General features: G+C 56.0%; 49 protein-coding genes, 5 tRNA genes and 3 pseudogenes (1 of these 57 running past the window's edge). 33 read left to right on the top strand and 24 right to left on the bottom strand.

Annotation, left to right across the window (positions count from 1 at the left end):
* Positions 1 to 1,387, top strand: partial view of a selenocysteine-specific translation elongation factor gene (selB, locus tag IM271_RS15260; RefSeq protein ID WP_193052821.1) — the 3' portion only. 452 nt of this gene lie to the left of the window's left edge; the window shows 1,387 of its 1,839 coding nt (coding positions 453-1,839); its start codon lies off the left edge, out of view; its stop codon occupies positions 1,385 to 1,387.
* A 3-nt stretch (positions 1,388 to 1,390) separates the two neighbouring features.
* Here the strand turns inward: selB and IM271_RS15255 are convergent, their stop codons facing one another.
* Positions 1,391 to 2,275, bottom strand: a complete 885-nt coding sequence (locus IM271_RS15255) for an ROK family protein (protein WP_193052820.1) — start codon at positions 2,273 to 2,275, stop codon at positions 1,391 to 1,393.
* A gap of 165 nt (positions 2,276 to 2,440) precedes the next feature.
* Here IM271_RS15255 and aldB point away from each other — a divergent pair, with 165 nt between their 5' ends.
* Positions 2,441 to 3,979: an aldehyde dehydrogenase AldB gene (gene aldB, locus IM271_RS15250; protein ID WP_041911639.1), complete on the top strand. Its 1,539-nt coding sequence runs from the start codon at positions 2,441 to 2,443 to the stop codon at positions 3,977 to 3,979.
* Here the strand turns inward: aldB and IM271_RS15245 are convergent.
* Positions 3,976 to 4,941 (bottom strand): LysR family transcriptional regulator, encoded by a 966-nt coding sequence (locus tag IM271_RS15245; protein WP_193052819.1) that lies wholly within the window; start codon positions 4,939 to 4,941, stop codon positions 3,976 to 3,978. The two genes, aldB and IM271_RS15245, sit on opposite strands and share 4 nt — an antisense overlap.
* A gap of 117 nt (positions 4,942 to 5,058) precedes the next feature.
* On the opposite strand from IM271_RS15245, the gene IM271_RS15240 reads away from it, so the two are divergent.
* The 3 genes from IM271_RS15240 to IM271_RS15230 all read left to right on the top strand — a co-directional run bounded on the left by IM271_RS15240 (position 5,059) and on the right by IM271_RS15230 (position 6,613).
* On the top strand, positions 5,059 to 5,799 hold the full coding sequence (locus IM271_RS15240) for a MipA/OmpV family protein (protein WP_193052818.1): 741 nt from the start codon (positions 5,059 to 5,061) through the stop codon (positions 5,797 to 5,799).
* A gap of 209 nt (positions 5,800 to 6,008) precedes the next feature.
* Entirely contained in the window at positions 6,009 to 6,194 is a 186-nt protein-coding gene (locus IM271_RS15235; protein WP_041911637.1) for a type II toxin-antitoxin system HicA family toxin, read from the top strand.
* 14 nt (positions 6,195 to 6,208) lie between these two features.
* On the top strand, positions 6,209 to 6,613 hold the full coding sequence (locus IM271_RS15230) for a type II toxin-antitoxin system HicB family antitoxin (protein ID WP_045630266.1): 405 nt from the start codon (positions 6,209 to 6,211) through the stop codon (positions 6,611 to 6,613).
* 43 nt (positions 6,614 to 6,656) lie between these two features.
* On the opposite strand, the gene IM271_RS15225 is transcribed toward IM271_RS15230, so the two are convergent.
* On the bottom strand, positions 6,657 to 8,606 hold the full coding sequence (locus IM271_RS15225) for a glycoside hydrolase family 127 protein (protein ID WP_193052817.1): 1,950 nt from the start codon (positions 8,604 to 8,606) through the stop codon (positions 6,657 to 6,659).
* A gap of 10 nt (positions 8,607 to 8,616) precedes the next feature.
* A complete protein-coding gene (locus tag IM271_RS15220) occupies positions 8,617 to 10,017 on the bottom strand; it encodes an MFS transporter (RefSeq protein ID WP_062935829.1) in 1,401 nt (466 codons plus the stop codon).
* Positions 10,018 to 10,242: 225 nt separating this feature from the next.
* Here IM271_RS15220 and IM271_RS15215 point away from each other — a divergent pair, with 225 nt between their 5' ends.
* Positions 10,243 to 11,061 (top strand): AraC family transcriptional regulator, encoded by an 819-nt coding sequence (locus tag IM271_RS15215; RefSeq protein ID WP_126300642.1) that lies wholly within the window; start codon positions 10,243 to 10,245, stop codon positions 11,059 to 11,061.
* On the opposite strand, the pseudogene IM271_RS15210 reads toward IM271_RS15215, so the two are convergent.
* A pseudogene (locus tag IM271_RS15210) lies at positions 11,062 to 11,486 on the bottom strand (class II aldolase/adducin family protein); the annotation flags it as partial.
* Here IM271_RS15210 and IM271_RS15205 point away from each other — a divergent pair.
* Positions 11,466 to 11,606 (top strand): annotated as a pseudogene (locus IM271_RS15205) (IclR family transcriptional regulator C-terminal domain-containing protein); the annotation flags it as partial. The pseudogenes IM271_RS15210 and IM271_RS15205 sit on opposite strands and share 21 nt — an antisense overlap.
* 4 nt (positions 11,607 to 11,610) lie before the next feature.
* Here IM271_RS15205 and avtA read toward each other — a convergent pair.
* Together avtA and IM271_RS15195 are read right to left on the bottom strand one after the other, a co-directional pair.
* The gene (gene avtA, locus IM271_RS15200; RefSeq protein ID WP_045260029.1) at positions 11,611 to 12,867 is read right to left on the bottom strand and encodes a valine--pyruvate transaminase; all 1,257 of its coding nucleotides are present in this window, start codon (positions 12,865 to 12,867) and stop codon (positions 11,611 to 11,613) included.
* Between the two features lie 201 nt (positions 12,868 to 13,068).
* A complete protein-coding gene (locus tag IM271_RS15195; RefSeq protein ID WP_193052816.1) occupies positions 13,069 to 15,099 on the bottom strand; it encodes an alpha-amylase in 2,031 nt (676 codons plus the stop codon).
* Positions 15,100 to 15,413: 314 nt separating this feature from the next.
* Between IM271_RS15195 and IM271_RS15190 the strand changes: the two genes are divergently transcribed.
* Positions 15,414 to 16,238, top strand: a complete 825-nt coding sequence (locus tag IM271_RS15190; RefSeq protein WP_045630274.1) for a protein bax — start codon at positions 15,414 to 15,416, stop codon at positions 16,236 to 16,238.
* Positions 16,239 to 16,276: 38 nt separating this feature from the next.
* On the opposite strand, the gene xylR is transcribed toward IM271_RS15190, so the two are convergent.
* The 4 genes from xylR to xylF all read right to left on the bottom strand — a co-directional run bounded on the left by xylR (position 16,277) and on the right by xylF (position 21,254).
* The gene (gene xylR, locus IM271_RS15185) at positions 16,277 to 17,455 is read right to left on the bottom strand and encodes a D-xylose utilization transcriptional activator XylR (RefSeq protein ID WP_041911622.1); all 1,179 of its coding nucleotides are present in this window, start codon (positions 17,453 to 17,455) and stop codon (positions 16,277 to 16,279) included.
* A 33-nt stretch (positions 17,456 to 17,488) separates the two neighbouring features.
* Positions 17,489 to 18,670: a xylose ABC transporter permease XylH gene (gene xylH, locus IM271_RS15180; protein ID WP_193052815.1), complete on the bottom strand. Its 1,182-nt coding sequence runs from the start codon at positions 18,668 to 18,670 to the stop codon at positions 17,489 to 17,491.
* A complete protein-coding gene (locus IM271_RS15175; protein ID WP_193052814.1) occupies positions 18,648 to 20,189 on the bottom strand; it encodes a xylose ABC transporter ATP-binding protein in 1,542 nt (513 codons plus the stop codon). Before IM271_RS15175 ends, xylH begins: the two co-directional genes overlap by 23 nt.
* A 72-nt stretch (positions 20,190 to 20,261) precedes the next feature.
* Complete coding sequence (gene xylF, locus IM271_RS15170; RefSeq protein ID WP_041911619.1) at positions 20,262 to 21,254, bottom strand: D-xylose ABC transporter substrate-binding protein; 993 nt, start codon at positions 21,252 to 21,254, stop codon at positions 20,262 to 20,264.
* A 371-nt stretch (positions 21,255 to 21,625) separates the two neighbouring features.
* On the opposite strand from xylF, the gene xylA reads away from it, so the two are divergent.
* From xylA to IM271_RS15150, 4 genes are all read left to right on the top strand, one after another.
* Positions 21,626 to 22,948 carry a xylose isomerase gene (gene xylA, locus IM271_RS15165; protein ID WP_088204493.1) on the top strand — a complete coding sequence of 441 codons (1,323 nt, stop codon included), beginning with the start codon at positions 21,626 to 21,628 and terminating at the stop codon, positions 22,946 to 22,948.
* A gap of 61 nt (positions 22,949 to 23,009) precedes the next feature.
* Positions 23,010 to 24,464, top strand: a complete 1,455-nt coding sequence (xylB, locus tag IM271_RS15160; RefSeq protein WP_193052813.1) for a xylulokinase — start codon at positions 23,010 to 23,012, stop codon at positions 24,462 to 24,464.
* 103 nt (positions 24,465 to 24,567) lie between these two features.
* A complete protein-coding gene (locus tag IM271_RS15155) occupies positions 24,568 to 25,107 on the top strand; it encodes an isochorismatase family protein (RefSeq protein WP_028015071.1) in 540 nt (179 codons plus the stop codon).
* On the top strand, positions 25,107 to 26,027 hold the full coding sequence (locus tag IM271_RS15150) for a GlxA family transcriptional regulator (RefSeq protein WP_193052812.1): 921 nt from the start codon (positions 25,107 to 25,109) through the stop codon (positions 26,025 to 26,027). The genes IM271_RS15155 and IM271_RS15150 overlap by 1 nt, the downstream gene beginning before the upstream one ends.
* Here IM271_RS15150 and IM271_RS15145 read toward each other — a convergent pair.
* Positions 26,020 to 27,015 carry an acyltransferase gene (locus IM271_RS15145; RefSeq protein ID WP_193052811.1) on the bottom strand — a complete coding sequence of 332 codons (996 nt, stop codon included), beginning with the start codon at positions 27,013 to 27,015 and terminating at the stop codon, positions 26,020 to 26,022. The genes IM271_RS15150 and IM271_RS15145 overlap by 8 nt on opposite strands.
* A 182-nt stretch (positions 27,016 to 27,197) precedes the next feature.
* Here IM271_RS15145 and IM271_RS15140 point away from each other — a divergent pair, with 182 nt between their 5' ends.
* The 3 genes from IM271_RS15140 (at position 27,198) to glyS (ending at position 30,654) form a co-directional block, all read left to right on the top strand.
* On the top strand, positions 27,198 to 27,503 hold the full coding sequence (locus tag IM271_RS15140; protein ID WP_028015074.1) for a YsaB family lipoprotein: 306 nt from the start codon (positions 27,198 to 27,200) through the stop codon (positions 27,501 to 27,503).
* Positions 27,504 to 27,663: 160 nt separating this feature from the next.
* Positions 27,664 to 28,575 carry a glycine--tRNA ligase subunit alpha gene (glyQ, locus tag IM271_RS15135; RefSeq protein WP_003860141.1) on the top strand — a complete coding sequence of 304 codons (912 nt, stop codon included), beginning with the start codon at positions 27,664 to 27,666 and terminating at the stop codon, positions 28,573 to 28,575.
* A gap of 9 nt (positions 28,576 to 28,584) precedes the next feature.
* A complete protein-coding gene (glyS, locus tag IM271_RS15130) occupies positions 28,585 to 30,654 on the top strand; it encodes a glycine--tRNA ligase subunit beta (RefSeq protein WP_028015075.1) in 2,070 nt (689 codons plus the stop codon).
* A gap of 93 nt (positions 30,655 to 30,747) precedes the next feature.
* On the opposite strand, the gene IM271_RS15125 is transcribed toward glyS, so the two are convergent.
* Positions 30,748 to 31,125, bottom strand: coding sequence for a hypothetical protein (locus IM271_RS15125; RefSeq protein WP_370532093.1), 378 nt, complete (start codon positions 31,123 to 31,125; stop codon positions 30,748 to 30,750).
* A pseudogene (locus IM271_RS20355) lies at positions 31,086 to 31,271 on the bottom strand (hypothetical protein); the annotation flags it as partial. The gene IM271_RS15125 and the pseudogene IM271_RS20355, both read right to left, overlap by 40 nt.
* An 834-nt stretch (positions 31,272 to 32,105) precedes the next feature.
* Between IM271_RS20355 and IM271_RS15115 the strand changes: the two are divergent.
* The gene (locus IM271_RS15115) at positions 32,106 to 33,725 is read left to right on the top strand and encodes an ABC-F family ATP-binding cassette domain-containing protein (RefSeq protein WP_193052809.1); all 1,620 of its coding nucleotides are present in this window, start codon (positions 32,106 to 32,108) and stop codon (positions 33,723 to 33,725) included.
* A gap of 38 nt (positions 33,726 to 33,763) precedes the next feature.
* Here the strand turns inward: IM271_RS15115 and IM271_RS15110 are convergent, their stop codons facing one another.
* Entirely contained in the window at positions 33,764 to 34,051 is a 288-nt protein-coding gene (locus tag IM271_RS15110) for an HTH-type transcriptional regulator (protein WP_080329887.1), read from the bottom strand.
* A gap of 331 nt (positions 34,052 to 34,382) precedes the next feature.
* Between IM271_RS15110 and IM271_RS15105 the strand changes: the two genes are divergently transcribed.
* Both IM271_RS15105 and cspA read left to right on the top strand, forming a co-directional pair.
* Positions 34,383 to 35,093 (top strand): DUF3053 domain-containing protein, encoded by a 711-nt coding sequence (locus tag IM271_RS15105; protein ID WP_045260020.1) that lies wholly within the window; start codon positions 34,383 to 34,385, stop codon positions 35,091 to 35,093.
* A gap of 247 nt (positions 35,094 to 35,340) precedes the next feature.
* Positions 35,341 to 35,553, top strand: coding sequence for an RNA chaperone/antiterminator CspA (gene cspA / locus IM271_RS15100; protein ID WP_003860775.1), 213 nt, complete (start codon positions 35,341 to 35,343; stop codon positions 35,551 to 35,553).
* Positions 35,554 to 35,611: 58 nt separating this feature from the next.
* On the opposite strand, the gene ghrB is transcribed toward cspA, so the two are convergent.
* From ghrB to IM271_RS15070, 6 genes are all read right to left on the bottom strand, one after another.
* Positions 35,612 to 36,586 (bottom strand): glyoxylate/hydroxypyruvate reductase GhrB, encoded by a 975-nt coding sequence (gene ghrB, locus IM271_RS15095; RefSeq protein WP_193052808.1) that lies wholly within the window; start codon positions 36,584 to 36,586, stop codon positions 35,612 to 35,614.
* Positions 36,587 to 36,612: 26 nt separating this feature from the next.
* Positions 36,613 to 37,893, bottom strand: a complete 1,281-nt coding sequence (locus IM271_RS15090) for an MFS transporter (protein WP_028015081.1) — start codon at positions 37,891 to 37,893, stop codon at positions 36,613 to 36,615.
* A 117-nt stretch (positions 37,894 to 38,010) separates the two neighbouring features.
* Entirely contained in the window at positions 38,011 to 38,949 is a 939-nt protein-coding gene (locus IM271_RS15085) for a sugar kinase (RefSeq protein ID WP_028015082.1), read from the bottom strand.
* A 3-nt stretch (positions 38,950 to 38,952) separates the two neighbouring features.
* On the bottom strand, positions 38,953 to 39,702 hold the full coding sequence (locus IM271_RS15080) for a sugar phosphate isomerase/epimerase (protein WP_193052807.1): 750 nt from the start codon (positions 39,700 to 39,702) through the stop codon (positions 38,953 to 38,955).
* Positions 39,703 to 39,805: 103 nt separating this feature from the next.
* Complete coding sequence (locus IM271_RS15075; protein ID WP_028015084.1) at positions 39,806 to 40,822, bottom strand: LacI family DNA-binding transcriptional regulator; 1,017 nt, start codon at positions 40,820 to 40,822, stop codon at positions 39,806 to 39,808.
* Positions 40,823 to 40,936: 114 nt separating this feature from the next.
* Positions 40,937 to 41,599 (bottom strand): OmpA family lipoprotein, encoded by a 663-nt coding sequence (locus IM271_RS15070; protein ID WP_008502762.1) that lies wholly within the window; start codon positions 41,597 to 41,599, stop codon positions 40,937 to 40,939.
* Positions 41,600 to 41,810: 211 nt separating this feature from the next.
* Here IM271_RS15070 and IM271_RS15065 point away from each other — a divergent pair, with 211 nt between their 5' ends.
* On the top strand, positions 41,811 to 44,090 hold the full coding sequence (locus IM271_RS15065) for a molybdopterin guanine dinucleotide-containing S/N-oxide reductase (protein WP_248236995.1): 2,280 nt from the start codon (positions 41,811 to 41,813) through the stop codon (positions 44,088 to 44,090).
* Here IM271_RS15065 and IM271_RS15060 read toward each other — a convergent pair.
* Positions 44,053 to 44,499, bottom strand: coding sequence for an N-acetyltransferase (locus tag IM271_RS15060; RefSeq protein ID WP_028015086.1), 447 nt, complete (start codon positions 44,497 to 44,499; stop codon positions 44,053 to 44,055). The genes IM271_RS15065 and IM271_RS15060 overlap by 38 nt on opposite strands.
* The gene (gene tag, locus IM271_RS15055; protein WP_028015087.1) at positions 44,477 to 45,058 is read right to left on the bottom strand and encodes a DNA-3-methyladenine glycosylase I; all 582 of its coding nucleotides are present in this window, start codon (positions 45,056 to 45,058) and stop codon (positions 44,477 to 44,479) included. Before tag ends, IM271_RS15060 begins: the two co-directional genes overlap by 23 nt.
* 160 nt (positions 45,059 to 45,218) lie before the next feature.
* On the opposite strand from tag, the gene IM271_RS15050 reads away from it, so the two are divergent.
* The 9 genes from IM271_RS15050 (at position 45,219) to dppF (ending at position 55,642) form a co-directional block, all read left to right on the top strand.
* Positions 45,219 to 45,761 (top strand): lipase, encoded by a 543-nt coding sequence (locus IM271_RS15050; RefSeq protein WP_069733325.1) that lies wholly within the window; start codon positions 45,219 to 45,221, stop codon positions 45,759 to 45,761.
* 236 nt (positions 45,762 to 45,997) lie between these two features.
* Entirely contained in the window at positions 45,998 to 47,200 is a 1,203-nt protein-coding gene (locus tag IM271_RS15045; protein WP_041911599.1) for an MFS transporter, read from the top strand.
* A gap of 238 nt (positions 47,201 to 47,438) precedes the next feature.
* Complete coding sequence (eptB, locus tag IM271_RS15040) at positions 47,439 to 49,133, top strand: kdo(2)-lipid A phosphoethanolamine 7''-transferase (RefSeq protein ID WP_028015090.1); 1,695 nt, start codon at positions 47,439 to 47,441, stop codon at positions 49,131 to 49,133.
* A gap of 91 nt (positions 49,134 to 49,224) precedes the next feature.
* Positions 49,225 to 49,301 (top strand) — tRNA-Pro (locus IM271_RS15035).
* 620 nt (positions 49,302 to 49,921) lie between these two features.
* Entirely contained in the window at positions 49,922 to 51,529 is a 1,608-nt protein-coding gene (gene dppA / locus IM271_RS15030) for a dipeptide ABC transporter periplasmic-binding protein DppA (protein ID WP_028015091.1), read from the top strand.
* Between the two features lie 177 nt (positions 51,530 to 51,706).
* Positions 51,707 to 52,726, top strand: a complete 1,020-nt coding sequence (gene dppB, locus IM271_RS15025; protein WP_028015092.1) for a dipeptide ABC transporter permease DppB — start codon at positions 51,707 to 51,709, stop codon at positions 52,724 to 52,726.
* Between the two features lie 9 nt (positions 52,727 to 52,735).
* A complete protein-coding gene (gene dppC, locus IM271_RS15020; protein WP_028015093.1) occupies positions 52,736 to 53,638 on the top strand; it encodes a dipeptide ABC transporter permease DppC in 903 nt (300 codons plus the stop codon).
* A 10-nt stretch (positions 53,639 to 53,648) separates the two neighbouring features.
* Entirely contained in the window at positions 53,649 to 54,632 is a 984-nt protein-coding gene (gene dppD, locus IM271_RS15015) for a dipeptide ABC transporter ATP-binding protein (protein WP_041911597.1), read from the top strand.
* A complete protein-coding gene (dppF, locus tag IM271_RS15010) occupies positions 54,629 to 55,642 on the top strand; it encodes a dipeptide ABC transporter ATP-binding subunit DppF (protein ID WP_048960888.1) in 1,014 nt (337 codons plus the stop codon). The genes dppD and dppF overlap by 4 nt, the downstream gene beginning before the upstream one ends.
* A gap of 44 nt (positions 55,643 to 55,686) precedes the next feature.
* On the opposite strand, the gene coaA is transcribed toward dppF, so the two are convergent.
* Positions 55,687 to 56,637: a type I pantothenate kinase gene (gene coaA, locus IM271_RS15005; protein ID WP_032644951.1), complete on the bottom strand. Its 951-nt coding sequence runs from the start codon at positions 56,635 to 56,637 to the stop codon at positions 55,687 to 55,689.
* 317 nt (positions 56,638 to 56,954) lie between these two features.
* Between coaA and IM271_RS15000 the strand changes: the two genes are divergently transcribed.
* The 5 genes from IM271_RS15000 to IM271_RS14980 all read left to right on the top strand — a co-directional run.
* Positions 56,955 to 57,030, top strand: a tRNA-Thr gene (locus IM271_RS15000).
* Between the two features lie 8 nt (positions 57,031 to 57,038).
* Positions 57,039 to 57,123 (top strand) — tRNA-Tyr (locus IM271_RS14995).
* Positions 57,124 to 57,240: 117 nt separating this feature from the next.
* Positions 57,241 to 57,315: transfer RNA gene (locus tag IM271_RS14990), tRNA-Gly, on the top strand.
* A gap of 6 nt (positions 57,316 to 57,321) precedes the next feature.
* Positions 57,322 to 57,397: transfer RNA gene (locus IM271_RS14985), tRNA-Thr, on the top strand.
* A 118-nt stretch (positions 57,398 to 57,515) separates the two neighbouring features.
* A partial coding sequence (locus tag IM271_RS14980) for a GTP-binding protein (RefSeq protein ID WP_227537769.1) occupies positions 57,516 to 57,671 on the top strand: 156 nt, incomplete at its 3' end.

Genomic DNA, 57,671 nt, shown 5'->3' with positions numbered 1-57,671 from the left:
GCGCGGTATCGGCGAACTTCGCCACCATTTGCAGCAGCTTTCGTCGCGAGACCACGCCAGCCATCACCGCTTCCGTCTGGCGATTGACCGGGCGTTTACCGTCAAAGGTGCGGGGCTGGTGGTCACCGGTACGGCGTTAAGCGGTGAAGTGAAGGTGGGCGATAGCCTCTGGCTGACGGGCGTTAATAAACCGATGCGCGTGCGCGGCTTACATGCGCAAAATCAGCCTGCGGAGCACGCCCACGCCGGGCAGCGGATCGCGCTCAACATTGCCGGGGATGCGGAAAAAGAGCAGCTTAACCGCGGCGACTGGCTGCTGGCCGACGCCCCGCCCGAGCCGTCTGAACGCGTCATCGTCTCCCTGCAGACAAACGTCCCGCTGACCCAATGGCAGCCGCTGCATATTCACCACGCGGCCAGCCATATCACCGGGCGCGTGTCCCTGCTGGAAAACGATCTTGCCGAACTGGTTTTTGATTCGCCGCTCTGGCTGGCGGATAACGACCGTCTGGTACTGCGGGACATTTCCGCACGGGAAACGCTGGCCGGGGCGCGGGTAGTGACGCTGAACCCGCCGCGACGCGGCAAGCGTAAGCCTGAATACCTGCAATGGTTGGCTGCGCTTGCACAGGCTCAGGATGATAACGCCGCGCTGCGGGTGCATCTTGAGCGCGGGGCCGTGAGCCTGAGTGATTTTGCATGGGCACGCCAGCTGAGTGGCGAAGGGTTGTATCAGCTGACCCAACAGCCGGGCTTTATTCAGGCCGGCAACAGCCTGCTCGATGCGCCGGTTGCGGCAAACTGGCAGCGTAAGATCCTGAACACGCTCGCCACTTACCATGAACAGCATCAGGATGAACCCGGTCCTGGTCGCGAGCGCCTGCGACGCATGGCGCTGCCGATGGAAGACGATGCGCTGGTGCTGCTGCTGATTGAAAACATGCGCGAAAGCGGGGTGATTAAAAGCCATCACGGCTGGCTGCATCTGCCGGATCACAAAGCCGGGTTCACCGCAGAGCAGGAGGCAATCTGGCAAAAAGTGGCCTCGCTGTTTGGCGATGAACCCTGGTGGGTTCGCGATCTGGCGCGTGAAACGAACACCGACGAGCAGGTGATGCGCCAGGTATTGCGCCATGCGGCGCAGCAGGGGCTGATAGTCGCGATCGTGAAAGATCGTTATTACCGTAACGATCGCATTGTGGCGTTTGCTAACCTGATCCGCGAACTGGATCAGGCGCGCGGCTCCACCTGCGCAGCCGATTTCCGCGACCGGCTGAACGTTGGCCGCAAGCTGGCGATCCAGATCCTGGAATATTTCAACCGCATCGGTTTTACGCGTCGCCGGGGTAATGACCATCTGCTTCGCGACGCGCAGCTGTTCCCCTGAGCGCTACGTGCGGCGGGAGAGTTTTTGTTTTGCCAGCCATACCGCGCCCAGCCTTCCCGCCTGGTTACCCAGCTCGCAGGGCAGAATGGGCACCTTGAGCGCCTCCCACTCCTCGAATCGCTGCAGGTACTTATCGAGCAGGAGATAGATTTTCTCCTGCTCGCTTACCCCGCCGCCAATCAGCACTGCCTGTGGATCGAACATCGAGATTACGCTGTAAACGCCGCGCGAGAGGCAATGGGCCCACTCCTCAATGGCCTCACGCAGATGCACGTCGCTCTCCATGCGTTTAAACAGTTCCTCGCCGTCAGGCATCTCTTCTTCTGATACGGCCAGCGCGCGGCGGCAGGCTTTCATCAGGCCGCTGGCCGACGCCACGTCATGCATGGGTTCGCCGTTATTACCCACGGGCAGCACGCCAAATTCGCCGGCGCGGTAATGCGACCCGCGATAAAGATCGCCTTCCATCACAATCCCGCCACCGATGCCCGTGCCGATGGTGATGCAGACGAAATGCTCGTAGTCCTTACCCGCGCCCTGCCAGCGCTCGCCCAGCGCCGCACAGTTGGCGTCGTTTTCCACGGTGACGGGAAGGTCGGTCAGCCCGGCGAAGAGTTCGCACAGGTTTTCGCCGTCGAGATAGTCGAGTGCGCCCGCTTTTGCCGCTTCGCCGCTGTGGTGGTTAATATGGCCGGGAAAGCTCACGCCGATACCGACGATGTCGTGTTCGTCCTGATACGCTTCAACTACCGCTTTCCACTTCTTTTTGAAGGTGTTTTTATCCTCAGGAGTATCGTACTCGTCCGTCGTCAGCTCCTCGCCATTTTCATCAATCACGCCGTGTTTGATGTGGGTTCCGCCTACGTCAAAACCGATAAACAGCTGCATCGCATCGTTCCTCATGAGCCCTTGAGCTGTTAAGTATGGCTCAGTGGCAGAAACGAAACGTAAAGTACGGTAATCCGTGATACGGCTCGTAAACCCGTCACCCACTGGCGAGAAAACCGCCAGCCGGGACTACCCTTGTTGTACACCAACAGCAAGGAGACGGTCATGACAAACAATCCTCCCTCTTCGCGTATCCAGCCCGGCGAGTATGGTTTTCCCCTCAAGCTGAAGCCCCGTTATGACAATTTTATCGGCGGCGACTGGGTGGCCCCCGTCGACGGCGAATACTATTCCAACCTGACGCCCGTTACCGGCCAGCCGCTGTGCGAGATTGCCAGTTCCGGCAAGCGGGATATCGATTTGGCGCTGGATGCGGCGCACAAAGCGAAAGATAAATGGGGCCATACCTCCGTTCAGGAGCGCGCGGCCATTTTGTTCAAAATCGCCGACCGGATGGAGCAGAATCTGGAGCTGCTGGCGACGGCGGAAACCTGGGATAACGGCAAGCCGATCCGGGAAACGATGGCGGCAGACGTGCCGCTGGCTATCGACCACTTCCGCTATTTTGCCTCCTGTATTCGCGCGCAGGAGGGCGGAATAAGCGAGGTAGATAGCGACACCGTGGCGTACCACTTCCACGAGCCGCTGGGGGTCGTCGGGCAAATTATTCCGTGGAACTTCCCGCTGCTGATGGCGAGCTGGAAAATGGCGCCCGCGCTGGCCGCCGGGAACTGCATTGTGCTTAAACCGGCGCGTTTAACCCCGCTCTCTGTCCTGCTGCTGATGGAAATTGTTGCCGATCTTCTGCCGCCGGGGGTGATTAACGTGGTGAACGGCGCGGGCGGTGAGATAGGGGAATATCTGGCCACCTCAAAACGGATCGCTAAAGTGGCGTTTACCGGGTCGACGGAAGTGGGCCAGCAGATTATGCAGTACGCCACGCAAAACATTATTCCGGTGACCCTGGAGCTGGGCGGGAAGTCCCCGAACATCTTCTTCGCGGACGTGATGGAGGAAGAGGACGCTTTCTTCGACAAGGCGCTGGAAGGGTTTGCGCTGTTTGCCTTTAACCAGGGCGAAGTCTGCACCTGCCCAAGCCGCGCGCTGGTGCAGGAGTCCATCTACGAGCGCTTTATGGAACGGGCCATTCGCCGCGTCGAGTCTATCCGCAGTGGTAACCCGCTCGATAACGTTACGCAGATGGGGGCGCAGGTCTCGCATGGCCAGCTGGAGACTATCCTCAACTACATCGATATCGGCAAGAAGGAAGGGGCGGATATCCTGACCGGCGGTCGCCGTAAGGTGCTCGGCGGAGATCTGCAGGAAGGGTATTACCTTGAGCCGACGATCCTGTTCGGGCAGAACAACATGCGCGTCTTCCAGGAGGAGATTTTCGGACCGGTGCTGGCGGTGACTACCTTCAAAACGATGGAGGAGGCGCTGGAGATTGCCAACGACACGCCGTATGGCCTGGGGGCGGGAGTCTGGAGCCGCAACGGCAACCTGGCCTATAAAATGGGCAGAGGCATTCAGGCGGGACGCGTATGGACCAACTGCTACCACGCCTATCCGGCTCACGCGGCATTTGGCGGGTATAAGCAGTCGGGCATCGGGCGTGAAACGCACAAGATGATGCTGGAGCATTACCAGCAGACGAAATGTCTGCTTGTCAGCTACTCCGATAAACCGCTGGGGCTGTTCTAATCGCCCAGTTCAGGCCGTCCATGGACGGCCTGAGCAATTTGCTGGCGCAGGCAGTTGAGGACGCCATCCAGAACATATTGTACGCGCCAGGGCTGATATTCGCGCTTGCGGAAGATGGCGGTCAGATCGAGCCACCACTCTTCCTGATGCGGGAAACAGGGGACCAGCGTGCCTTGCGTTAATTCCTTCTTCAGGCTTTCTTTCGGCGCGAACACAATGCCAAGGTTATTTCTTGCCAGCTCCAGAGCCGTCTGGGTATTGTCGCAAATATAGTTTCCGGTTACCCGATAATCATGCACATCATCACTGCCATGCATGCGAAAACGCCAGATGTTGGCGTCATCGACCAGCATGGAGTCGATCAGAATACAGGAGTGATTAATTAAATCTTCAGGTCCGGTTAAAGGATGTTTATTTAAATATTCCTGGGTTGCGAATGCAGTGACGGAATATTTTGCTAACACGCTGGCGACCAGACTTTCATCTTTCGGTTGCGCATAGGTAATTAAAATATCACAGTCATCCGGGAAGGACACACCTTCTGAATATTCGTTGCGGTCCAGGTTGTAGGTTTTAAGGGAAATGCGAATGTCCCCGATGTCCTTTATCTGGTGGATCACGTGGCGCGCGAGATAGGTCACAATGCCCGTTGGGGCGTAAATCGTGACTTTTCCACGCTTTTCATGCTTATAATCGGCAATGAAATTAATAAGTTGCGTGTTTTTGTTCAGCGTGGCGTCGACATAGGGGAGCAACGCCTCACCGAACTGCGTCAGAGCGAGCTGGCGGGTCGTGCGCTCAAAAACCTTAAGCCCAACCCGCGTTTCAAAATCCGAGAGATATTTACTGACGTTGGCCTGCGCCATGCCCAGCAGGGCGGCGGCATCACCAATGCTGTGGGTGGCTGCGATGACGGAGATTATTTTTAACTCGCGTGGCTTTATCTGTAATTTATTCATCATGCGCACCCATCTATATGATTTTATATATAATATTATATAAACTGCAGCGTTGCACCGGAAAATTTGTAACCATTATTATTCGCCCCGCTTATTTGGCGTATAAATGGATTACTTCACATGACTATTAAATACAATTTACTGATTGCTGCCACGTTATTTGCAACCTCTTCTGCAATGGCCGGTGACTTTTCACTTGGCGCGGGGGCCGTATTTAATGAGTCTCCTTATAAAGGCTATAACGAAAATACCACCGCGGTGCCGTTAATTAGCTATGAGGGCGATCGCTTCTATGTTCGCCAGACCACGGGCGGATGGATCCTGTGGAAAGACGCAAAAAATGAACTCAGCCTGACCGCATCCTGGATGCCGCTGCATTTTGATCCGGATGATAACGACGACCACCAGATGAAGCAGCTTGATGAGCGTAAAGCCTCTGCGTTCCTCGGCGGTGCGTACTACCACCACGAAAGCTGGGGTTCTCTGAAAGTGGCGGTTTCAGGCGATGCCACGGATGAAAGCGGCGGCGTGGTGGGCGAGGTATCCTACTTCCGTCCAATCAGGATGGAGCGTTTGACCCTGACGCCTTCTGTCGGTGTTTTTTACAGCGACGAGAGCTATAACGACTACTACTACGGCGTATCCGGCAGCGAGTCACGCCGCTCAGGTCTGGATCAATACACCGCCGGCGACAGCTGGACGCCCTACGTTGGTCTGGTAGCTAAATATCAGTTAACCCAGAAGCTGTACCTCAACGCCAGCGCCGTCTACACCGTGTTGCCTGATGACGTGAAGAACAGCCCGATGATCGACCGCGATGATAGCTTCGCGCTAATGACCGGCCTGACCTGGCGCTTCTGATGCGGTAAAGCCGGGCGACGGCGTTGCCTTGCCCGGCCTACGATCTTGCCTGCATTTTTATCTGCAATACAACGTATTCCTTTTTCATTTCTCGATGCTTCTTCCTGTTCCGCCAAAACACGGCTGCACTGATGTTCCTTATGCGCTAATGTGATTCGACCCGATAGCAATAGTGTGTATCATGTGTATAATCATGGAAGGGCTGGGATGTGAAAAGTGCGGATGTCATTACCGTTCTGATCGGCCACGGCTGGAAATGTGTCAGAACGAAAGGAAGCCATCATCAGTTTCGCCATCCCGAACAGAAAGGGCTGGTTACTGTCCCACATCCTAAGAAGGATATTAAACCGGGCACGCTCGCGCAGATATGGCGGCAGGCGGGAATTAAACACTGATATCAGGAGTAGTTATGTTTTATCCGGCTTACATTCATTCTGACACCGACGGTAGCGCCAGCGGCTTTTTTCCTGACGTTCCAGGCTGTTTTTTTGCAGGTGATTCCCTGGACGACGCTTTTCAGGATGCACGTGAGGCGCTCACCGCGCACTTCGAAGCGCTGTTTGAAATGGATGAAGCATTGCCTCTTCCGGGGAATGTCGAAGTGCACCTTGAAAATCACCCTGACGACTTCACGGGCGGGCAATGGTTGCTGGTGGATATTAATATGAGGCAGTTTGACGGCAGAGCCGAGCGTATCAACATCACGATGCCTCGACGTTTGCTGGTAAAGATTGATTCCTTTGTCAGCGAGCATCCTCAGTTCGGTAATCGAAGCGCATTTCTTGCTGAGGCAGCACGTCGCGTGCTGCCATAGCGTTCAACCTCTCCCGTGGGTGAGGGCAACAGACCGCCGCTATTCAGCCTTCATCCACCCATATCCGCATTTCCCCTTCTCCCCGGTTAGCCCAGCTAAACCACGGAATAAAGGTCAACGTCCGGGGCTGGCGCTGTACCGGCGAGCGGTCGTACTGCCACAGCGCATCCGTTTCCTTCATGTGACACCCAATTCCCTCTGTCTGTATCAGCATCTTATGCGCGAAAATGCCTTTGCCTTCATACACCCGGAACTCGCTATCTCGGGGCAAGGAGAGGTTATGCAGGTTGGCGCCGTTATCAGCTTCTTCCATGCAGTAAACCAGCGGCCCGCGCTGTAGCGCGACTTTACCCGCCTGCTGGCGCACCTGGGGGTTACCGTACACGCGGCGGACCGGCATCGGTAGCGTCAGGGTCAGGGTGTCGCCTTCCTGCCAGCGGCGGTTGAGGTAGAGGTATCCGCGTGACGCTTCACCGGTAATGGCTTCGCCATTCAGCGAAACGGCAGGCTCCGCGCACCAGTCCGGCAGCCTGAGTGCCAGCGTGTGGGTGACCGGAACCGACGAGGTGATTTCGATCTTCACCTGCTCCTGCCACGGATAGTTACCGCTAATGCGCAGCTGTAGGGCGTTATCGCCCGCCGGAATGGCGACGTCGTTCCCCACGTACAGGTTTATCAGCAGCGCATCCGGGCGAACGGTATAAATGTAGTGCCCCAGCGAGGTCAGCACGCGGGCGATATTCGGCGGGCAGCAGGCGCAGCCGAACCAGCGCTGACGCACCGGCTTCACGTGGTCATAGATATGGTTAAAGGCCAGCGTTTTCGGATGCACTTCCAGTGGATTGACATAAAAGAAATGCTTACCGTCCAGCGCCATCCCGCCCAGCACCGTGTTGTACAGCGCGCGCTCCATCACGTCGGCGTAGTGGCCGTCTGCCTCCATCTCCAGCATCCGGCGGGCGAACATCATCAGGCCGATTGAGGCGCAGCTTTCGGCGTACACCGTATCGTTGGGCAGATCGTAATCGCTGCTGAACGCCTCCCCGCTGCTCTGCGAGCCAATCCCGCCGGTAATGTACAGCTGGCGCTGCGCCATGTTGTTCCACAGACGCAGACAGTCCCGGCGTTTCCCCTCGTCGTTGCTCAGGCGCGCCAGATGCGCCATGCCCGCCATCAGATAGACGAAACGCACGGCATGGCCGACGGCCGTTTGTTGTTCCGCAAGGGGCAGATGCGCCTGGCTGTAGGCTTTGTCCTTGACCATCCACGCCGGACCATAGGTGTTCCAGTAAGATGTTTTGCCGCGCTTCTCGTATTCGCTATCGTAGAAGTGAGGCTGCGCGCCGCGTTCTTCAATAAAGTATTTCACCAGATTGAGATAACGCGGCTCCTGCGTGACGTCGTACAGCCGCATCAGCGCCAGCTCGATTTCCGGGTGACCAGGGTAACCGTGTAGCTGTGTTTCTCCCGGGCCAAACACGCTGTCGATATGGTCCGCCAGCCTGCACACCACGTCCAGCAGGCGACGTTTTCCGGTTCCCTGGAAATACGCCACGCCCGCTTCAATCATATGCCCGGCGCAGTACAGCTCGTGGCATTCGGCCAGATTCGTCCAGCGTTCCTCGGGGGCTTTTACCGTAAAGTAGGTGTTGAGGTAGCCATCTTCACACTGCGCCGCCGCGACCAGCTCAATCACCTCGTCGGCGGTTTTTTCCAGTGCTGCATCCGGCTTCTGGCACAGCGACCACGCCACGGCTTCGAGCCATTTCGCCACGTCGCTGTCCTGAAACACCATCCCGTAAAACTCCCCCTGTTCCAGCCCGGCCGCGATGCGGAAGTTAGCGATGGCGTGGCTGGGTTCGGCCTCCGCCACGCGGTCGTTAAGCGCATCCCACTGGTAAGGGATCACCACGTCACGGACCAGCCGTTGATATTGCCCGAGAAACGGATCGTTGATTTTCAGCTGGTGCAGGTCGGGTTCCATTATGGACATAGCGTTCTCCTCAGGACGGTACGTGACGCTGGCGCAGGTCGGTGGAAATGCGCGACATCATTGGGTTATTAAGCCTGCACCAGCGGATAGCGACCGCCAGCAGCAGATGGAAAAGGGCAGGCAGCAGCGTCTCCATGGCGGTGATGCCGTGCAGTGAGGCTGGCGTCTGGTTGCCCGCGCCTGGCTGATAGGCCACGGCAATAAACACCAGGCTGATAATCCCGGCGCTGGACGCCCACGCAAGCTTGATGAAAAACAGGTTGAAGGCGAAGTTCATGCCCGACGAACGCACGCCGGTTTTCCACTCGCCGTAGTCATCGGCAAAGGCCATTAGCGAGAAGTGCAGCGGCAGGGTGAAGCCCAGGATCACGCCGTTGCTTAAAATGACGATCAGCCATAGCGTCTGGTGCGCCGGACCACCCGGCAGAAACCACATGCCCACCGCAAGCGCAGCGAGCACCAGGTTGGTGTAGTAGTAGAGTTTGACGGTATCAATACGGCGCGACAGCGGGCTGACGATCACTGCGCCCAGAATAGCGGCAAAGGTCACCATGGTGAAAAACAGCGAGGTGTACGCCGTGCTGCCCTGAAGCACGTAGGTGATAAAGTACATATATCCACCGCCGCGAATGTTGAAGACGTTGATCAGCAGAAACGACATCAACAACATCAGCAGCAGCTGATCGTTTTTACGCAGGCCCGCCAGGTGCTCGCGCAGGGTGAATTTGCCCATCAGCGCCAGCGGAACGCGTTCACGAACCCAGAAGAAGCAGCACAAGAACATCACCACGGCGATAGCGCACAGCACGCCAACGCCCAGTTGATAACCCTTCGCGGCATCGCCCTGACCCAGCTCCGCTACCAGCCACGGCAGGCCAACGGAGACCAAAAAGCCCGCCACGCCGCACAGCACAAAGCGCCAGGACTGGCAGGCGATCACCTCGTTGTGGCGGGTGGTCATGGTGTTGATCAGCGCGCAGTAGGGCACGTTGATGGCGGTATAGCCCACGGATAACAGCAAATAGGTGCCGAACGCCCAGGCGATTTTCACGCCCATGCTGGCTTCCGGAACGGTGAAGGTCATTACGCCGATAATGCCTATCGGGACGGCGACCCACAGCTGCCAGGGACGAAATCGGCCCCAGCGGCTCTGCGTGCGGTCAGCAATGACGCCCATCACCGGATCGGAAATGGCGTCAAACACGCGAAGGGCAATAAACAGCGTGCCCACCAGCGCAGGGGTGAGACCAAATACATCGGTATAGAAAAAGGTCAGAAAGTTCATGATCAGGCAGGTAATTACCGTGCCGCCCGCATCGCCCAGGCCGTAGCCCATTTTCTCGCGGACGGACAGCCGGTCATCGACTTTCTGTTTTGCAGCGTCTGCGTCTGTAATCGGTGTGGAAGTCATGAAGTAACTCCTCGGAGATCGAATTTATTATCGTATTTATGCTGGGTACCTCTTTATTCTGCATCGAACGGGAAGGCCAACAAGGGAAGGGAAAAGTATAAAAAGGTGACGATTCCGACCTGATGATAAAAATGTGATTCCGATCGGACAGATATTTTAATATTGATTAATAATCAACGGGTAAGTCGAATATTAACGACAATAAAAGCGGAATGGTGAATATCCATGCTCGAATTATCCATAGCGCTTCCGGTTAAGGTTCAAAATGGCGGGCTATTTATCTCCCGCGGAGTGGGCCGCCACCCTGCGCGAAAATTAACATCGTGGGAGATTATTTTTGTCGAAAAAGGGACTTTAACGATCCAGGAAGAAAATCATGTTTTTGATGTTAATGCGGGAGAGAGTTTATTGCTCTGGCCGCAGCGTCGGCATGTGGGCGTGGAGGATTTCCCGGCGGACCTGCGCTTTTACTGGCTGCATTTTGAGGTGGAGCCGCAAGATCCAACGTTACCCAACGCTGCTCCTCTGGCAATAGAACAACACTGCCGCGTAAGGGATGCGGAATATGTGATTGCGCTCTTTCGTCAATTCCTCAGCGAGCAGGAGAAATTACGGCGTAGCATGGCGCTGGAGATGATTTTATTATTGATTTTACAGCAGGTGTCGAACTCTTCAGGATATGAAGACAGCGCAGATCAGGCCGGCGCGGCGATGGCATGGAAGGCAAAACAGCTTATTCGCACGCAGTTTCATTTACCGATATCCACCTCGCAGCTGGCAAAAGCGTTGCACTGTAATGCAGATTATCTCGGGCGCGTCTTTCGCCGGACTTTCCATTTAACCCTGACGGAGGCGATACATCGCCAGCGCGTCAGGGCGGCGGAAAAACTCCTGCTCAACGACGCTGCGTCATTAACCGAGGTCGCAGCGCGCTGCGGCTTTAACGACGTGGGATATTTCCGGCAGATATTCTCGAAGCATACCGGGTTAACCCCCGCCGTCTGGAAACGGCGGTACTGTAAGGAGCATATTAATTCCGGTTGATTACTGCCCGTAATAGGCGTTCGCCCCGTGCTTGCGCAGATAATGCTTGTCCAGCAGCGCCTGCTGCATAGCCGGTAACTGTGGTGCGAGCTGGCGTGAGAACAGGCCCATATAGGCGCACTCTTCATCAGCCGCGTGCAGGGGATCGCTCCGTAGAAATAGTCTGCGTGTGTCGTGCCCCAGGCGGGTAAATCCTGTCCCGCCTGCGACCAGATGGTGGCGTGGCGGGAATGGGTATGTACGATGCCGCCAATCTCCGGATAACGGCGATACAGTGCCAGATGGGTTGGTGTATCAGAGGAGGGTTTTTTACTGCCTTCGACCACCAGACCGGTGGCAATGTTCACCACCACCATATCCTCCGCCGTCATCACGTCGTACTCCACGCCGGACGGCTTGATGACCATCATGCCGCTTTCGCGATCTCCATTTCGTTGTCGACGTCCCGCATGAAGCAGGTTGGCGAGAAAAACCTGCTCAAGCCTCTGCGCGAAACGGCAGAGGCGATATCAAAAGAGCTGGGTTTTAACGTGCGTGAGGGGTAGCGTGTTACTGGCTGCCTTCGTGCCACGCTTTTTCAATTTCTTCGGCGAGAATTTTGACGCCCGCTTCGATTTTTGCCGGATCGGGCACGTAGTTCATGCGCATGCACTGGTGCGTGTGCGGCCACGGCTTATCCAGACCCGGAAAGAAGTAATCGCCCGGCACCATCAGCACGCCACGCTTTTTCAGTCGCTGATAGAGCAGTTCTGTAGTGATCGGCAAATCCTTAAACCACAGCCACAGGAAAATCGCTCCTTCGGGTTTGTGGATCAGGCAGCGTTCTTCCGGTAAGTAGCGGCGAAGCGTCGCAATCGTCTCCTGAACGCGCTGGTAATAGAACGGTTTGATGACTTCATTAGACAGACGCAGCAGGTCGTTGCGTTTGATCATTTCGCACATCATCGCCGGGCCGATACCGCCTGGTGAAAGGCTGATAATGCCGTTCATATTGGTAATGGCGGTGATGATTTTCTCGTTGGCGATGATGATGCCGCAGCGGCTGCCCGGCAGACCCAGCTTGGAGAGGCTCATGCACAGGACAATGTTCGGGTTCCACAGCGGACGAGCTTCGCTGAAGATAATGCCCGGGAACGGCACGCCGTAGGCATTGTCGATCACCAGCGGGATGCCGTGCTGGTTCGCCAGGACATCCAGCTTCATCAGTTCGTCGTCGGTAATCACGTTGCCCGTTGGGTTCGTTGGGCGCGATACGCAGATCATCCCCGTCTCTTCACCAATATGCAGGTGTTCAAAATCGACGTGATATTTGAACTGGCCTTCCGGCAGCAGCTCGATGTTCGGGCGCGCGGAGACGAACAGATCCTCTTCCAGGCCGGAATCAGCATAGCCGATATACTCCGGTGCCAGCGGGAACAGCACCTTTTTGGTGGTGCCGTCGGCACGACGCCCTGCGAAGAGGTTAAACAAGTAGAAAAACGCGCTCTGGCTGCCGTTTGTTAGTGCAATATTCTGTGGTTCGATATCCCAGCCCAGCTCTTCACGCAGCATTTTGGCAAGGAGAGTCAGTAGCTCGGTTTTACCCTGCGGACCGTCGTAATTGCAGAGCGCATCGGTCGCTTTGCCGTTTTCCAGCATCTGCGCGAGCAGCGTCTGGAAATAGGTTGTCATCTCCGGAATTTGCGCCGGGTTTCCGCCGCCGAGCATGATGGCACCCGGTGTGCGCAGCCCGTCGTTGAGGTCCTCCATCAGGCGTGTAATGCCTGAATGGCGGGTGAATTTGTCGCCAAAAAGTGAAAACGTCATAGCAGGTGTTCTATCGAGCTTATTTTGAAAGTGGGTAACCATAACGCTAGCACTGTGCTGGTGCAAATCGGGAGATGTGGTCGGATTTGTTGTTTTGTATGGCCGAGAGGGATTTTTGTAGTGAATAGTTCTGGTGGGTTTCACCCCTCACCCCCGGCTCACTCCCCATGCGGGAAAAGGGCCAGGGTGAGGGGGGGGTAATTATTGATTACCCGCCCATACCACCATCACCTTATCGCCCTTGTGCTCGCGCACGAAGCCGTACGCCTCTTTCAGCGAAAGCGTGGTTTGCTTGCCTTCACCGATCGCCGGATGGCGGGCGCGGAACTGGCCCAGCGTTTGCCAGTGGGCGACGGTTAAGGCCTGCTTGCCCGTCACGTCCTGCCAGTTCATATCCGAGCGTGTACCCTGCAGCGGGTCAGACCCCGTCGGGCCAAACGGACGCTCGGATTCATCACCGTAATAGATTTGTACGCTGCCCGGTGCCAGCAGGAGCAGCTCCGCAGCGCGCTGGCCTCCTTCGCGGAACAGGCGTGTGTCATGGGAGGAGAGATAGCTCAGCACGTTGAAGCTTTGCAGCTTTTCCGCCATCTGCTGCCAGGTGAGATCCATATCGGCCAGGCAATCCACCGCTTTTGCCGCCTGCTCCTGATAATCAAAGTTGATCATCGCGTCGAAACCGTGGCGGTAATAGTCGCTTTGCATCACTCCGTGACCCCAGGACTCGCCGGTCATCCAGAACGGTGCGTTATCGAGCTTTTTGTCCGGGTTGGCCCCTTTCCACGCGGCCAGCGCCTGACTAGCCTGGTCCTTTAACTGTTGCCAGGCCGCAAGCTCGACGTGCTTCGCGGTATCCACCCGGAAACCGTCGATGCCGTAGTCGCGCACCCACTGGCTGAGCCAGTGGGTGAGATAGTCGCGCGGGGTATATCCCGGGATGGCTTTCGCGTGGGTATCGGGCTTGTGTTGGTAGAAATTGGGTAGCCCGGAAGGGGCGGTGGATTCCGTTTTCAGATCCGGTAGGAACGCCAGCGACATGGTTAAATCGTCGAAGCCGGGGTTGTCGTAATCACCGATGTCGGTGCGGATCCATTTTTTGCCCCACCATTTTTCCCATGCGGCTTTATCGCTAAAGTTGATGTAATCGTTGAAGCTATGCCAGCTTTGGCCCGCGCCCGGCTTCCAGTCCGTCCAGCGGTCGCCCAGGGTCTTTTTCAGCTCATCACCCTGCAGATACAGCGCGCCAAACTGGTACTCCTGCATGTCCGCAAGCGTCGCGTAGCCCGCGTGGTTCATGACGATATCGAACAGGATGCGAATGCCGCGCCTGTGCGCTTCATCAACAAGATGGCGCAGATCATCCTCGGTGCCCATGTTGGCATCGAGCTTCGTCCAGTCCTGGGTGTAGTAGCCGTGATAGGCATAGTGTGGGAAGTCCCCTTTGGTGCCACCGCCTACCCAGCCGTGGATCTGCTCAAGCGGGGAACTTATCCAGAGCGCGTTCACCCCCAGTTGCTGTAAATAGTCGAGCCTGCTGGCGAGCCCTTTGAGATCGCCACCATGGAAGGTGCCAATTTCCTGCATGCCGTCTTTGTGGCGACCGTAGCTGTTGTCGTTGCCCGGGTCGCCATTCACAAAGCGGTCGGTTAGCACAAAATAGACGGTGGCGTTCTGCCAGCTAAACGGCGCTGGTTTGTCGGTTTCGGCGCGCTCAAGCAGCAGCAGGCCACCACTGCTGGCGTCTGGCTGCAGGGTTATGTTTCCGTTCTGCACCGTCGCGGTCTGTTTGCTGTAGAAATCACGCACCACGGTGCCTTCCGGGAAGGTATGGCTGACGTCCAGCGTCAGCGGTTTACCGTCCCACTTCGGGCACTGGCGGATAACGCTTGCAACCGGCAGTTTTGCGGTGCTCTGAATTGTCAGCAGCAGCGTGGGCGTGCCGGATCGGGTATCAATCCGCATCTGGTATTCACCGTCGCGGAAAAGGCGCCACTGCGGCGGAGACCCGTCGCAGGGCTTGAGCGACAGCATCTCATTGAGTTTTATCGCCTCCGAAGGCTGCCAGCACGTCTTGTCAAAACCCAGCGTCAGAGGACGCGTACCCTTCGTAAGCTTTGCCTGGCTGGTGAAAACCCCGGTGCCTTCGGCGCGAAATGCGTTAAACCCCGGCGATGACCAGTCGGCATGTGCCAGAGCGGGTAACATCAGAAAAGCTAATGCGGTGCGTTTCATTCCATTTTCCTGTCGCGGCATTTTTGACCAGTGTGCCATCAGGTTGTGGTTAAAAACTCATCCCCCATCGCTTTCTGTCGGGAGGATCTGTGAGGATGAGTGATCCCGCGCGAAATGAGACAGTTATCTGCGATATCGCACACATTTTTTCAGGAATGATGTTTTTATGAGCAAGTTTCAGGTGACATAGTTTCGGATTTGGACTATTTCTATACGTGCTCTTGAAGTCTATTTTTGATATGATTTGAGATTCCGCTCTCAAATTTGTGAAAAAAATAAGGTGTTGGGATGATTACATCCGACCAGGAGACCTAATGATATCGACTCCCATTCGACGATATGGGGCCGCGATACTCATGTTACTCACCACGACATTTTCGGGTGGGGTGCTTGCGAAGACGCACACGGATACAACGAGTAAGAAAGCCCACGTAATAAAGACGACAAGTAGTAAGGTTAGCAGTAAACAAGAGTATTCTCGCAATAGTGCAAAGAGTAGTTCACTTCCTGATTTGCGAAAATACCCTTCCGGAACACCAAGAAAAAAAGCGTTTCTCCGGACGGTAATGCCTTACATAACAAGTCAAAATGCCGCGATTACGGCGGATCGTAACTGGTTAATTTCAAAACAGTACGATAGCCGCTGGTCGCCGTCTGAACGCGCGCGTCTGAAAGACATCACGAAGCGCTACAAACTGAGCTGGAACGGTAACACGCGTCGCGTACCGTGGAATGCTCTCCTTGAGCGTGTGGACATTATCCCAGGCAGCATGGTAGCGACCATGGCAGCAGCCGAAAGCGGCTGGGGAACGTCTAAGCTGGCGCGTAATAACAACAACCTGTTCGGCATGAAATGTGCGAAAGGGCGTTGTAATAATGCGCCCGGCAAAGTGAAGGGCTATTCTCAGTTTGAATCAGTAAAAGATTCCGTGAATGCTTACGCGGTGAATCTTAATACGCACCCGGCCTACTCATCGTTCCGCAAATCACGCGCTCAGTTGCGTAAAGCGGATCAGGAAGTAACGGCCAGCGCAATGATTCACAAGCTAAAAGGTTATTCGACGAAGGGAAATAGCTATAACAACTATCTGTTCGCTATGTACCAGGATAACCAGCGCTTAATTGCCGCCCATATGTAATCTTAAAAAACGCCTTCCAGTGGAAGGCGTTTCCTTTTCTATATCAGCACCTCGCTGTGGCGATCCCGGTACTCTTTCGGCGTGGTGTCATACTCTTTGCGAAACACCGAATAGAAATACTGCAGCGACGGATAGCCGCACATCTGCGAGATTTCGTTGATCGACAGTGACGTGGAGACAAGCAGGCTGCGGGCCTTCTCCAGCTTCTCCGCATGAATGACGGCATGAATGGTTTCGCCCACCTCTTCTTTGAATCGCTTCTCCAGATTCGAGCGGGAAATGCCCACCGAGTCCAGGACCTGATCGACCTTAATCCCTTTGCAGGCGTGGTTGCGGATATAGTGCATGGCCTGAATGACGGCCGGGTCGCTTAGGGAGCGATAATCGGTTGAGCGACGCTCAACGACGCGGACGGGGGGAACCAGCAGGCGCTGAAGCGGCAGAGCCTCTTTATCCAGCAGACGGTGCAACAGCTTTGCCGCCTGATAGCCCATCTGGCGCGTGCCCTGTGCTACGGAGGAGAGCGCCACGCGGGACAGGTAGCGGGTCAGTTCTTCGTTATCAATGCCAATCACGCACAGTTTTTCGGGCACCGGGATATGCAAATGTTCGCAGACCTGCAGCACGTGTCGGGCCCGGGCGTCCGTAACGGCAATAATGCCGGTTTGCGGTGGCAGCGTTTGCAGCCAGTCCGCCAGGCGGTTTTGCGCGTGCTGCCAGTTTTCCGGTGCGGTTTCCAGCCCCTGATAGACCACGCCGCGGTACTTCTCCTGTGCGACCAGCTGGCAAAATGCATGTTCACGCTCCACGGCCCAGCGCTTGCCGCTGGTGGCGGGTAAACCATAAAACGCGAAGCGATGGACGCCTTTCTCCTTTAAATGGAGAAAGGCGGCCTCGACCAGGGCATGGTTATCGGTGGCGATGTAGTGGACCGGCGGGTAGTGTTCGGGTGAATGATACGAGCCGCCGACGCCCACAATCGGCACGTCGACGTCGGTCAGCAACTGCTCGATGATGGGATCGTCATAGTCGGCGATGACGCCATCACCCAGCCAGTCTTTGATGTTCTCCAGACGGGTGCGGAAATCTTCTTCAATAAAAATATCCCATTCGGATTGCGACGCCTGCAAATATTCACCCACGCCTTCTACCACCTGACGGTCGTAGGCTTTGTTGGCATTGAATAACAACGTAATGCGGTGACGCTTTTCAAACATGGCTCGCTTCCCAATTAAGTCACAATGCGGTTATCAGGCTCGTCGCTTGGTGGCAGAGTCCATCCAGACTGCCAGTAAAAGAATGGCCCCCTTGACGATATACTGCCAAAACGTCGGGACGTCCATCATACTCATCCCGTTATCCAACGACGCCATGATAAATGCCCCCATGACCGCGCCCGCCACGCTACCGATACCGCCTGCGAGGCTGGTGCCACCGATGACGCAGGCAGCGATAGCATCCAGCTCGGCGATGTTACCGGCGGAAGGAGAGCCTGCCCCCAGACGCGAGCTGAGGATCAACCCGGCGATAGCGACCATCAGGCCGTTAATGGCGAAAACCACCAGCTTGGTACGTTCAACGTTAATACCCGACAGGCGAGCAGCTTCAAGGTTGCCGCCGATGGCATAAATACGACGTCCAAATGCGGTGCGCGTCGCCATAAACATGCCGCCGAGCAGTAACAGCGCCAGCAGCAGTACCGGCGTCGGAACGCCGCGATAGTCGTTAAGAAGCCAGATGGCGCCCAGCACAATGACCGCCGTCAGCGCCTGACGTCCTACCACGGACGTTGACGCTGGCGACGCAAGACCCAGCGCCTGACGGCGTATACGTCCACGCCATTGCCACGCGACAAACGCCAGCAGTCCCACCACGCCGATAGTAAAGCCTATGCTGTCCGAGAGGTAACTCTGGCCAATTTGCGACATCGCCGCGCTGGTCGGGGAGACGGTCGTGCCGTTAGTGATACCGATCAGGATCCCGCGGAAGGCCAGCATTCCCGCCAGGGTGACGATAAACGATGGCACCTTCCGATAGGCAACCCACCAGCCATTCCAGGCCCCTAAAACCAGCCCCAGTACCAGCGTAACCGCCACGGTCAGCGGCAGCGGCCAGCCGAGCCAGACGTCAAAAATGGCCGCCACGCCGCCGAGAAGACCCATCATCGACCCGACCGACAGGTCGATTTCCGCAGAGATGATCACGAACACCATGCCCACGGCCAGGATGCCGGTGATGGCGGTCTGGCGGAGCAGGTTTGAGACGTTACGCGCGCTTAAGTACGAGCCATCCGTCATCCACGTGAAGAACAGCATGATGACGATAATCGCCGCGATCATCACGAAAACCTGCAGGTTCAGCGCTTTTAGCCCCGCGAACGCGCCGGGCGACGGAACAGCGACTTTGATATCAGACGGATTGCTTTTCGACATGACGTTCGCTCCTTAAAGCGGCTTCCATCACCTGCTCCTGCGTCAGGTTCTGGTTAATCAGGTTGGCTTTCAGTTTCCCCTCGTGCATGACCAGCACGCGGTCGCTCAGACCGAGCACTTCGGGTAACTCAGACGAGATGACAATGACGGCAATTCCTTGCTGTACAAGCTGATTAATCAGTTTGTAGATTTCGTATTTGGCACCGATATCGATCCCGCGCGTCGGCTCATCAAGGATTAATATGCGTGGATTGAGGAGCAGACAGCGCGCCAGAATCGCCTTCTGCTGGTTACCACCGCTCAGTCGGCCAATCGCCAGTTCCGGTGAGGAGGTTTTGACCTTAAGACGGGCAAGCGACTGGAGGATGCACTGCTGCTCAGCGGCATCATCCAGGCTGCTCAGCGTGCCGGAGAACCGATCGAGTGCCGCAAGGGTGATGTTTTTACCCACCGCCATGACCGGTACGATGCCGTCTTTTTTGCGGTCTTCCGGCACCATGGCAATGCCGCGAGCAATCGCCTGCTGGCAGTTGTCGATTCTCACGGGCTGGCCGTCTATATATATCGTGCCCTCCCAGCGCCCTGGCCACACGCCAAACAGGCACTGCACGGCTTCGGTACGCCCGGCACCGACGAGCCCAGCAATCCCAAGAATTTCGCCGCTGTGAAGGGAAAACGAAACGTTATTGACCCGCTTAATGTGGCGGTTAACGGGGTGCCACGCGGTCAGGTTTTCCACGCGCAGCACTTCACCGCCCGTAGTGTGGGGCTCATTCGGGTAGAGCGCGGTCAGCTCGCGGCCCACCATCATGGTGATGATGTCATCTTCACTCATGCCCGCAGCTTCACGCGTGCCGATGTGTTGCCCGTCGCGGATCACGCAGATGGTGTCCGAAATGGCTTTTACCTCGTTCAGCTTGTGCGAAATATAGATGCAGGCGATACCGTGGTTTTGCAGATCGCGGATGATATTGAGCAGAACCGCAGTTTCCTGTTCGGTGAGTGACGCCGTTGGCTCATCGAGGATCAGCAGCCTGACCTGTTTATTCAGCGCCTTCGCAATTTCGACCAGCTGCTGTTGCCCCAGCCCCAGATCGCCCACGCGGGTATCCGGTGAAATGTTGAGGCTCACCTGCGCCAGCAGCTTTTCACAGCGGAGCGTCATGGTGTCGTAATCCAGCACGCCGTGGCGGGAAATCTCGGCTCCGAGGAAGATGTTCTCCAGCACGGTGAGATGTTTCACCAGCGCCAGCTCCTGGTGGATGATGGCGATGCCTTTACGTTCGGTGTCGCGAATGTGCGTCGCCTGGATGACTTCACCGGCAAAGACAATTTCGCCTTCGTAACTGCCGTGCGGGTAGATCCCACACAGGACTTTCATCAGCGTTGATTTGCCCGAACCGTTCTCGCCACACAGCGAAACCACTTCGCCAGGGTTCAACCGGAGACTGACGTTGTCGACGGCTTTCACCGCGCCGAAGCGCTTGGTGATGCTTTTCATTTCAAGTAAATAAGGCATAACTGCTCCACATAACCCGAGGGAAGAACAGTACAACGTGATGCGCCCCCGCAGAGCAGGGGCAGCGCCGGATTACAGTTCGCTCTTCTTGTGGAAACCGTCTTTAATAACGGTGGCGTCAATGTTCTCTTTATTGACTTCAATTGGCGTGAGCAGGCGAGCCGGAACGTCTTTCAGGCCGTTATTCAGCGTTGCATCTGCTTTAGGTTGCTTACCGTTGCCCAGCTCAACGGCAATTTCCGCCGCCGTATTGGCAAGTTCGGTAATCGGTTTGTAGACCGTCATGGTCTGAGTACCTGCGATAATGCGTTTTACGCCCGCCAGGTCGGCATCCTGACCAGAAATCGCGACTTTACCGGCCAGTCCCTGGGCACTCAGAGCCTGAATAGCCCCGCCTGCTGTGGCATCGTTGGAGGCCACGACAGCATCAATTTTGTTGTTATTAGCCGTCAGCGCATTTTCCATAATCTTCAGGGCATTTTCTGGTAACCATCCGTCGGCCCACTGATCGCCGACCACCTTAATTTTGCCGCTGTCGATGTACGGCTTAAGGACCTTCATTTGCCCTTCGCGGAACAGTTTGGCGTTGTTATCCACCGGCGAACCGCCCATCAGGAAATAATTGCCTTGAGGCACTTTGTCGATCAGGCTTTGCGCCTGTAATTCGCCCACCTTTTCATTGTCGAAGGAAATATAATAATCAATATCGGCGTTATTAATCATGCGGTCATAAGCGAGAACTTTTATGCCTTCCTGCTTCGCTTCTTTCACCACGTTACTTAATACCTGGCCGTTATAAGGGATAATGACCAGAACATCGACTCCCCGGTTGATCATATTCTCGATCTGCGACATTTGCGTTTCTTCATTGCCGTTAGCCGACTGAACAAACACATTCGCACCGAGTGATTCCGCTTTTTTCACAAAAATATCGCGATCTTTTTGCCAGCGCTCCAGACGCAGGTCATCAATCGCCATGCCAATTTTGACCTCCTTGGCATGCCCTGCAAAGCTTACAAGGAGGAGCGTAGTGCAGAGTGTTAGGGTCAGGTTCTTTATCTTCATAATTATTAGGCCTTTTTGTAGGGGTATGTGTTGCTGAGATAAAAGAAACATTCACTGCTGGGTCGCAGCAAATTTTTAACGCGGAAAGGCGGGCTGGCAATTACAGATTTTTATCTTCTCATTACGATATTTGGTTTATTTCTGAATTTATGACCGCGATCGGATTTTAAAATTCGTAACGCCTTAATTACATTTGATTCTGGAATGCGCGCCGAAAAATAGTTTGTCTGCGCATTATTTTGCGAGCCAGCGCACAGTTGTGCATTCTCTCAATAGCAGTGTGAAATAACGTAATTGAGCAACCCAAAATGTCTATTCACTATTACTCCTGAATCAACGACTCGCCGCATACCCTGATTATGGAGCTCAATATGCAAGCTTATTTCGACCAACTCGATCGCGTTCGTTACGAAGGCCCAAAAACGACCAATCCTTTAGCATTTCGTCACTACAATCCGGATGAGCTGGTGCTGGGTAAGCGCATGGAAGATCATCTGCGCTTTGCCGCCTGTTACTGGCATACCTTCTGCTGGAACGGTGCCGATATGTTCGGCGTGGGTTCCTTTGACCGTCCGTGGCAACAGCCGGGTGAGGCCATCGAGCTGGCGAAACGCAAAGCCGACGTGGCGTTTGAGTTCTTCCACAAGCTGAACGTGCCGTACTACTGCTTCCATGATGTTGACGTATCGCCGGAAGGGGCGTCGCTGAAAGAGTACCTGAACAATTTTGCGCAGATGGTGGACGTGCTGGCAGAAAAACAGCAGCAAAGCGGCGTGAAGCTGCTCTGGGGTACGGCAAACTGCTTCACCAACCCACGCTACGGTGCGGGTGCGGCCACCAACCCGGATCCGGAAGTGTTTAGCTGGGCGGCTACGCAGGTGGTGACGGCAATGAACGCTACGCATCAGCTGGGCGGCGAAAACTATGTCCTGTGGGGCGGCCGAGAAGGCTATGAAACCCTGCTCAATACCGACCTGCGCCAGGAGCGCGAGCAGATTGGCCGTTTTATGCAGATGGTTGTCGACCATAAGCACAAAATCGGCTTCCGCGGCACGCTGCTGATCGAGCCTAAACCGCAGGAACCAACCAAGCATCAGTACGACTATGATGTCGCCACCGTGTATGGCTTCCTGAAGCAGTTTGGTCTGGAAAAAGAGATCAAAGTGAATATTGAGGCTAACCACGCTACCCTGGCGGGCCACTCATTCCATCACGAAATTGCCTCTGCGATTGCGCTGGGCATCTTCGGATCGGTAGATGCGAACCGCGGCGATCCGCAGCTGGGCTGGGATACCGACCAGTTCCCGAACAGCGTGGAAGAGAATGCGCTGGTGATGTACGAGATCGTCAAAGCGGGCGGTTTCACCACCGGCGGCCTTAACTTTGACGCCAAGGTGCGTCGCCAGAGCACCGACAAATACGATCTGTTCTACGGCCACATTGGCGCGATGGACACCATGGCGCTGGCGCTGAAAGTGGCGGCGCGTATGATTGAAGACGGCGAGCTGGATAAGCGCGTGGCGAAGCGCTACAGCGGCTGGAACAGTGAGCTGGGCCAGCAAATTTTGAAGGGTCAGTTATCGCTTGCGGACATCGCGAAGTACGCTGAACAACAGCAGCTGGCGCCGCAGCACCAGAGCGGGCATCAGGAATTGCTGGAAAACCTGGTTAATCACTACCTGTTCGATAAATAACAGCATCCAGGCCCGGTAAGCGGAAGCGCCACCGGGCATTTCTGTCAAAGGAGTCACCACAATGTATATCGGGATCGATCTTGGCACATCGGGTGTGAAAGCCATCCTGTTAAGCGAGCAGGGCGACGTGTTAGCAACGCAGACTGAAAAGCTGCAGGTTTCACGCCCGCATCCGCTGTGGTCGGAGCAGGACCCGGAGCAGTGGTGGCAGGCGACGGATCGCGCGATAAAAGCCTTAGGCGAGCAGCACAGCCTGCGCGACGTGAAAGCGCTGGGCATTGCCGGACAAATGCATGGTGCAACGTTGCTGGATAGCCAGCATCGCGTTCTGCGCCCGGCTATTCTCTGGAACGATGGCCGCTGTGCGGAAGAGTGCGCAATCCTTGAAGCGCGTGTGCCCACGTCCCGCGAGATTACGGGCAACCTGATGATGCCGGGCTTCACCGCACCAAAACTTTTGTGGGTACAGCGCCACGAGCCGGAGATTTTCCGTCAGGTGGCGAAAGTCCTGTTGCCAAAAGACTATCTGCGTTTTCGCATGACAGGCGATTTCGCCTCCGACATGTCAGATGCCGCCGGCACGATGTGGCTCGACGTGGCGAAGCGCGACTGGAGCGAGGTGATGCTGGATGCCTGCCATCTGACGCGGGAACATATGCCCGCGCTGTTCGAAGGCTGTGAGGTGACGGGTACGCTGCTGCCAGACGTTGCGGAACGCTGGAATATGCCTGCCGTACCGGTGGTGGCCGGGGGCGGTGATAACGCGGCGGGTGCTGTCGGCGTCGGCATGGTTGAGGCGGGGCAGGCAATGCTGTCGCTGGGAACTTCTGGGGTCTATTTTGCCGTCAGCGACGGCTATCGCAGTAATCCCGAAAGCGCTGTGCACAGTTTCTGTCATGCGCTTCCGGGAAAATGGCATTTGATGTCGGTGATGCTGAGCGCGGCATCCTGCCTGGACTGGGCGGCGAAGCTTACCGGCATGGCGGACGTTCCGGCACTCATTGCGGCGGCGCAGCAGGCGGATGACGCGGCGAGTACCGTCTGGTTTTTACCCTATCTTTCTGGCGAGCGTACGCCGCACAACAACCCGGAAGCGAAAGGGGTATTCTTTGGCCTAACCCATCAGCACGGCCCGGCAGAGCTGGCGCGTGCGGTTCTGGAAGGTGTGGGGTATGCGCTGGCCGACGGAATGGATGTAGTGCACGACTGCGGCCTGAAACCGGCGAGCGTCACCCTGATTGGCGGCGGCGCGCGAAGCCCTTACTGGCGACAGATGCTGGCGGATATCAGCGGGTTGCAGCTGGATTTCCGCACGGGAGGGGATGTAGGCCCCGCGCTCGGCGCCGCGCGTCTGGCGCAGATCGCTATGAACCCGGACAAGCCGCTTTCGCAACTGCTGCCGCAGCTTACGCTTGAACAGGCGCATGTGCCTGACGCGGCAGGACATGCCCGTTATGCCGAAAGGCGCGAGGTGTTCCGCAAAATCTATCAGCAGCTGCTGCCGCTGATGTCATAAACTCGCTTGTCCGACAGAGGCACGAGGATGTCCTTTTTTGGTCTGTGCGTGCCTCTCTTTCCTTGCCAGTATGGTGACACACCCACTGGCGAGGAGATTTATCATGTCACGCATTGCACTCATCAATATTGATACTCAGCAGTCCTTCCATCATCGCCCTTACTGGCAGGAGGGCGACATTCCTGCCTTTCAGCAGGCGATGCTGGGGCTGATTGAAGGCTGCCAGGCGCGCGGTATTCCTGTCGTTGATATTTTTCATGTGGATGAAGACGGCCCCTTCACGCTGCAAAGCGGCTATGTCAAACCGATGGCCTTTTTGCGTCATCAGCCGGATGTGGTTTTCCAGAAACACGTCCATAATGCCTTCACGGATACCGGGCTTGACCGCTGGCTGCGCGAGCGTGATATCAACCAGCTGATTATCTGCGGCATTCGCACGGAACAATGCTGTGAAACCACCGCTCGGGTAGCATCCGATCTGGGTTATGCTGTGACGTTTGTGAGCGAGGCAACGCTGACGTTTCCCATGATGTACAAGGGCATTACCCTGAGCGCAGCGGAAATTCGCCATCGTACCGAGACGGTACTGGCCGGGCGTTTTGCCGAAATTAAAACGGTAGCGGAGACGCTGGAGTCACTGTAATGCGCATCGACGTCTGGTTCGTGATGTTACCCGGGGTACTGGCACTGGATATGTCAGGCCCGGCGGAGACCTTTGTGCTGGCTGGCGACGCGTTTCGTCTGCATTACATTGGGCCGCAGCCGGAGGTTCCAACGTCGATAGGCCTGACGATGGGCGGCATCCAGCCGTTGCCGGAAAGTCTGCCTCCGGGGAGTCTGCTGGTCCTGCCGGGGGTGAGCGACTCCCGCGTTCAGTTCTCAACGCCGCAGGCGCAGCAGATCCAGCACTGGCTAATGCGTCTGCAGCCGGTCATTCAGCGCCGGGATATCACGGTGATGTGCGTCTGTTCTGGTGCACTGCTGGCGGCGAAATCGGGCCTGCTGAATAACAAACAGTGCACAACCCATCATGACGTTATCAGCCGTTTACGCACTGTGGCTCCCACGGCGACGATTAAAGAAAACCGCATCTTTGTACAGGACGAGAATATCTGGACCAGCGCGGGGATCACGTCGGGCATCGATCTGGCGCTGCATATGATTAACCGCCTGTGCGGTCCCGAAAAGGCGCTGGCCGTGGCGCGCGAGATGGTGGTCTGGTTCCGCCGTTCCGGTGACGATCCCCAGCTTTCACCGTGGCTGCGCTATCGCAACCATCTTCATCCGGCGATCCATCGGGCGCAGGATGCGCTCACCGCCGAGCCGCAAAAAACGTGGAGCTTGCCTGATATCGCCGCACTGGCGCACGTCAGCCCGCGCCATCTCACCCGGCTTTTCCAGACGCATTTAGGGATTAGCGTCCGCGATTATCTGGAGCAGCTGCGTCTGGCGGTGGCGGAGCAGTGGCTGATGCAGGGGCGCGGCGTGGAACAGGCCTCGCTGGCGGCAGGGTTTTCCTCCCCGCGCCAGTACCACCGCGCCCGGCAGCGCAGCGTTAGCTGACGAAGCGGCGGGTATCTATTTTTTGCAGCAGCATCGACAGCAGCAGGCTGATAACCAGCGTAGCGGCAAAAATCCAGACGATATCCAGCGCCGGCCAGCTTTTGAGCTCAACGCCCCTCGTTCGCAGGGCGTGGATCACCAGCGCGTGAAAACCGTAAATTCCCAGCGAGTGCCGCGAGATAAAGCCCAGCACGGGAAGGGGACGCGCATTCAGGGTGTTTTTAACGAGCGTGAGCAGCGATACGGCACAGATAAAGACCATCGGCCCGCAATACAGATACCAGGTATCGGCAAAATTGCCGCGCCACTGAAGCTCATGCAGCGTCCCGCGTGAAATCACCGCCACGCCGGCGATAAACAGCGCTCCGCAGAGCCAGTTCAGACCGCGCTTTTGCGTGTCCATCATTCCGATGGCGCGCCCCAGCATGCCGTAAAGCACGTAGTAGAAGGTGTCGCCGTTGATATAGAGATTTACCGGCAACCATTCGAAACCGTCGATTTTCTGCGAAACCGTGTTCGGGTTGGCGACAATGCCAATCACCACCATCAGGGCCAGAAGCATTTTCCCGCTGACGTTTTTCACCTGAATGAGCGGAGAGACCAGATAGATAACGATGATGGCGAAGAAGAACCACAGGTGGTAGAAAACCGGTTTTTGCAGCAAATATTTGAGGGATAACCCGGCGTTAATGGAGGTAAACAGGGTGATATAGAGCAGGGCAACGGCGCTGTAGAACCCCAGACAGGCCGCGATGCGGACGAAGTGCCTCGGCTGCGCGCTACGCTCGCCAAAAAAGAGAAAGCCGGAAATCATAAAAAACAGCGGCACGCTGACGCGCGACGCTGAGTTGAGGATATTGGCAATATCCCAGTTAACGGGGCTGATGCTGTGGGCATTCGTGACATACCAGGTCGTCGTGTGGATCATGACCACCATCAGACACGCTATTCCTCGCAGGTTATCAATCCAGTTAATTTTTGACGGCATCAGTTCCTCGTATTCCCTGTAAAGTGAGTGGGACTCCCATTGTCCAAAAGTCTTCGTTTGGAAAATTCTGAGTTTTATGCGCAGGCTTGCCGGGAGACCGCGAGATTCGCAGAATGGCAGACCTTAATCTATAAAAGTGTTGATATTAAAAATAACAGCCGCTGACCAGGACGGTAATAAAAATGATGATGAAGCGTGTGGCATCACTCTTTCTGCTGTTGATGCTGGCAGGATGCAGTGCGCCACAGGAAGTCCCCGTGCAAAAAGCGCAGCAGGGAAAAATAAGCCCGGAACGTTCGCTGAATATGGAAGCGCTCTGTAAAGAGCGGGCCGCTCGGCGCTATAACTCGGACGTTCAGAAAATTAACGTCATCGGATTCGAGCGCTTTCAGGGCAGCTATGAGCTTAGAGGGTATACGGCGCGTAAAGAGGGCTTTGTCTGCTCGTTTGATGCGGACGGTCAGTTTTTACATCTCTCCATGCGCTAGCCTGCTCGCATAATCAACAACCAGACGCCGCCAGCGTTCTGGCCGGAAGGCTTATTTCCCAATTTTCCCTAAACAACCCCGTTTCGTACTGTATATCTTGCAGCCAGCGGGTATACTGGTCCCTTCCATTTAAAACCACACGTATCCAGCACGAAATACTATGCAAAAGTTTGATACCAAGACCTTCCAGGGCCTGATCCTGACCTTACAGGATTACTGGGCTCGTCAGGGCTGTACCATTGTTCAACCTTTGGACATGGAAGTCGGCGCCGGCACTTCACACCCGATGACCAGCCTGCGCGCGTTGGGGCCAGAGCCAATGGCGACCGCGTATGTGCAGCCTTCCCGTCGTCCGACCGATGGTCGTTACGGTGAAAACCCGAACCGTCTGCAGCATTACTATCAGTTCCAGGTGGTGATTAAGCCATCACCCGACAACATTCAGGAACTGTATCTCGGGTCGCTGAAAGAGCTGGGTATGGATCCAACCATCCACGACATCCGTTTCGTGGAAGACAACTGGGAAAACCCAACGCTGGGTGCCTGGGGTCTCGGTTGGGAAGTGTGGCTGAACGGCATGGAAGTGACCCAGTTCACCTACTTCCAGCAGGTTGGCGGTCTGGAATGTAAGCCAATCACCGGTGAAATCACCTACGGTCTGGAACGTCTGGCCATGTACATTCAGGGCGTAGACAGCGTTTACGACCTGGTCTGGAGCGACGGCCCGCTGGGTAAAACCACCTACGGCGACGTGTTCCATCAGAACGAAGTGGAGCAATCCACCTATAACTTCGAATACGCGGACGTGGACTTCCTGTTCACCTGCTTCGAGCAGTACGAGAAAGAGGCACAGCAGCTGCTGGCGCTGGAAACTCCGCTGCCGCTGCCTGCCTACGAGCGTATTCTGAAGGCCGCCCACAGCTTCAACCTGCTGGACGCCCGCAAAGCGATCTCCGTGACTGAACGTCAGCGCTACATTCTGCGTATTCGCACCCTGACCAAAGCCGTTGCAGAAGCTTACTACGCGTCCCGTGAAGCCCTTGGCTTCCCGATGTGCAACCGAAACAAATAAGAGGCGGCCATGTCTGAGAAAACTTTCCTGGTGGAAATCGGCACCGAAGAGCTGCCACCAAAAGCCCTGCGCAGCCTGGCTGAATCTTTTGCTGCGAACGTGACCGCCGAGCTGGATAACGCTGGCCTGGCGCACGGTAAAATTGAGTGGTTTGCTGCACCGCGTCGTCTGGCGCTGAAAGTGGCAAATCTGGCGGCGTCTCAGCCGGATCGTGAAGTTGAAAAACGTGGCCCGGCGATTGCCCAGGCGTTTGACGCGGAAGGCAAGCCAAGCAAGGCTGCCGAAGGCTGGGCGCGCGGCTGCGGCATCACCGTCGATCAGGCCGAGCGTCTGACCACCGATAAAGGCGAATGGCTGCTGTATCGTGCCCACGTGAAAGGCGAAAGCGCGGAAGCGCTGCTGCCAAACATGATCGCCACTTCGCTGGCGAAGCTGCCGATTCCTAAGCTGATGCGCTGGGGCGCGTCTGACGTACACTTCGTGCGTCCTGTACACACCGTGACCCTGCTGCTGGGCGACACCGTTATCCCGGCGACCATTCTGGGCGTGGCGTCCGATCGCGTGATCCGCGGCCACCGCTTTATGGGCGAGCCAGAGTTCACCATCGACAATGCCGACCAGTATCCGCAGATCCTGCTGGAACGCGGTAAAGTGATTGCCGACTATGAACAGCGTAAAGCCAAAATTAAAGCGGACGCGGAAGAAGCGGCGCGTAAGATTGGCGGTAATGCCGACCTGAGCGACAGCCTGCTGGAAGAGGTCACTTCTCTGGTGGAATGGCCGGTTGTGCTGACCGCGAAATTCGAAGAGAAATTCCTGGCCGTTCCGGCAGAAGCGCTGGTGTACACCATGAAGGGTGACCAGAAGTACTTCCCGGTTTACGCCAACGACGGCAAGCTGCTGCCAAACTTCATCTTCGTGGCGAACATCGAATCGAAAGATCCGAGCCAGATTATCTCCGGTAACGAGAAAGTGGTGCGCCCGCGTCTGGCGGATGCCGAGTTCTTCTTCAATACCGACCGTAAAAAGCGTCTGGAAGATAACCTGCCGCGCCTGCAGACCGTGCTGTTCCAGCAGCAGCTGGGTACGCTGCGCGACAAAACCGACCGTATCGCGGAGCTGTCCGGCTGGATCGCCCGTGAAATCGGTGCCGACGTTAACCACGCGACCCGTGCGGGCCTGCTCTCCAAATGCGACCTGATGACCAACATGGTGTTCGAATTCACCGACACCCAGGGCGTAATGGGCATGCACTACGCGCGTCACGATGGCGAAGCGGAAGACGTGGCCGTAGCTCTGAACGAGCAGTATCAGCCGCGCTTTGCGGGCGACGATCTGCCGTCCAACCCGGTTGCCTGCGCTGTAGCGATTGCCGATAAGATGGACACCCTGGCGGGTATCTTCGGCATCGGCCAGCATCCGAAAGGCGATAAAGACCCGTTTGCGCTGCGTCGTGCCGCGCTGGGCGTGCTGCGCATCATCGTTGAGAAGAACCTGAACCTTGATCTGCAGACCCTGACCGAAGAAGCGGTGCGTCTATACGGCGACAAGCTGACCAACGCGAACGTTGTGGATGACGTGATCGACTTTATGCTCGGCCGTTTCCGCGCGTGGTATCAGGACGAAGGTTACACCGTCGACACCATTCAGGCAGTGCTGGCGCGTCGTCCGACTCGTCCGGCTGACTTCGATGCGCGTATGAAGGCGGTTTCCCACTTCCGTACGCTGGAAGCGGCATCTGCCCTGGCTGCGGCCAACAAGCGTGTATCCAACATCCTGGCGAAATCCGACGAGACGCTGAACGAGCGCGTGAACGCCGCAACCCTGAAAGAGCCTGAAGAGATCGCTCTGGCGATGCAGGTTGTGGTGCTGCGCGACAAGCTCGAGCCGTACTTCGCGGAAGGCCGTTACCAGGAAGCGCTGGTGGAGCTGGCGGAGCTGCGTGACGTGATCGACGCCTTCTTCGAGAAAGTGATGGTGAACGTAGAAGATAAAGAACTGCGTATTAACCGTCTCTCCATGCTCGAAAAACTGCGCGAGCTGTTCCTGCGCGTGGCGGATATTTCGCTGCTGCAGTAATGTGCCCATTGTAACAAATGCTAAAAACCCGCTTCGGCGGGTTTTTTTATGGGTCTTTTGTAGACCGGATAAGCGCAGCGCCATCCGGCAGGTTTAGCCGATCGCGATTGTGCTTTCGTCTGTCTGCAGCCAGCGCGGTGCCTTCAGCGTATCAGCAAAGTAGCTGACCAGCTCGCACAGCAAATCTTCCATCACGATTTCAGATTGTCGCGACAGTGAGCCGTTCATCAGCATCTGCGTAAGCTCCTGACAGTAGCGCCCCAGCTGATCGCATTCGGGTTCGAAAGCCGGAACGCGTGACGGGAGTTCCTTCACGGTCAGGCTGGCTTTTAAAGCGTCCGGAACAGGTTCCAGAAGCGTGGGTTGCAGAAGATTCAGACAGGCATAAAGTCTGCCGTAAAGCGCCATTTTTGGGGCGGGTTCTTCGCAATCTACCAGTGCGTCGGTAAAACGTTCGCAGTTATCCGCCAGTTCGGTGAAGTCGGTGGCGTGGTTGAAGGGCAGGGTGAATAAAGAATGAGCTTGGGTTGGGGTAGTCGCCATATTGGCAGCCTCCGATAAGTGATAAAGCTTCCACCACCGGAAATGCTAACTTCGCTGGTGGTGGACTGAACAGAGTTAGCATTACCGGCCTTATCGGATACCGGCGCATCTTTCGATGCCCCTGCTCAGCCCACCATTGAGATGTAGCAAAGCATGCTGCACATAATGTGCCGCCGATAAGATAAGCCAGGATGCTAAACCCGGCACCTGATTTTGCAGGTGCAAAGAGAACTTACTGCTCATCAAAACAGGCGGCAATAGATTTGAGCTATGCCACTGAGGATATTACCATTTCTGGAAAGAGACTCGCAAAATTACCGCAATGAAAAACATATTGCGGGCAGAGGTCTTACAGCGACGCTATGGTCCGGCTGTAAATCGCTGAGGCGTTTCCTGCAGGCCGGGGCGAGGCGCATGGATGCGCCGAGAGGGCGGGCTTTACAGGGATGTTACCTCCGCCCGTCCCCGATAAGCCGGAAGGAATAAGCCGAAGGTACCGCGTAGCGGCGATTTACCGCCGGGAGCCCGGGTAGCTAGGGTGGTGGCGACTGAGCCACCCTGGCACGTTCACGGGTATTGTCGTTACAGAGTAGCAAGGAACATAAAGTGAACGGAATGACCACCAGAGTCGTATGCTTCCCCTCACCCCAGCCCTCTCCCTCAAGGGAGAGGGGGCCGTCTGTGCAGGCAATATTTGGTGGGGATCCCTCAGCCCAAAGGGAGAGGGAGTACAAATCGTCCAAAATTTAACCTTGAAATGGTCAACCCATTACCGCTATCCTTATCTCCGTTAAATTTCTCGCTCTGGAGCGCCCCCCAAAAATGAACAAACACGACTGATGAATTTCGATCCTTGCTAAACGCCACCGCGTGGGCAGGGGATGTTTTGATTTCATTCAGGAGTGCTTATGGCTCATTTTGCGCAGTCCCCTTCTTTTATTTTGCATCAGGTCACCTGTCAGTTTGCGACGGGCGATACCCTTTTTGGTCCGCTGAGTTTTTCTCTGGAGCCGTCTCTTTGCGCTCTGGTTGGCCGTAACGGCAGCGGGAAAACGCGTCTGCTGCGTCTGCTGGCGGGGCTTGATGAGCCTGCAAGCGGGCATATTGAACGTACCGGAACATATGTCTATGTGGCTCAGCAGCAGGACATTTTGCCGCACACGACGCTGGCTGAGCTGCTCGGGTACGAGGCCATCTTCGCGGCGCGAGCGCGTATCGACAGCGGCGATTACCAGCCTGACGATCTGGAAATGCTTGATGGATTCTGGGATTTAGCTGAACGTCTTGGCGAGGCGTTTGCCCGGGCGAAACTCCCGCCGTTTGATCCAGATAAGCCAGCCGGTGAGCTCAGCGGCGGCGAGCGTATTCGCGCGCTGCTGTGCGGGGCATTTACGGCTGAAGCGGATTTCCTGCTGCTGGACGAACCGACTAACCATCTGGATCGACAAGGACGGGCGTGGTTCTACGACCAGCTTGCCCGTTATCAGGGCGGCATGCTCGTCGCCTCCCATGACCGTGAGCTGCTGGCGCAGGTGCCGCGTATTCTTGAGCTAAGCAGCGGCGGGCTGCGCAGCTACGGTGGGAATTATGCGGATTATCAAACCCAGCGCGATGCCGAACAGCAGGCGGCCCGCGCGGCGCTGGAACATGCGGCCACGGAGCGCAAACGCACCCGCGCACGTATGCAAAAAGAGCATGACGACAGCCAGCGGCGCTCGGCAAAAACATTACGCACCGTCGATACCCTGAATATCGCGTCGTTTGAACGCGTCAAATACAAAGGCGCGGCAAAGGAACGTATTGGCGCCTGGAAAAAACAGCACAGCGAGCAAAATGAAGCCCTGAATGCCGCGGTAAACAAGGCGCGTGAGCGGGTTGAAGAAGATAACCCGGTGATGTTTACCCTGCCGGGGAGTCAGATCCCGGAAGGTAAACAGGTGCTGGTGCTGGAAGATCTGGTGTTACCGCATGTGCCTGTTCCTCCGCTTAGCTGGCGGATGGATGGGCCAATGCGGGTGGCGCTAAAAGGTCCGAACGGCTGCGGGAAATCGACGCTGTTGAAAGCCATCCTCGGCGACATTAGTCCACGCTCAGGAACCTGCAAGGTGTCGGTCAGCTGTGCTTATCTCGATCAGCATCTTTCCCGGCTCGATCTGTCGCAGTCGGTCATGATGCACCTCAACCTGGGCAATACGCCCCTGGAAGAGGGTATGTTACGCACCCGTTTAGCCCAGCTTCAGCTGGGGGCCGACAAAGTCTCGCTCCCGCTGGCGGAACTGAGCGGCGGTGAGCGTCTGAAGGCTGCGCTGGCCTGCGTGCTTTGGCGCGGGGAGGCCACGCAGCTCCTGTTGCTGGATGAACCGACCAACCATCTGGATCTGGCTTCAGTGCAGGCTATTGAAGCGGCGCTGGCTGGTTTCCCCGGCGCGCTGCTGGTGGTGTCACACGATGATGCGTTTTTAAAAGGGTTAACGTTGACGCACGAGATGGTGTGGGAAGAGACGGGCTGGCGTTTCGAGAGCCTTTAAACACAAGCCCCCGCAGAGGCGGGGGCGTTCAAATTTTACTACGCTATCTGTTTGCTGAGTGCAGGGTTGGCCTGAATCAGGCGCATCAGCTTTAACTCGGTTGGGGTGGGTTTCTCTCGTTTTGACTCCCACTCCAGTACCATAGCCACGCTGACACCCATCGCTCTGGCGAATTCTTCAGTTTTCAGTCCTGTCCCTTTGCGCAATTGCTCATATTCTGTAAAGGGATTGGATTTTTGTTGCAGGGTAATGGTCTGCGGTACATCTTTAAAAACGATCTGTTCCAGACTGCTCAGCAGCTCAAACTCAGGATCTTTATATTCCATTGAGAACTCCTCTTAAATCTCACATCGTGATCAAGAACATCAGAGAGCCAATTAAGAATAGTCCCTAATACAAACCGAGGATCGTCACGGCTGTGATTAATCGTGCGATAACGATCGCTTTACGCGATTCAGCTATATGGATAGTTATGCTAATTCCCTGATTAACCATATGTCGGCTTCGCCAGGTATTTTTTTGTAAATAGTAAGAAATAAATCGGCAATAGCCGTTTTACATGAAAAGAGTATCTTGCAAGGCTGACCTGGACTATCCTTGTCAGCGTCGGGCACGCGTGTGCCGGTGTGCGCTTTTTTGGGTGAAAGGAGTAATAAAATGGCGACAGGAAAGTCCTGCTCTCGCTGGTTTGCGCCTATTGCGGCGTTGTTGATGGTTGTTAGCCTGAGTGGGTGTTTTGATAAAGAAGGCGATCAGCGCAAAGCGTTTATCGATTTTCTGCAGAATACAGTGATGCGCAGCGGCGAGCGGTTGCCGACGCTGACTGCGGATCAGAAAAAACAGTTTGGCCCCTTTGTGTCCGATTACGCCATTCTTTATGGGTATTCACAGCAGGTGAGCCAGGCGATGGACTCCGGTATCCGCCCGGTAGTGGATAGCGTGAACGCCATCCGTGTTCCCCAGGATTATATGACTCAGCGCGAGCCGCTGCGCCAGTCCAACGGTGCGCTCGGCGTGCTGAGCCAGCAGCTGCAAAATGCGAAAATGCAGGCTGACGCGTCACGTTCTGCGCTGAAGCAGGGCGAGGATCTCAAACCGGTCTTCGATAAAGTGTATGAGAAAGTAGTGACGAAACCGTCTGAAGCGATACAACCGCTGATTCCGGCCGCGCAGGTCTTCACTCAGCAGCTGGTTCAGGTCGGGGATTTCATCTCGCAGCAGGGGACACAGGTGAGCTTTGTTGCCAACGGCATTCAGTTCCCAACCTCGCAGCAGGCAAGTCAGTACAATACGCTGATTGGGCCGCTGGCCGCCCAGCACCAGGCCTTTAGCCAGGCGTGGGGCGCAGCAGTCGCTGCCACAGAATAAACCGAAAAACCCCGCCTCAGGCGGGGTTTTTTTTCGGCATTCAGAAAATAACGCTTGTCATTCCTCTACCACATCGGTATAAATGTTCGCGTCGGTTTGTTACACAGACCTAAAGCAGTTTAGTAAAGCAGTCCAGATTGTTATCCATAGATACCCTTCGTAGTGACCCTTCCTTCATCGCTTAAAAATCTGTAACGCAATCCATCAAGCCGGAAGGCACAATATATTTGTTAATAAGGTAATTTCTATGTCTGCTAAAATGACTGGTCTGGTTAAATGGTTCAACGCTGATAAAGGTTTCGGCTTCATCACTCCTGACGATGGCTCTAAAGACGTGTTCGTACACTTCTCTGCTATCCAGAACGATGGCTACAAATCTCTGGACGAAGGTCAGAAAGTTTCCTTCACCATCGAAAGCGGCGCTAAAGGCCCAGCGGCTGGTAACGTTGTAAGCCTGTAAGCTTCCAACCCAGTAGCACAAAATTCAAAAACCCGCCTTCTGGCGGGTTTTTTCGTTTCTACTGTTGGATCTGCGGGTTAACGCAGTTCCTGTCTACTTTTCCAGCAAGCGCGGCTATCAGGTTTTCTACTGCCGTCGCCGCCATATTGTAGCGCGTCTCGTGGGTAGCAGAGCCGATGTGTGGCAGGGCGACGACGTTTGGCATGCTCAGCAGTGGGGAATCCACCGGAAGCGGCTCCTGCTCAAACACGTCCAGACCCGCGGCGTGGATCTCGCCGCTTTGCAGCGCTTCAATCAGCGCCTGCTCATCCACCACCGGGCCGCGACCCGCGTTGATGAAGATGGCGGATTTCTTCATTTTTTCAAACGCTGATTTGCCAATCAGATGGCGCGTTTCATCCGTCAGCGGCAGGATCAGGCAAACAAAATCGGCTTCCTGCAGCAGCGTATCCAGCTCGCAGTAACGCGCGTTGAAGCGTTCTTCTGCTTCGCTGTGATGACGGCGCGCGTTATACAGAATCGGCATGTTGAAGCCGAAATGCGCGCGCTGCGCCAGCGCCAGCCCGATACGCCCCATACCCACGATGCCCAGCGTTTTGCCATGCACATCCACGCCGAACCAGTCCGGCCCAATGCTTTTCGTCCATTCGCCGGCTTTCACACGCTCGGCCACTTCCACCACGCGACGGGCCGTGCTGAGCACCAGCGCCATCAGCGTATCTGCCACGGTTTCCGTCAGGGCATGCGGCGTGTGCATCAGCAGGATTTTACGGGCGTTCAGGGCATCCACGTCGAAATTGTCATAACCCACGGAAACGGTTGAGGTAGCACGAAGCTTCGGCATTTTCTCCAGCAGGGCGACATCCACTTTTTCGCTTGAACCCAGCAGGCCTTCGGCGCTGGCGAACGCATCGGCGTGCTGCGCCACGGTCTCCGGGCTCAGGTTCTTCACCTGCGTAACGGTGAAGTGTTCTTCCAGGCGTTTCTGCAGATCTTCCGGCAGAGCTTTGTACAAAATGACGGACGGCTTCATGCTAATCTCCGTTGATTTTTAAGGATTCAGGCGTGGCGTGCGCCGACGAGGTGCTGTTGATTATTAGCAGGCTTAACAATCAAAGTAAGCCACACGGAGGCGAAAAGCGCTACCCCCATAAAGATGTACGACGCGGATGGGCTGCCGGTCACACCGTTCAGATAGCCGACGAACCAGGATCCGCAGAACGACCCCAGCGCGCCCATACTGTTAATCAATGCCATTGCACCGCCCGCGACGTTACGCGGCAGCATTTCCGGGATGATGGCAAAAAACGGACCGTACGGGGCGTACATGGCGGCACCGGCAATCACCAGCAGGGTATAAGAGGCCCAGAAGTGATTCGCGCCCACCGCCCACGAGCCGATGAAGGCGAAAGCGGCAATCAGCAGCAGCGGCCAGACAAACAGCTTGCGGTTTTGCAGCTTGTCCGACGCCCAGGAGACAACGATCATCGCGATGGTCGCGGCGAGATACGGTACGGAAGAGAGCCAGCCCACTTCCACCATGCCAAGGTTCTCGCCGCCGCTGCGGATAATCGACGGCAGCCACAGCACAAAGCCGTACACGCCGATACTCCAGGTAAAGTACTGCGCGCAGAGCAGGATAACGTTGCGGGAGCGGAACGCTTCGCCGTAGTTGCGTACCGCCTTCAGCCCCTGCTGCTCTTTATCCAGTTGCGCCTGCAGCGCGGCTTTTTCATCTTCGGAAAGCCACTTCGCCTGGGCAGGCTTATCTTTTACCAGCACCCACCAGCAGAATGCCCAGATAATTGCGGGTACCCCTTCGATGATAAACATCTCGCGCCAGCCGAAGGACTGGATCAGGTAGCCGGAGACTACCGACATCCACAGTACGGTGACCGGGTTACCGAGGATCAGGAAGGTATTCGCGCGTGAACGTTCAGATTTGGTAAACCAGTTGCTTATGTAAATCAGCATCGCCGGCATGACCGCTGCCTCAACGACGCCGAGAATAAAGCGAATGGCGGCCAGGGCAGGAATATTGTTCACCACGCCGGTCAGTGACGCGCAGGCGCCCCACAGGATCAGACAGATGAAGATCAGCTTACGCACGCTGCGGCGTTCCGCGTAAATCGCGCCGGGGATCTGAAAGAAGAAGTAGCCCAGGAAGAAAAGGGCACCCAGCAGGGAAGAAATACCTTTGGTGATGCCGAGGTCTTCGGTGATCCCCGCCGCGGACGCGAAACTGAAGTTGGCACGATCGAGGTACGCCAGGCTGTACGTGATAAACACGATTGGCATGATGTACCACCAGCGTTTTACTGCATTGGTCGAACTGTTCATAGGCTTGCCTCTGTTGTTGAGGTTGTTACCGCCGTTGTCTGTAGGGTACACGGTGGCTTAATTATTTGGTGTGGCATGCTGCCCTCACCCTGGCCCTCTCCCACAGGGAGAGGGAATTTAAACGCCGAGCTCTGCTCGCGTTGGCAATCCTTCGCTGTCGCCCTGCACCTGAATCGCCAGCGAGCCAATCTTATTGCCCCGCGCGACGGCCTGCTGCAGCGGTTTGCCTTCCAGCAGGGCGCTAATGACGCCTACGGCAAAGCCATCGCCCGCGCCGACGGTGTCGACAACGTTCTCAACCTTCACCGCCGCGACCGCGCCCTGTTCGCCGTCTGCCGTTTTGAACCATGCACCATCGGCACCGGTCTTCAGCACCACCGCTTTTACCCCTTGATTCAGATAGAAATCAGCAATGCCTTCCGGCGTATTTTCACCCGTCAGAATCATCCCCTCTTTCAGGCCCGGCAGAACCCAGTCAGCCTGGAACGCCAGGCGGTTCAGCTTCTCGACCATTTCCGCTTCACTTTTCCACAGCACCGGGCGCAAATTCGGATCGAAAGAGATCGTTTTGCCCAGCGACTTCATGGTCGTTGCCGCATGGTCCAGCAGTTCATAGGAACTGTCAGAGAGCGCCGCCGCCACGCCGCTCAGGTGCAGATGGCGCGCGGAGGCAAAATAGCCAGCGTGGTAATCTTCCGTTGAGAGATGGCTTGCCGCCGAACCTTTGCGGAAATACTCCACGATGGGATCGGTTCCATTTTCGACTTTAGATTTAAGCTGAAAGCCGGTAGGAAAGCGTCCGTCCAGGGTGACGCCTGCGGCATCAATATTCTCTTTTTTCAGCGAGTCGAGAACGAAATGGCCAAAGCTGTCATCTCCCACGCGGCTGACCCAGCCGACGTTCAGACCGAGACGCGCCAGGCCGGTCGCGACGTTCAGCTCTGCGCCCGCTACGCGTTTGATAAAGTGCTCTACCGCGCTCAGTTCGCCCGTTTCGGTCGCGACAAACATCGCCATAGCCTCGCCGATCGTGATGGCATCCAGCGTTTTGTGCATGATTTACTCCTCGCGCAGCAGGTTGACGTAATGACGGGTAACGGCGGTTAAATCCGCCCCTTCCAGCGGGAACTCAATACCGCGCGGTGCACCTGCAGGCAGCTGGCCGAGCAGATCCAGCCAGCGCGCGTCTGCGCGGTCCGGCGCCACGGCGCGGAAGTTATCTTTATGCGGAACGGCGGCTTTAACGTGGATATAGCTCACCGCAGGGGCCAGGTGACGCGCGGCCTCTTCGGGGGAGTCGCCGACCCACAGCCAGTTGCCCATGTCGAAGGTCAGCGTGACGGGCAACGCCATTTCCCGACAGGCGGCCTGGAAGCGCCGCATGGGCGCGAGCTGCCCGCAGTCGGTCTGATCGTTCTCCACAACAAGCGCCATACCGCTGGCGTTCAGCAGGGCGCGCAGGGCGTCGAGAGGCTGTGTGTCGCTGAAATGGCCGAGGGAAACCTTCAGCCATAGGGCGTTAAGAGTGTTGGCCTCAGAGAGATAGCGGGGCAGGTCCGGGTTGAGGGTGCCGTCGGGCATAAACAGGGCGGCGGGCGCGGAGTAGCACGCCAGCAGACCCATTAGCTCGATGGATTCGCTCAGTGCAGGCAGCGCCAGCAGCTCTTCGCTGTTAAACAGTTCGCGGCGGATCTCCACGCCGTCTGCCCCTGCGCCGGCAATAACGGGGAGCATCGCCCGCTGACCGCCTGCCTGTCGCACCTGTTCCGCGCCATACGCGGCGGTGACCACCATGATTTTCCTGCCCATCTTCGGACTCCATCGCAACATATCAATACTATTACGCTAGATGGAACCGGTTCCAAAGAAAAGATCAGGATGTCGAATTTATGATCGCTATCACAAGGGGGAATTAACGGGCGGTGGAGCCGCGAACGATCAGCTCGCCGGAGAAGACCTGCTCGCGTACGGCATCGCGGGTGCCCTCAATACGACGAATCACTTGTTCTACAGCGGCATAGCCAATCTGCCAGGTGGGTTGTTTAAGGGTCGTAATACCCACGCCAGCCAGCTCCGCCCACTCCAGCTCATCAAAGCCCAGCAGACCGATATCGCTGCCCCAGTGCAGACCAATGCGCTTGAGCGAGCGGGCGACCTGAAGCGTCAGCGCCCCGTTGGCGGAGATAACGGCTTTGCGCATCCCGCGATGGCGGGTATGGAACTGGCGCAGGGTGTTGTCGATCTGGTCGGCTTCATGAAGCGGCGTTTCGGCATTTTCGGCGATCGCACCGGGATAACGCGCAAGCGTGGCGCGAAATGCCGCCAGGCGGTCGCGTCGGGTATTTACCATGCCCAGCGGTTCGCTCAGGAAAAGAATCGCTTCGAAGCCCTGTTCGATCAGGTGCTCGGTCGCGGTTGTGGCTGCCTGGGTGTTATCCAGCCCGACGACATCGCAGGCGAATTCCGGGATTTTACGGTCGATGAGGACCATTGGCAGGGAGGACTGCTGCAGGCGATTCAGGCCCTCTTCACGCATGCCTACTGCGTTAACCACAATCCCTTCCACCTGGTAGCTGCGCAGCAGATCGAGGTAGTGCAGCTCCTGGTCGACTTCGTTGTTGGTATTACAGACCAGCGGCGTGAAGCCCTTCTCGCGGCAGGCGGCCTCGATACCGCTGAGGACGTTGACGGAGTAGGGGTTGGTGATATCGGCGATAATAAGGCCGATCAAACGGGTGCGACCGCGTTTGAGCCCGCGCGCCATCAGGCTGGGACGATAGTCGAGATCGGCAATGGCCTGTTCAATACGCGCCAGCAATGCGTCGGACAGCAGATGTTTCTCGCCGTTGAGGTAGCGCGAAATGCTGGTTTTACCGGTTTTGGCGGCTTTCGCCACGTCGCTGATGGTGGCCCGGGCTGGTTTGCTCATCGCTGATTTCCCTGAATTTAGTGAGAATACCTTAGCGGGAAAATCAACGATGGCAAGTGGTTCATGCCGGGGTGTGCGGTCTGTTGCCCTCACCCCGGCCCTCTCCCTCGGGGATTACTGAATCGGGCTCAACGTAATCTCTACGCGACGGTTTTGCGCTTTACCTTCCGCCGTGCTGTTGCTGGCGATAGGATTGGCAGGGCCCATGCCGCTGGTGCGGATGCGGTTTGCTTCAACGCCCTGGGTTATCAGGGAGCTGGCCACGGAATCGGCACGCTGCTGAGACAGACGCATGTTCAGATCCTGGCTGCCGGTGCTGTCGGTGTAGCCAATCACGTTCACGGCGGTCTTGTTGTACTCTTTCAGCACCATCGCCACGCCGGTCAGGGTGTTCGCGCCCGCAGGTTTCAGCGTGGCGCTGCTGCTGTCAAAGGTCACGTTGTTCGGCATGTTCAGGATGATGTTATCGCCGCTGCGGGTGACGCTCACGCCGGTTCCCTTCATTTTGTCGCGCAGTTTCGCTTCCTGCACGTCCATGTAATAACCGACGCCGCCGCCCAGCGCCGCACCTGCCGCTGCGCCAATCAGCGCACCTTTGCCGCGGTCTTTCTTGGAGGAGGAGAGTGCCCCAACGCCTGCGCCGACCAGCGAGCCGATACCTGCGCCAATGCCGGATTTACCCGCTTCGCGCTCACCGGTGTAAGGGTTGGTTGTGCAGCCAGAAACAGCCAGTGCACCGCTCACCAGAGCGGCAATAACGAGTACGCGTTTTTTCATCTTCTTTCCTTAATCCTTTTTATTCTTTGCCACGGCGAGCGTGGCAGTTGATTATGACGTCCAGATACGGAGAAAATTCCGGGTATAACTCTGAAATTTGTGACAAACCATAAACGACCTCAACGAGAAGGCCGTAAACCTGCACGCAACCAGGAGCGCACGCTTGAGCACCTCAACAAAAACCATTCTGACCGCCGCCCACTGGGGGCCGATGCTGGTCGAAACCGATGGCGAAAATGTTCTGTCGTCCCGTGGGGCACTGCCAACACAACATCCCAATTCGTTACAGACCGTCGTACGCGATCAGGTGCACAGCAAAACGCGCGTGCGCTGGCCGATGGTGCGCAAAGGTTTTCTGGCCTCGCCGGATAAGCCGCAGGGGATCCGTGGTCAGGATGAGTTTGTTCGCGTGAGCTGGGACGATGCGCTGGCGCTGATCCATACGCAGCATAAGCGCATTCGCGACAGCTATGGCCCATCGTCCATTTTTGCCGGCTCCTATGGCTGGCGCTCGAACGGCGTGCTGCATAAGGCCTCGACCCTGCTGCAGCGCTACATGAGCCTGGCCGGGGGCTATACCGGTCATCTCGGGGATTACTCCACCGGTGCGGCGCAGGCGATCATGCCGTACGTCGTGGGAGGAAACGAAGTGTACCAGCAGCAGACCAGCTGGCCGCTGGTGCTGCAGCACACCGACGTGGTGGTGCTGTGGAGCGCCAACCCGCTGAACACGCTGAAAATTGCCTGGAATGCCAGCGACGAGCAGGGGATGGGGTATTTCGACGCGCTGCGCAAAAGCGGCAAACGCATCATCTGCATTGATCCGATGCGTTCTGAAACCATGGACTTCTTCGGCGACAGCGCCGAGTGGATTGCTCCGCATATGGGCACCGACGTGGCGATGATGCTGGGTATCGCCCATACGCTGGTGGAGAACGGCTGGCACGACCGCGATTTCCTCGCCCGGTGCACCTCCGGCTTCGACAAATTCGCCGACTACCTGACGGGCCAATCTGATGGGGTAGTGAAAACGGCAGAGTGGGCCGCGGAAATTTGTGGCGTTCCAGCCGCTAAAATCCGCGAACTGGCGGCACTGTTCCATAAAAATACCACGATGTTAATGTCCGGCTGGGGGATGCAGCGCCAGCAGTTTGGCGAGCAGAAACACTGGATGCTGGTGACCCTTGCCGCGATGCTAGGACAGATTGGTACGCCGGGCGGCGGTTTTGGTCTTTCCTATCATTTTGCGAACGGCGGTAACCCAACGCGTAAAGCGGCGGTGCTGGCGTCCCTGCAAGGCTCGGTGCAGGGCGGCGTGGATGCCGTGGATAAAATCCCGGTGGCACGAATCGTTGAAGCCCTGGAAAACCCGGGCGGTTTTTATCAGCATAACGGTCTGGACCGCCACTTTCCGGACATTAAGTTTGTCTGGTGGGCGGGCGGGGCAAACTTCACGCACCATCAGGATACCAATCGCCTGATCCGCGCCTGGCAAAAGCCGGAGCTGGTGGTGATTTCCGAGTGCTTCTGGACCGCCTCGGCCAAACATGCCGATATCGTGCTGCCGGCGACCACGTCGTTTGAGCGTAACGATCTCACCATGACCGGCGATTACAGCAACCAGCATATGGTGCCGATGAAGCGCGTGGTGGCCCCGCGTGATGAAGCGCGTGATGATTTTGACGTGTTTGCTGAACTGAGCGAGCTCTGGGAAGCGGGCGGTCGCGAACGCTTTACCGAAGGGAAAAATGACCTGCAGTGGCTGGAGAGTTTCTACCAGATCGCCGGACAGCGCGGTGCGGCGCAGGGCGTGACGCTTCCGCCATTTGCTGAATTCTGGGAGGCGAACCAGATTCTCGAAATGCCGGAAAGCGAACAGAACGCCCGATTTGTCCGTTTCGCCGATTTCCGTCGCGACCCGGAAAACCATCCGCTGAAAACCGAGAGCGGCAAGATTGTGATCTACAGCGAGCGCATCGCCAGCTTTGGATATGCCGATTGTCCGCCACACCCTTCGTGGCTGGAGCCGGACGAGTGGCACGGCAACGCTCAGCCGGAGCAGCTGCAGGTGCTGTCTGCCCATCCGGCGCATCGTCTGCACAGTCAGCTTAATTACACCTCTCTGCGCGAGCAGTATGCGGTCGCCGGGCGGGAGCCAATTACGCTCAATACTTTAGACGCCAAAGCGCGTGGGATTGCGGACGGTGACGTGGTGCGCGTCTGGAACCAGCGTGGACAGGTGCTGGCAGGGGCGGTGGTCAGCGACGGGATTAAGCCAGGCGTGATCTGTATTCATCAGGGAGCCTGGCCCGACCTTGAGCCCACCGAAGGTGGGATCTGTAAAAACGGGGCGGTTAACGTGCTGACCAAAGATCTCCCCAGCTCGAAGCTGGGGAATGGTTGCGCAGGGAACACGGCGCTGGCCTGGGTCGAGAAATATGAGGGGCCCGAGCTTACCTTAACGGCGTTTGATCCGCCTGCCAGCTCATGATCCACGTCGGGTGTTGGGTGTCATCCTGCCAGGCGCTGTCTTCAATGCGAAAGCCCTGAGCATGATAGAAATTCACCGCCCGGACGTTTTTCTGATACACCTCCAGGGTTAAGTGCGGGAAGCGCTGTTGAACATGGTTCAGCAGCGCGCGCCCGATGCCTTTTCCGATATACGCTGGCGTAACGAACAGCGCCCCCACAAACTGCGACTGTATGACGCTGATAAAACCGCGCGGCGTACCGTTCTCCTCCCAGACCCAGGTTTCGGCGGCGGGAAGGTATTCATCCCGCACCAGCGCTTCGTTCGCTTTCCAGTAGTCGGCGTCGATAAACGGATGCGCCTCGGTGGTGCTCTCAAGCCACAGTCTCAGGAGCTGAGCGGTATTCTCACTGTGCCATTTGCGGATCATGGTTGCCCTCCGGGTGGCAGATGCAGCCCGTAATATGGTCATTGACCAGCCCGCAGGCTTGCATAAAGGAGTAACAGATGGTGGTGCCCACAAACTTGAAGCCGCGTTTTTTCAGCGCTTTCGACAGGGCATCCGAGGCAGGGGTCGAGGTTGGGATCTCTGCAAGCGTGGCGGCCCGCGTCACCTTCGGCTCGTTATCCACAAACGACCAGACAAATGCTGAGAAGGGTTCGCCGTTTTGCTCCATCGCCAGATAAGCCCTCGCGTTACCGATAATGGCCTGAATTTTACCGCGATGGCGGATGATACCGGGATTCAGAACCAGTCTTTCCACGTCGTCGTCGGTCATGGCGGCCACCGCAGCCGGATTGAACCGGTGGAAGGCATTGCGGTAGTTCTCACGCTTTTTCAGAACGGTGATCCACGACAGACCGGCCTGCTGGCCTTCAAGGCAAATCATTTCAAACAGTTTTTCACCGTCGGTTTCCGGTACGCCCCATTCCTTGTCGTGATAATCGATATAAAGCTGATCCTGGCTTACCCAACCGCAACGTTGCATAGGTCATCTCCCTTCCTGATACGATAAACGCAAAAATTTCAATCTGCCCGGCTTGACGTGTCTGCTAAAGAGACAATAGTTAATACAGGGCTATATGCCCCAATACCTCTTCGAACAATGACATATATCGCCGAACTCGGCTCTTTCTGGAGTCGCTTTGATGATGATAAAAAAAATCAGTGGTCGCCATGCTGCTTCTGGCCTGGTGGGCGTTTCAGCTTGCCTGCTTATATGTAACACCGCTTTTGCATGGCAACAGGAATATATCGTTTCAGATGCACAAAGTAATACGACAGAACGCTATACATGGGACGCCGATCACCAACCTCGTTATGAAGATATTCTCGCGGAGCGTATTAACCATTCGCAGAATGCTGCGGGCTTTGCGCTGAACGACCCATCCGGTTCGGATGCGGAAACCGTTCTGAGCGTTGGCTGGAATTTTCCCGTGGCGGGGCATATCACAACCGGGCCGGTCATGGCGTGGCGCACAGATGGCACTCCACCCTCAACGGTAAATACGTTTAGTGATTCAACCACCGCGCAGTCGCTTACCGAACCCCTCTGGCATGCCAGCGTGAACTCGCTGGGGTGGCGTGTTGATACCCAGTACGGCGATTTACACCCCTGGGCGAAGATCAGCTACAACCAGCAGTCGGAAGAAGAATATTTGTATACCCTGGGCTTAAGCGCCAAATTTTAGGGTTGTTACTTTTTTAAACGCTGCGGTAACATATTTAATACAATAACGGCGAGGGGTGTGGTGATAGTGGTCACTCACCTTTAAACGTTTTCTTCTCCGGCAAGGTCGTTCATTCCCGCTTCCAGGCATTTCATTCCGTTTCTCCTGCATTTCATGCCGTTTTACCCCTGGCATTTTGGGGTTTTGTTTATCGTGTCCTCAGCGAACTTCCTTAATTTCTCTTGCAGGATACTGCCATGAACACCTCAACCTATAACCGCACGCGCTGGCTGACGCTATTCGGCACCATCATTACCCAGTTCGCACTGGGTTCGGTTTATACCTGGAGTCTGTTTAACAGCGCCTTGTCTGATAAGCTCGGCGCGCCGATAAGCCAGGTGGCATTCTCCTTCGGCTTACTGAGTCTTGGATTAGCGATTTCCTCTTCCGTGGCGGGCAAACTTCAGGAACGCTTCGGCGTGAAGCGCGTGACCATGGCCTCCGGCATTCTGCTGGGCCTGGGCTTTTTCCTGACGGCGCATTCCAGCAACCTGATGATGCTGTGGCTGAGCGCCGGCGTGCTGGTGGGGCTGGCGGACGGCGCAGGTTACCTGCTGACGCTGTCGAACTGCGTGAAGTGGTTCCCGGAGCGTAAAGGCTTGATCTCCGCGTTTGCTATCGGCTCCTATGGCCTGGGCAGCCTTGGCTTTAAATTTATCGACTCTCAACTGCTGGCGTCCGTTGGCCTCGAAAAAACGTTCATGATCTGGGGGGCTATTGTCCTGGTGATGATTCTGTTTGGTGCCACGCTGATGAAAGATGCCCCGCAGCAGGAAGTGAAAACCGTAAACGGCGTGGTGGAGAATGATTTCACCCTCGCACAGTCCATGCGTAAGCCGCAGTACTGGATGCTGGCGGTGATGTTCCTGACGGCCTGCATGAGCGGTCTGTATGTTATTGGCGTGGCGAAAGATATCGCGCAGGGGATGGTAAAACTGGATGCCGCGACGGCGGCGAATGCGGTGACGGTCATCTCCATTGCTAACCTCTCGGGTCGTCTGGTGCTCGGTATCCTGTCTGACAAAATCGCCCGCATCCGCGTGATTACGCTGGGGCAGGTCATCTCTCTGGTAGGCATGGCGGCGCTGCTGTTTGCACCGCTGAACGAGGCGACCTTCTTTGCGGCGATTGCCTGCGTCGCCTTTAACTTCGGCGGCACCATTACCGTTTTCCCGTCGCTGGTGAGCGAGTTCTTTGGCCTCAACAATCTGGCGAAAAACTACGGCGTCATTTATCTCGGCTTCGGTATCGGCAGTATCTGCGGGTCGCTGATTGCCTCGCTGTTCGGTGGCTTCTACGTAACCTTCTGCGTGATATTTGCCTTGCTGATTATCTCGCTGGCGCTGTCCACAACGATTCGTCAGCCGCAGCGCGAGGTGTATAAAGAAGCGCATGCATGATTCGATGAAAAGGGGCCTCAGGGCCTCTTTTTTTTATCTCAACATCACTTCCGGACTTGTTATTTTGTAAAAAATTTCCTCGATCACACTCTCTGCTGCCACTTTTCTTTCCCGCTGTGGTCTACTTATCGCGCTTGTAGACGTTTCTGATAACGGTTTCGCTCGCATCTACTTACTCTGTCAGCTTTCTCACTGAGATTCGGCGGGTCTTTATACCCCTTCCCCCAGGGTTGTTTGCATGAAATATATTAGGTCTCTTACCCAGCAAAGATTGTGTCTGATGCTGGCTGTCTATATCGGTTTGTTTCTGAATGGCGCGGTACTGTTCAGACGTGTGGAAGGTTATTTCGAACACCTCAGCGTAAGAAATGGAATTTTTGCCGTCATCGAAGTGTTTGGCTCTATCCTGGCAACCTTCTTCCTGTTACGCCTGCTCTCACTTTTTGGCCGACGTACATGGCAAATTCTGGCCTCGCTGGTGGTGATTATCTCTGCCGCCGCAAGCTATTACATGACATTCATGAACGTGGTCATTGGCTACGGTATTGTCGCCTCGGTGATGACCACGGACATCGACCTCTCGAAAGAGGTGGTGGGTCAAGGGTTCATCATATGGACGATTTTGACCTGCCTGATCCCGCTCTTCTTTATCTGGAGTAATACCTGCCGTTATACCCTGTTACGCCAGCTGCGTACCCGGGGACAGCGCATCCGCAACGTCGCCGTCGTTCTGCTGGCGGGCCTGCTGGTGTGGGCGCCGATTCGCCTGATGGAAAAACAGCAAAAACGGATCGAAAAAGCGACGGGCGTGGATATGCCGAGTTATGGCGGCGTAGTGGCTAACTCGTATCTGCCGTCCAACTGGCTGTCCGCGTTAGGTCTTTACGCCTGGGCGCAGGCGGACGAATCCAGCGATGTGAAATCGCTGATTAACCCGACCAAAAAGTTCACCTACCAGGCGCCGGCTGACGGGCTGGATGATACTTACGTAGTCTTTGTCATCGGTGAAACGACGCGCTGGGATCATATGGGTATCCTCGGTTATGACCGCGATACCACGCCGAAACTGGCGCAGGAGAAGAATCTGGTGGCTTACCGCGGCTATTCCTGCGATACCGCCACGAAGCTCTCGTTGCGCTGTATGTTTGTGCGTGAAGGCGGGGCGAGCGATAACCCGCAGCGTACCCTCAAAGAGCAAAACGTCTTTGCCGTGCTGAAGCAGCTTGGATTTAGCTCCGATCTGTTCGCCATGCAAAGTGAGATGTGGTTCTACACCAACACGCTGGCAGATAACATCGCGTATCGTGAGCAGATAGGTGCCGAGCCTCGCAACCGCGGGAAAAACGTTGACGACATGCTGCTGCTTGAGGAGATGTCCCAGTCTCTGAAGAATCACCCGCAGGGCAAACATCTCGTCATTCTGCATACCAAAGGGTCGCATTACAGTTATTACCAGCGTTACACGCGTGATTTCGCGAAATGGCAGCCTGAGTGCGTAGGCATTAATAAAGACTGCAGCAAGCAGGAGCTGATCAACGCCTACGATAACTCCGTTCTGTATGTGGATACCTTCCTGAGCCGCGTGATTGACCAGCTGCGTGATAAAAAAGCGATTGTTATCTACGCCGCAGACCACGGTGAGTCCATTAATGAGAAAGAGCACCTGCACGGTACGCCGCGCAAGCTGGCACCGCCGGAGCAGTTCCGCGTGCCGATGATCATGTGGATGTCGGATAAGTATCTTGAAAATCCGGAGAAAGCGAAGATGTTTGCTCAGCTTAAGAAAGAGGCGGAAATGAAGGTGCCGCGTCGTCACGTTGAGCTGTACGACACCATTATGGGTTGCCTCGGCTATACCTCACCGAACGGTGGGATTAACGAAAACAACAACTGGTGTAAACTCCCTGATAACACCGCAAAAGCCGCGCAGTAGCTGCTCTGGCGAGAATATCGCCAGTTGAATGGCTTTTTGAAAATAAGGGATTGACGGGGGCGCACCTCAGCAGTAAGATGCGCTCCGCATTCGGCGAGTAGCGCAGCTTGGTAGCGCAACTGGTTTGGGACCAGTGGGTCGGAGGTTCGAATCCTCTCTCGCCGACCACATTCTGAAAAGGGCTAACCGCAAGGTTAGCCCTTTTTGCATTAACGGCTTACTCATCCAGATTCAGTAAAATGCCCCTTATCCCCGCTTCTTCCTGCCTGTTAACGATTTTGTGACATAATCCATTGTATTTTTTTATATATAGATTGATCTTTTTTCGCGTTGCTTATGGATAACCTCAGCATTTTTCGCTGTGCGTTTTAACGTTCGCGGTATTTAGTGCTCAGATAATCACCATTCTGCAAGAAAATTTACCCATTCTGAATAAAAGTTAATCACTGATTGTTGCGAAATATGAAGATATTTGTGCTGCAAGTTGGCGAGTAGCATAAATTTCCCTGCTGAAAACTGGCGTTCAGGGTTTTTTTAATCTTTGTTTGCGGTTTCTCACACTCGGCGCAAATCCCCGTCACCTGTATTGACGTTTTCACATTCTGTTGACAGATTGTAGGGCATGAGGGGCATTTCAGGGACGATCTGCGCTGCAACTCAAACGCTCTTCTGAAAGGATTCTCCATCCCTTTAACGCCTTCGGGCACCTCCGACCGGACCGGGTAAAAAATAAATAAAGGTCTGGCGGCGTAACACAACAAAGCAAAACATCACATTGGAGCAGAATAATGAGTATTTCCTTGAAGAAGTCAGGGATGCTGAAGCTTGGTCTGAGCCTGGTGGCTATGACCGTGGCAGCAAGCGTACAGGCAAAAACCCTGGTTTACTGTTCTGAAGGCTCGCCGGAAGGCTTTAACCCACAGCTCTTTACCTCTGGTACGACTTACGACGCAAGCTCTGTACCGATCTATAACCGTCTGGTTGAATTCAAAACCGGCACCACGGAAGTGATTCCGGGTCTGGCCGAGAAGTGGGACATCAGCGAAGACGGCAAAACCTATACCTTCCACCTGCGCCAGGGCGTGAAGTGGCAGGACAGCAAAGAATTCAAACCAACGCGCGACTTTAACGCCGACGACGTTGTGTTCTCCTTCGACCGTCAGAAAAACGCCCAGAACCCGTACCACAAAGTGTCTGGCGGCAGCTACGAATACTTCGAAGGGATGGGTCTGCCGGACCTGATCGCCGAAGTGAAAAAAGTAGATGATAAAACCGTTCAGTTCGTGCTGACCCGTCCGGAAGCGCCATTCCTGGCTGACCTGGCCATGGACTTCGCCTCTATTCTCTCTAAAGAGTATGCGGACAACATGCTGAAAGCCGGCACGCCGGAAAAAGTGGACCTGAACCCAATCGGTACCGGCCCGTTCCAGCTGCTGCAGTACCAGAAAGACTCCCGTATTCTGTATAAAGCGTTCCCGGGCTACTGGGGCACCAAGCCGCAGATCGACCGTCTGGTCTTCTCCATCACGCCTGATGCGTCCGTACGTTACGCTAAACTGCAGAAAAACGAATGCCAGGTGATGCCGTACCCGAACCCGGCAGATATCGCGCGCATGAAGCAGGACAAGAACATCAACCTGATGGAGCAGGCGGGCCTGAACGTGGGCTATCTCTCCTTCAATACCGAGAAGAAACCGTTTGATGACGTGAAAGTACGTCAGGCGCTGACCTACGCGGTGAACAAAGAAGCGATCATCAAGGCCGTTTACCAGGGCGCGGGCGTTGCTGCCAAGAACCTGATCCCACCAACCATGTGGGGCTATAACGACGACGTTAAGGACTACAGTTACGATCCTGAGAAAGCGAAAGCGCTGCTGAAAGAAGCGGGCCAGGATAAAGGCTTTACCGTCGAGCTGTGGGCGATGCCGGTACAGCGTCCGTACAACCCGAACGCACGCCGTATGGCCGAAATGGTCCAGGCTGACTGGGCGAAAATTGGCGTTCAGGCCAAGATCGTGACCTACGAGTGGGGCGAGTATCTGAAGCGCGCCAAAGCGGGCGAGCACCAGGCGGTAATGATGGGCTGGACCGGTGACAACGGGGATCCGGACAACTTCTTCGCCACCCTGTTCAGCTGTGCGGCAGCGAAAGACGGCTCTAACTACTCTCGCTGGTGCTACAAGCCGTTTGAAGACCTGATCCAGCCGGCGCGTGCGACTGACGATCACAACAAACGTATTGAACTCTACAAGCAGGCTCAGGTTGTTATGCACGATCAGGCTCCGGCACTGATTGTTGCTCACTCCACCGTGTATGAGCCAGTGCGTAAAGAAGTGAAGGGCTACGTGGTTGATCCACTGGGCAAACACCACTTCGAAAACGTATCGGTTGAATAATTAAAAGCAACGCCAGGCGGCGCTGCGCTTGCACTGGCCTACGGTATGTAGGCCGGGTAAGCGTAGCGCCACCCGGCAGCAGTGCTTTATTGCCTCTCTGAAAGGGGAGGGAATAAGATTTGTGAGCAATACAGACGTCACGCCACTGGCCGTGCGTCATCAGAGAGAATCCGGGTTATGTTGCAGTTCATCCTCCGACGTCTGGGACTTGTTATCCCTACGTTTATCGGTATCACCCTTCTCACTTTTGCCTTCGTCCATATGATCCCCGGCGACCCGGTAATGATTATGGCGGGCGAGCGTGGTATCTCCCCTGAACGTCATGCGCAGCTGCTGGCTGAACTCGGCCTCGATAAGCCGATGTGGCAGCAGTACCTCCACTATATCTGGGGCGTGATGCACGGTGACTTAGGGATTTCGTTAAAAAGCCGTCTTCCGGTGTGGGACGAGTTCGTGCCGCGTTTTAAAGCGACGCTGGAGCTTGGCATCTGCGCCATGATTTTCGCCACTGCGGTGGGTATTCCTGTTGGGGTACTGGCTGCCGTTAAGCGTGGCTCTATTTTCGACCATACCGCCGTGGGTCTGGCGCTGACCGGTTACTCCATGCCTATCTTCTGGTGGGGCATGATGCTGATCATGCTGGTCTCGGTGCAATTGAACCTGACGCCGGTCTCCGGACGCGTCAGCGATATGGTCTTCCTTGATGATACCAATCCGTTAACCGGCTTTATGCTGATCGACACGGCCATCTGGGGCGAGGAGGGCAACTTCATTGATGCCGTCGCGCACATGATCCTGCCTGCCATGGTGCTGGGCACCATTCCTCTGGCGGTGATCGTGCGTATGACCCGTTCCTCCATGCTGGAAGTGCTGGGTGAAGATTACATCCGTACCGCGCGCGCCAAAGGTTTAACCCGCATGCGCGTCATCATCGTCCACGCGCTGCGTAACGCCATGCTGCCGGTGGTGACCGTTATCGGCCTCCAGGTGGGTACGCTGCTGGCGGGGGCGATCCTGACGGAAACCATCTTCTCCTGGCCGGGCCTCGGACGCTGGCTGATTGATGCGCTGCAACGCCGTGACTATCCGGTGGTGCAGGGTGGGGTGCTGCTGGTCGCGACGATGATTATCCTCGTCAACCTGCTGGTCGATTTGCTGTACGGCGTGGTGAACCCGCGTATTCGTCATAAGAAGTAAGGGGCCATCATGTCACAGGTTTCTGAAAACAAAGCTGTTGCTGCACCGGTTCCAATGACGCCGCTGCAGGAGTTCTGGCACTACTTCAAGCGCAATAAAGGCGCGGTAGTCGGGCTGGTGTATGTCGCTATCATGATCCTGATTGCGGTGTTTGCGAACTTTCTGGCGCCATATAACCCGGCGGATCAGTTCCGCGATGCGCTGCTGGCACCTCCTGCATGGCAGGATGGCGGTAGCCTGGCGCACCTGCTGGGTACCGATGATGTGGGCCGCGATGTGCTGTCGCGTCTGATGTACGGCGCGCGTTTGTCGCTGCTGGTTGGCTGTCTGGTGGTGGTGCTCTCCCTGATTATGGGGATCATCCTCGGCCTGGTTGCCGGTTACTTCGGCGGCATCGTTGATAACATCATTATGCGTATCGTCGACATCATGCTGGCACTGCCAAGCCTGCTGCTGGCTCTGGTGCTGGTGGCGATCTTCGGCCCGTCGATCGGTAACGCCGCCCTGGCGCTGACCTTCGTGGCGCTTCCTCACTACGTGCGTTTAACCCGTGCGGCGGTGCTGGTGGAAGTGAACCGCGACTACGTCACCGCCTCTCGCGTGGCGGGTGCCGGTGCGATGCGCCAGATGTTCGTCAATATCTTCCCTAACTGCCTTGCGCCGCTGATCGTTCAGGCGTCGCTCGGTTTCTCTAACGCCATTCTTGATATGGCCGCTCTTGGCTTCCTGGGCATGGGTGCGCAGCCGCCAACACCGGAGTGGGGCACCATGCTCTCCGACGTGTTGCAGTTCGCACAAAGCGCCTGGTGGGTTGTCACCTTCCCGGGTCTGGCAATCCTGCTGACGGTGCTGGCATTTAACCTGATGGGTGATGGCCTGCGTGATGCGCTTGATCCCAAACTGAAGCAGTAAGAGGCACGAGATGGCGTTATTAAATGTAGATAAATTATCGGTGCACTTCGGCGACGAAGGCACCCCGTTTCGCGCCGTGGACCGCATCAGCTACAGCGTCAATCAGGGCGAAGTGGTTGGTATCGTCGGGGAGTCCGGTTCCGGTAAGTCGGTGAGTTCACTGGCAATCATGGGGCTGATTGATTACCCGGGCCGCGTGATGGCGGAAAACCTGCAGTTCAACGGTCAGGACCTTAAGCGCATTTCTGAGAAACAGCGCCGCCAGCTGGTGGGCGCCGAAGTGGCGATGATCTTCCAGGACCCGATGACCAGCCTGAACCCGTGCTACACGGTCGGCTTCCAGATTATGGAAGCGATTAAGGTGCACCAGGGTGGTAACAAGAAAACCCGTCGCCAGCGCGCGATCGACCTGCTGAACCAGGTGGGTATTCCTGACCCGGCATCGCGGCTGGACGTATACCCGCACCAGCTTTCCGGTGGGATGAGCCAGCGCGTGATGATCGCCATGGCGATTGCCTGTCGACCAAAGCTGCTGATTGCGGATGAACCGACAACGGCGCTGGATGTGACCATCCAGGCGCAAATCATCGAGCTGCTGCTGGAGTTGCAACAGAAAGAGAACATGGCGCTGGTGCTGATTACGCACGATCTGGCGCTGGTGGCCGAAGCCGCACACAAGATCATCGTGATGTACGCGGGCCAGGTGGTTGAGACCGGAAATTCGCACGATATCTTCCGCGCGCCGCGTCATCCGTATACGCAGGCACTGCTGCGCGCGCTGCCGGAGTTTGCCCAGGACAAAGCGCGTCTGGCGTCGCTGCCGGGCGTGGTTCCGGGCAAATACGACCGTCCGCAGGGCTGTCTGCTTAATCCGCGCTGCCCGTATGCCACGGACAAATGCCGCGTTGAGGAGCCAGAGCTGAATCTGCTGGCCGACGGTCGACAGTCAAAATGCCACTACCCACTCGATGATGCCGGGAGGCCAACACTATGAGTACGCAACAGGCCACCACGCAGCAGCCGCTGTTGCAGGCCATCGACCTGAAAAAACACTACCCGGTGAAAAAGGGGATTTTTGCCCCCGAGCGCCTGGTGAAAGCGCTGGACGGCGTCTCCTTTAACCTCGAACGCGGTAAAACGCTGGCGGTGGTGGGGGAGTCAGGCTGCGGGAAATCGACGCTGGGCCGTCTGCTGACGATGATTGAAGTCCCGACCGGCGGTGAGCTCTATTATCAGGGCCAGGATCTGCTCAAGCATGACCCGCAGGCGCAGAAGCTGCGCCGCCAGAAAATCCAGATTGTGTTCCAGAACCCGTACGGTTCTTTGAACCCGCGAAAAAAAGTGGGACAGATCCTGGAAGAGCCCCTGCTGATTAACAGCAATCTGAGCAAAGAGCAGCGCCGTGAAAAAGCGCTGGCAATGATGGCGAAGGTCGGCCTCAAAACCGAGCATTACGACCGCTACCCGCATATGTTCTCCGGCGGCCAGCGTCAGCGTATCGCCATCGCCCGCGGGCTGATGCTCGATCCGGATGTGGTGATTGCCGATGAGCCGGTTTCGGCGCTCGACGTGTCCGTGCGCGCGCAGGTGCTGAACCTGATGATGGATCTCCAGCAGGATCTGGGGCTGTCTTATGTGTTCATCTCTCACGACCTGTCGGTGGTGGAGCATATTGCCGATGAAGTGATGGTGATGTATCTGGGGCGCTGCGTGGAGAAGGGGACCAAAGAGCAGATCTTTAATAATCCTCGTCATCCGTACACCCAGGCGCTGCTGTCTGCGACGCCGCGTCTGAACCCGGACGATCGTCGCGAGCGCATTAAGCTGACGGGTGAACTGCCAAGTCCGCTGAATCCGCCGCCGGGGTGTGCCTTCAACGCGCGCTGCAGCCGCCGCTTTGGCCCGTGCACCCAGCTTCAGCCGCAGCTGAAGGATTATGGCGGTCAGCTGGTCGCCTGCTTTGCGGTCGATCAGGATGAAAATGGCGAGAAGCCGCACGCATAACGAAAAAAAACCGGCGCTAAGCCGGTTTTTTTATGTCTGCCTGACTATTTTCGCAGGCGAATCTGGTCGACGGCGTGCTTCTCGCTCTTGGTGAGGATCAGGCTCGCACGCTCGCGCGTCGGGAGGATGTTCTCTTTGAGGTTCACGTAGTTGATCTCATTCCACAGCCCCCTGGCCACATTAATCGCCTCTTCTTCAGAAAGCTGGGCGTAGTGGTGGAAATAGGAGTCCGGGTCGGTGAATGCCCCTTCGCGGAACTTCAGGAAGCGGTTGATATACCAGTTCTGCAGCAGATCTTCCGGCGCATCAACATAAATAGAGAAATCGACGAAATCCGAAACGAATACATGATGCGGGTCATGAGGATAGTCCATGCCGCTTTGCAGCACGTTCAAACCTTCAAGGATCAGGATATCCGGCTGGACTACCGTTTTATCCCCATCCGGGATGCGGTCGTAAATCAGGTGTGAATAGACCGGCGCCGTGACGTGCGGCACGCCAGATTTCAGGTCAGAGACAAATTTTACCAGACGGTGCATATCATAAGAGAGCGGGAAGCCCTTCTTCTTCATCAGCCCGCGTTCTTTTAAGACCTCGTTCGGGTGCAGGAAGCCGTCGGTGGTGATCAACTCAACGCTGCGGTGTTCCGGCCAGCGGCTCAGCAGCGCCTGCAGCACGCGTGCGGTAGTGCTTTTACCCACGGCCACGCTGCCCGCAATACTAATGATATAAGGAATGCGCTGACCATTGGTTCCGAGGAACTGCTCCAGCACCGCCTGACGGCGCAGGTTGGAGCTGATATAGAAGTTAAGCAAGCGAGAGAGGGGGAGATAAATTTCTGCCACCTCTTCCAGGGACAGATCTTCGTTTATCCCTTTTAACCGTGCGATTTCACCTTCCGTCAGCGTCATAGGGACGGAATCACGCAGGGCAGCCCACTGGCTGCGGTTAAAGTGAAGATAAGGCGTCATTAACGTTTGCTCTTTTTTGCTCATAAGCATGCTTCAGTGAGCCAGCGCTATGCTGCCGGGACGTGGCTCATCACACAGTTAATTTTGGACAATGGGCAGGAGGTTAACACCAGATGGCGGGAATAATAAGAAAAAAGATGGAAAGCGCTGCGTTACGCGGAAGCCGTCACGCTACGGTGTATGCGATGTAAATCATGCCTGTATGTTGATTATTTGACCCGCAATGGCTACTTTTACATCGCTTAGCGCTGCGTTCGCATAAAATGTGAGCGAAAGAACGTTTTATGCAAATTTTTAGTTGCATGACCGCGCAGGTATCCATAGAATGCGCGCTACTTGATGCCGACTTAGCTCAGTAGGTAGAGCAACTGACTTGTAATCAGTAGGTCACCAGTTCGATTCCGGTAGTCGGCACCATCAAGTCCGGTGGGGTTCCCGAGCGGCCAAAGGGAGCAGACTGTAAATCTGCCGTCACAGACTTCGAAGGTTCGAATCCTTCCCCCACCACCACTTTCTGGCAGCGTAAATGCCGCCGGAGCTGGTTGGAAAAATTAGCCAGCTCAAACTGAAAAAGAGAGAAATCTCTTTTTTTGTTACAGAAAGAACTGGGTAGCCGAGTTTCAGGATGCGGGCATCGTATAATGGCTATTACCTCAGCCTTCCAAGCTGATGATGCGGGTTCGATTCCCGCTGCCCGCTCCAATACGTGCTGATATGGCTCAGTTGGTAGAGCGCACCCTTGGTAAGGGTGAGGTCCCCAGTTCGACTCTGGGTATCAGCACCACTTCACTTCTCCTTCCCGTTTCTCTCTGTTTCAATTTTACTGTATTCAACAATTCAGGCATTTCGCCTGGTTGATGTGGTGATATCACCGATTTATCCGTGTCTTAGAGGGACAATCGATGTCTAAAGAAAAGTTTGAACGTACAAAACCGCACGTTAACGTCGGTACTATCGGCCACGTTGACCATGGTAAAACAACGCTGACCGCTGCAATCACTACCGTTCTGGCTAAAACCTACGGTGGTTCTGCTCGTGCATTCGACCAGATCGATAAC

This window comes from Enterobacter cloacae complex sp. I3 (genome assembly GCF_014896175.1).
In the GTDB taxonomy this organism is placed as follows: domain Bacteria; phylum Pseudomonadota; class Gammaproteobacteria; order Enterobacterales; family Enterobacteriaceae; genus Enterobacter; species Enterobacter bugandensis.
The sequence above is the reverse complement of the archived record's forward strand: the minus strand, read 5'-3'. Positions and strand labels throughout refer to the sequence as shown.

Coding starts and splice junctions, on each gene's coding strand:
- IM271_RS15155 (WP_028015071.1), top strand. CDS start 24,568: ATGTCACGCATTGCACTCATCAATATTGATACTCAGCAGTCCTTCCAT.
- xylH (WP_193052815.1), bottom strand. CDS start 18,670: ATGTCGAAAAGCAATCCGTCTGATATCAAAGTCGCTGTTCCGTCGCCC.
- IM271_RS15245 (WP_193052819.1), bottom strand. CDS start 4,941: ATGATGAATAAATTACAGATAAAGCCACGCGAGTTAAAAATAATCTCC.
- xylF (WP_041911619.1), bottom strand. CDS start 21,254: ATGAAGATAAAGAACCTGACCCTAACACTCTGCACTACGCTCCTCCTT.
- aldB (WP_041911639.1), top strand. CDS start 2,441: ATGACAAACAATCCTCCCTCTTCGCGTATCCAGCCCGGCGAGTATGGT.
- IM271_RS15230 (WP_045630266.1), top strand. CDS start 6,209: ATGTTTTATCCGGCTTACATTCATTCTGACACCGACGGTAGCGCCAGC.
- IM271_RS15175 (WP_193052814.1), bottom strand. CDS start 20,189: ATGCCTTATTTACTTGAAATGAAAAGCATCACCAAGCGCTTCGGCGCG.
- IM271_RS15150 (WP_193052812.1), top strand. CDS start 25,107: ATGCGCATCGACGTCTGGTTCGTGATGTTACCCGGGGTACTGGCACTG.
- IM271_RS15050 (WP_069733325.1), top strand. CDS start 45,219: ATGATGATAAAAAAAATCAGTGGTCGCCATGCTGCTTCTGGCCTGGTG.
- IM271_RS15140 (WP_028015074.1), top strand. CDS start 27,198: ATGATGATGAAGCGTGTGGCATCACTCTTTCTGCTGTTGATGCTGGCA.
- tag (WP_028015087.1), bottom strand. CDS start 45,058: ATGCAACGTTGCGGTTGGGTAAGCCAGGATCAGCTTTATATCGATTAT.
- IM271_RS15220 (WP_062935829.1), bottom strand. CDS start 10,017: ATGACTTCCACACCGATTACAGACGCAGACGCTGCAAAACAGAAAGTC.
- IM271_RS15195 (WP_193052816.1), bottom strand. CDS start 15,099: ATGAAACGCACCGCATTAGCTTTTCTGATGTTACCCGCTCTGGCACAT.
- IM271_RS15215 (WP_126300642.1), top strand. CDS start 10,243: ATGCTCGAATTATCCATAGCGCTTCCGGTTAAGGTTCAAAATGGCGGG.
- xylR (WP_041911622.1), bottom strand. CDS start 17,455: ATGTTTGAAAAGCGTCACCGCATTACGTTGTTATTCAATGCCAACAAA.
- dppD (WP_041911597.1), top strand. CDS start 53,649: ATGGCGTTATTAAATGTAGATAAATTATCGGTGCACTTCGGCGACGAA.
- dppB (WP_028015092.1), top strand. CDS start 51,707: ATGTTGCAGTTCATCCTCCGACGTCTGGGACTTGTTATCCCTACGTTT.
- IM271_RS15190 (WP_045630274.1), top strand. CDS start 15,414: ATGATATCGACTCCCATTCGACGATATGGGGCCGCGATACTCATGTTA.
- IM271_RS15090 (WP_028015081.1), bottom strand. CDS start 37,893: ATGAACAGTTCGACCAATGCAGTAAAACGCTGGTGGTACATCATGCCA.
- xylA (WP_088204493.1), top strand. CDS start 21,626: ATGCAAGCTTATTTCGACCAACTCGATCGCGTTCGTTACGAAGGCCCA.
- dppC (WP_028015093.1), top strand. CDS start 52,736: ATGTCACAGGTTTCTGAAAACAAAGCTGTTGCTGCACCGGTTCCAATG.
- eptB (WP_028015090.1), top strand. CDS start 47,439: ATGAAATATATTAGGTCTCTTACCCAGCAAAGATTGTGTCTGATGCTG.
- avtA (WP_045260029.1), bottom strand. CDS start 12,867: ATGACGTTTTCACTTTTTGGCGACAAATTCACCCGCCATTCAGGCATT.
- IM271_RS15075 (WP_028015084.1), bottom strand. CDS start 40,822: ATGAGCAAACCAGCCCGGGCCACCATCAGCGACGTGGCGAAAGCCGCC.
- cspA (WP_003860775.1), top strand. CDS start 35,341: ATGTCTGCTAAAATGACTGGTCTGGTTAAATGGTTCAACGCTGATAAA.
- ghrB (WP_193052808.1), bottom strand. CDS start 36,586: ATGAAGCCGTCCGTCATTTTGTACAAAGCTCTGCCGGAAGATCTGCAG.
- IM271_RS15060 (WP_028015086.1), bottom strand. CDS start 44,499: ATGATCCGCAAATGGCACAGTGAGAATACCGCTCAGCTCCTGAGACTG.
- glyS (WP_028015075.1), top strand. CDS start 28,585: ATGTCTGAGAAAACTTTCCTGGTGGAAATCGGCACCGAAGAGCTGCCA.
- IM271_RS15225 (WP_193052817.1), bottom strand. CDS start 8,606: ATGTCCATAATGGAACCCGACCTGCACCAGCTGAAAATCAACGATCCG.
- IM271_RS15065 (WP_248236995.1), top strand. CDS start 41,811: ATGCTGGTCGAAACCGATGGCGAAAATGTTCTGTCGTCCCGTGGGGCA.
- IM271_RS15255 (WP_193052820.1), bottom strand. CDS start 2,275: ATGCAGCTGTTTATCGGTTTTGACGTAGGCGGAACCCACATCAAACAC.
- IM271_RS15085 (WP_028015082.1), bottom strand. CDS start 38,949: ATGCACAAAACGCTGGATGCCATCACGATCGGCGAGGCTATGGCGATG.
- xylB (WP_193052813.1), top strand. CDS start 23,010: ATGTATATCGGGATCGATCTTGGCACATCGGGTGTGAAAGCCATCCTG.
- glyQ (WP_003860141.1), top strand. CDS start 27,664: ATGCAAAAGTTTGATACCAAGACCTTCCAGGGCCTGATCCTGACCTTA.
- dppA (WP_028015091.1), top strand. CDS start 49,922: ATGAGTATTTCCTTGAAGAAGTCAGGGATGCTGAAGCTTGGTCTGAGC.
- IM271_RS15080 (WP_193052807.1), bottom strand. CDS start 39,702: ATGGGCAGGAAAATCATGGTGGTCACCGCCGCGTATGGCGCGGAACAG.
- coaA (WP_032644951.1), bottom strand. CDS start 56,637: ATGAGCAAAAAAGAGCAAACGTTAATGACGCCTTATCTTCACTTTAAC.
- IM271_RS15145 (WP_193052811.1), bottom strand. CDS start 27,015: ATGCCGTCAAAAATTAACTGGATTGATAACCTGCGAGGAATAGCGTGT.
- IM271_RS15115 (WP_193052809.1), top strand. CDS start 32,106: ATGGCTCATTTTGCGCAGTCCCCTTCTTTTATTTTGCATCAGGTCACC.
- IM271_RS15240 (WP_193052818.1), top strand. CDS start 5,059: ATGACTATTAAATACAATTTACTGATTGCTGCCACGTTATTTGCAACC.
- IM271_RS15105 (WP_045260020.1), top strand. CDS start 34,383: ATGGCGACAGGAAAGTCCTGCTCTCGCTGGTTTGCGCCTATTGCGGCG.
- dppF (WP_048960888.1), top strand. CDS start 54,629: ATGAGTACGCAACAGGCCACCACGCAGCAGCCGCTGTTGCAGGCCATC.
- IM271_RS15110 (WP_080329887.1), bottom strand. CDS start 34,051: ATGGAATATAAAGATCCTGAGTTTGAGCTGCTGAGCAGTCTGGAACAG.
- IM271_RS15070 (WP_008502762.1), bottom strand. CDS start 41,599: ATGAAAAAACGCGTACTCGTTATTGCCGCTCTGGTGAGCGGTGCACTG.
- IM271_RS15045 (WP_041911599.1), top strand. CDS start 45,998: ATGAACACCTCAACCTATAACCGCACGCGCTGGCTGACGCTATTCGGC.